Annotated in this window: 50 protein-coding genes, 1 tRNA gene and 1 pseudogene (2 of these 52 only partly in view); 19 read left to right on the top strand and 33 right to left on the bottom strand. The window is 72.4% G+C overall.

The window, feature by feature from the left end:
- Together ABZ840_RS25785 and ABZ840_RS25780 are read left to right on the top strand one after the other, a co-directional pair.
- Window positions 1-1,117, top strand: partial view of a PTS transporter subunit EIIC gene (locus tag ABZ840_RS25785; protein WP_361562674.1) — the 3' portion only. 197 nt of this gene lie to the left of the window's left edge; 1,117 of the gene's 1,314 nt are visible here — the last part of the coding sequence; the start codon falls outside the window, past its left edge; the stop codon is at window positions 1,115-1,117.
- Between the two features lie 197 nt (window positions 1,118-1,314).
- On the top strand, window positions 1,315-2,568 hold the full coding sequence (locus ABZ840_RS25780; protein ID WP_361562672.1) for a PTS transporter subunit EIIC: 1,254 nt from the start codon (window positions 1,315-1,317) through the stop codon (window positions 2,566-2,568).
- A 109-nt stretch (window positions 2,569-2,677) separates the two neighbouring features.
- Here the strand turns inward: ABZ840_RS25780 and ABZ840_RS25775 are convergent, their stop codons facing one another.
- Window positions 2,678-3,430, bottom strand: coding sequence for an MBL fold metallo-hydrolase (locus tag ABZ840_RS25775; protein WP_361562670.1), 753 nt, complete (start codon window positions 3,428-3,430; stop codon window positions 2,678-2,680).
- 312 nt (window positions 3,431-3,742) lie between these two features.
- On the opposite strand from ABZ840_RS25775, the gene ABZ840_RS25770 reads away from it, so the two are divergent.
- Complete coding sequence (locus tag ABZ840_RS25770) at window positions 3,743-4,315, top strand: type II toxin-antitoxin system PemK/MazF family toxin (protein WP_361562669.1); 573 nt, start codon at window positions 3,743-3,745, stop codon at window positions 4,313-4,315.
- A 119-nt stretch (window positions 4,316-4,434) separates the two neighbouring features.
- On the opposite strand, the gene ABZ840_RS25765 is transcribed toward ABZ840_RS25770, so the two are convergent.
- The 7 genes from ABZ840_RS25765 to clpS form a co-directional block, all read right to left on the bottom strand.
- A complete protein-coding gene (locus ABZ840_RS25765; RefSeq protein WP_361562667.1) occupies window positions 4,435-5,385 on the bottom strand; it encodes a cysteine synthase in 951 nt (316 codons plus the stop codon).
- The gene (locus tag ABZ840_RS25760) at window positions 5,385-5,717 is read right to left on the bottom strand and encodes a MoaD/ThiS family protein (protein ID WP_361562665.1); all 333 of its coding nucleotides are present in this window, start codon (window positions 5,715-5,717) and stop codon (window positions 5,385-5,387) included. Before ABZ840_RS25760 ends, ABZ840_RS25765 begins: the two co-directional genes overlap by 1 nt.
- 174 nt (window positions 5,718-5,891) lie before the next feature.
- A complete protein-coding gene (locus tag ABZ840_RS25755) occupies window positions 5,892-6,005 on the bottom strand; it encodes a putative leader peptide (RefSeq protein WP_361562663.1) in 114 nt (37 codons plus the stop codon).
- A 156-nt stretch (window positions 6,006-6,161) separates the two neighbouring features.
- Window positions 6,162-6,596, bottom strand: coding sequence for a M67 family metallopeptidase (locus ABZ840_RS25750; RefSeq protein WP_361562661.1), 435 nt, complete (start codon window positions 6,594-6,596; stop codon window positions 6,162-6,164).
- A 94-nt stretch (window positions 6,597-6,690) separates the two neighbouring features.
- A complete protein-coding gene (locus ABZ840_RS25745; RefSeq protein WP_361562660.1) occupies window positions 6,691-8,142 on the bottom strand; it encodes an amino acid permease in 1,452 nt (483 codons plus the stop codon).
- A gap of 334 nt (window positions 8,143-8,476) precedes the next feature.
- The gene (locus tag ABZ840_RS25740; RefSeq protein WP_361562659.1) at window positions 8,477-9,076 is read right to left on the bottom strand and encodes a DUF2017 domain-containing protein; all 600 of its coding nucleotides are present in this window, start codon (window positions 9,074-9,076) and stop codon (window positions 8,477-8,479) included.
- The gene (gene clpS, locus ABZ840_RS25735; protein WP_361562657.1) at window positions 9,076-9,387 is read right to left on the bottom strand and encodes an ATP-dependent Clp protease adapter ClpS; all 312 of its coding nucleotides are present in this window, start codon (window positions 9,385-9,387) and stop codon (window positions 9,076-9,078) included. The genes ABZ840_RS25740 and clpS overlap by 1 nt, the downstream gene beginning before the upstream one ends.
- Before the next feature lie 165 nt (window positions 9,388-9,552).
- Between clpS and ABZ840_RS25730 the strand changes: the two genes are divergently transcribed.
- Together ABZ840_RS25730 and ABZ840_RS25725 are read left to right on the top strand one after the other, a co-directional pair.
- Window positions 9,553-10,881 (top strand): nicotinate phosphoribosyltransferase, encoded by a 1,329-nt coding sequence (locus ABZ840_RS25730; RefSeq protein WP_361562655.1) that lies wholly within the window; start codon window positions 9,553-9,555, stop codon window positions 10,879-10,881.
- A 251-nt stretch (window positions 10,882-11,132) separates the two neighbouring features.
- Complete coding sequence (locus ABZ840_RS25725; protein WP_361562654.1) at window positions 11,133-11,729, top strand: isochorismatase family protein; 597 nt, start codon at window positions 11,133-11,135, stop codon at window positions 11,727-11,729.
- A 20-nt stretch (window positions 11,730-11,749) separates the two neighbouring features.
- Here ABZ840_RS25725 and ABZ840_RS25720 read toward each other — a convergent pair whose 3' ends face one another.
- Window positions 11,750-12,085: a hypothetical protein gene (locus tag ABZ840_RS25720; protein ID WP_361562652.1), complete on the bottom strand. Its 336-nt coding sequence runs from the start codon at window positions 12,083-12,085 to the stop codon at window positions 11,750-11,752.
- Between the two features lie 192 nt (window positions 12,086-12,277).
- Window positions 12,278-14,671, bottom strand: a complete 2,394-nt coding sequence (locus tag ABZ840_RS25715; protein ID WP_361562651.1) for an immune inhibitor A domain-containing protein — start codon at window positions 14,669-14,671, stop codon at window positions 12,278-12,280.
- Window positions 14,672-15,006: 335 nt separating this feature from the next.
- Here ABZ840_RS25715 and ABZ840_RS25710 point away from each other — a divergent pair, with 335 nt between their 5' ends.
- Entirely contained in the window at window positions 15,007-15,297 is a 291-nt protein-coding gene (locus ABZ840_RS25710; RefSeq protein ID WP_361562649.1) for a hypothetical protein, read from the top strand.
- A 13-nt stretch (window positions 15,298-15,310) separates the two neighbouring features.
- On the opposite strand, the gene ABZ840_RS25705 is transcribed toward ABZ840_RS25710, so the two are convergent.
- Both ABZ840_RS25705 and ABZ840_RS25700 read right to left on the bottom strand, forming a co-directional pair.
- On the bottom strand, window positions 15,311-16,045 hold the full coding sequence (locus ABZ840_RS25705; RefSeq protein ID WP_361562648.1) for an RDD family protein: 735 nt from the start codon (window positions 16,043-16,045) through the stop codon (window positions 15,311-15,313).
- A gap of 203 nt (window positions 16,046-16,248) precedes the next feature.
- A complete protein-coding gene (locus ABZ840_RS25700) occupies window positions 16,249-17,868 on the bottom strand; it encodes an RDD family protein (protein ID WP_361562647.1) in 1,620 nt (539 codons plus the stop codon).
- A gap of 249 nt (window positions 17,869-18,117) precedes the next feature.
- Between ABZ840_RS25700 and ABZ840_RS25695 the strand changes: the two genes are divergently transcribed.
- Both ABZ840_RS25695 and ABZ840_RS25690 read left to right on the top strand, forming a co-directional pair.
- Complete coding sequence (locus ABZ840_RS25695; RefSeq protein ID WP_361562646.1) at window positions 18,118-18,594, top strand: SsgA family sporulation/cell division regulator; 477 nt, start codon at window positions 18,118-18,120, stop codon at window positions 18,592-18,594.
- A 63-nt stretch (window positions 18,595-18,657) separates the two neighbouring features.
- Window positions 18,658-19,005 (top strand): tetratricopeptide repeat protein, encoded by a 348-nt coding sequence (locus tag ABZ840_RS25690; RefSeq protein ID WP_361562645.1) that lies wholly within the window; start codon window positions 18,658-18,660, stop codon window positions 19,003-19,005.
- A 249-nt stretch (window positions 19,006-19,254) separates the two neighbouring features.
- Here ABZ840_RS25690 and ABZ840_RS25685 read toward each other — a convergent pair whose 3' ends face one another.
- From ABZ840_RS25685 to hppD, 4 genes are all read right to left on the bottom strand, one after another.
- Window positions 19,255-20,700, bottom strand: a complete 1,446-nt coding sequence (locus ABZ840_RS25685) for an NAD(P)/FAD-dependent oxidoreductase (RefSeq protein WP_361562644.1) — start codon at window positions 20,698-20,700, stop codon at window positions 19,255-19,257.
- Window positions 20,701-20,796: 96 nt separating this feature from the next.
- Window positions 20,797-21,084 (bottom strand): ribosomal protein L7/L12, encoded by a 288-nt coding sequence (locus ABZ840_RS25680; protein ID WP_361562643.1) that lies wholly within the window; start codon window positions 21,082-21,084, stop codon window positions 20,797-20,799.
- Window positions 21,085-21,133: 49 nt separating this feature from the next.
- Window positions 21,134-22,498, bottom strand: a complete 1,365-nt coding sequence (locus ABZ840_RS25675) for an FAD-linked oxidase C-terminal domain-containing protein (RefSeq protein WP_361562641.1) — start codon at window positions 22,496-22,498, stop codon at window positions 21,134-21,136.
- A 136-nt stretch (window positions 22,499-22,634) separates the two neighbouring features.
- The gene (hppD, locus tag ABZ840_RS25670; protein WP_361562640.1) at window positions 22,635-23,780 is read right to left on the bottom strand and encodes a 4-hydroxyphenylpyruvate dioxygenase; all 1,146 of its coding nucleotides are present in this window, start codon (window positions 23,778-23,780) and stop codon (window positions 22,635-22,637) included.
- Window positions 23,781-23,913: 133 nt separating this feature from the next.
- On the opposite strand from hppD, the gene ABZ840_RS25665 reads away from it, so the two are divergent.
- Genes ABZ840_RS25665 through ABZ840_RS25645 form a run of 5 tightly spaced genes read left to right on the top strand, consistent with a single transcriptional unit; the run spans window position 23,914 to window position 28,148 of the window.
- Window positions 23,914-24,381, top strand: coding sequence for an Lrp/AsnC family transcriptional regulator (locus ABZ840_RS25665; RefSeq protein WP_030614406.1), 468 nt, complete (start codon window positions 23,914-23,916; stop codon window positions 24,379-24,381).
- A gap of 15 nt (window positions 24,382-24,396) precedes the next feature.
- Complete coding sequence (locus ABZ840_RS25660) at window positions 24,397-25,044, top strand: ABC transporter permease (protein WP_361562639.1); 648 nt, start codon at window positions 24,397-24,399, stop codon at window positions 25,042-25,044.
- Window positions 25,037-26,278 carry a betaine/proline/choline family ABC transporter ATP-binding protein gene (locus tag ABZ840_RS25655; protein WP_361562637.1) on the top strand — a complete coding sequence of 414 codons (1,242 nt, stop codon included), beginning with the start codon at window positions 25,037-25,039 and terminating at the stop codon, window positions 26,276-26,278. The genes ABZ840_RS25660 and ABZ840_RS25655 overlap by 8 nt, the downstream gene beginning before the upstream one ends.
- The gene (locus ABZ840_RS25650; RefSeq protein WP_361562635.1) at window positions 26,275-27,147 is read left to right on the top strand and encodes an ABC transporter permease; all 873 of its coding nucleotides are present in this window, start codon (window positions 26,275-26,277) and stop codon (window positions 27,145-27,147) included. Before ABZ840_RS25655 ends, ABZ840_RS25650 begins: the two co-directional genes overlap by 4 nt.
- Complete coding sequence (locus ABZ840_RS25645; protein ID WP_361562634.1) at window positions 27,147-28,148, top strand: glycine betaine ABC transporter substrate-binding protein; 1,002 nt, start codon at window positions 27,147-27,149, stop codon at window positions 28,146-28,148. The genes ABZ840_RS25650 and ABZ840_RS25645 overlap by 1 nt, the downstream gene beginning before the upstream one ends.
- A 65-nt stretch (window positions 28,149-28,213) precedes the next feature.
- Here ABZ840_RS25645 and ABZ840_RS25640 read toward each other — a convergent pair whose 3' ends face one another.
- From ABZ840_RS25640 to ABZ840_RS25625, 4 genes are all read right to left on the bottom strand, one after another.
- Window positions 28,214-28,993: a S16 family serine protease gene (locus tag ABZ840_RS25640; RefSeq protein WP_361562633.1), complete on the bottom strand. Its 780-nt coding sequence runs from the start codon at window positions 28,991-28,993 to the stop codon at window positions 28,214-28,216.
- Between the two features lie 104 nt (window positions 28,994-29,097).
- Window positions 29,098-29,739, bottom strand: a complete 642-nt coding sequence (locus ABZ840_RS25635; RefSeq protein ID WP_361562631.1) for a helix-turn-helix domain-containing protein — start codon at window positions 29,737-29,739, stop codon at window positions 29,098-29,100.
- 309 nt (window positions 29,740-30,048) lie between these two features.
- Complete coding sequence (locus ABZ840_RS25630) at window positions 30,049-31,824, bottom strand: DEAD/DEAH box helicase (RefSeq protein ID WP_361562852.1); 1,776 nt, start codon at window positions 31,822-31,824, stop codon at window positions 30,049-30,051.
- 125 nt (window positions 31,825-31,949) lie between these two features.
- A complete protein-coding gene (locus tag ABZ840_RS25625) occupies window positions 31,950-33,479 on the bottom strand; it encodes an MFS transporter (RefSeq protein WP_361562629.1) in 1,530 nt (509 codons plus the stop codon).
- Window positions 33,480-33,662: 183 nt separating this feature from the next.
- Here ABZ840_RS25625 and ABZ840_RS25620 point away from each other — a divergent pair, with 183 nt between their 5' ends.
- From ABZ840_RS25620 to ABZ840_RS25610, 3 genes are all read left to right on the top strand, one after another.
- Window positions 33,663-34,562, top strand: coding sequence for an alpha/beta hydrolase (locus ABZ840_RS25620; protein WP_361562627.1), 900 nt, complete (start codon window positions 33,663-33,665; stop codon window positions 34,560-34,562).
- Window positions 34,563-34,685: 123 nt separating this feature from the next.
- Window positions 34,686-34,757, top strand: a tRNA-Cys gene (locus ABZ840_RS25615).
- A 162-nt stretch (window positions 34,758-34,919) separates the two neighbouring features.
- Entirely contained in the window at window positions 34,920-35,123 is a 204-nt protein-coding gene (locus tag ABZ840_RS25610) for a hypothetical protein (RefSeq protein WP_361562625.1), read from the top strand.
- 55 nt (window positions 35,124-35,178) lie between these two features.
- Here the strand turns inward: ABZ840_RS25610 and ABZ840_RS25605 are convergent, their stop codons facing one another.
- The 3 genes and pseudogenes from ABZ840_RS25605 to ABZ840_RS25595 all read right to left on the bottom strand — a co-directional run bounded on the left by ABZ840_RS25605 (window position 35,179) and on the right by ABZ840_RS25595 (window position 42,294).
- A complete protein-coding gene (locus tag ABZ840_RS25605; RefSeq protein WP_361562623.1) occupies window positions 35,179-37,512 on the bottom strand; it encodes a xanthine dehydrogenase family protein molybdopterin-binding subunit in 2,334 nt (777 codons plus the stop codon).
- Window positions 37,513-38,315: 803 nt separating this feature from the next.
- Window positions 38,316-39,044, bottom strand: a pseudogene (locus ABZ840_RS25600) ((2Fe-2S)-binding protein); the annotation flags it as partial.
- Between the two features lie 2,353 nt (window positions 39,045-41,397).
- Entirely contained in the window at window positions 41,398-42,294 is an 897-nt protein-coding gene (locus ABZ840_RS25595) for an FAD binding domain-containing protein (protein WP_361562621.1), read from the bottom strand.
- Between the two features lie 798 nt (window positions 42,295-43,092).
- Here ABZ840_RS25595 and ABZ840_RS25590 point away from each other — a divergent pair.
- The gene (locus tag ABZ840_RS25590) at window positions 43,093-43,545 is read left to right on the top strand and encodes an SSI family serine proteinase inhibitor (protein ID WP_361562619.1); all 453 of its coding nucleotides are present in this window, start codon (window positions 43,093-43,095) and stop codon (window positions 43,543-43,545) included.
- Window positions 43,546-43,630: 85 nt separating this feature from the next.
- On the opposite strand, the gene ABZ840_RS25585 is transcribed toward ABZ840_RS25590, so the two are convergent.
- On the bottom strand, window positions 43,631-43,924 hold the full coding sequence (locus ABZ840_RS25585) for a DUF3039 domain-containing protein (protein WP_361562617.1): 294 nt from the start codon (window positions 43,922-43,924) through the stop codon (window positions 43,631-43,633).
- 103 nt (window positions 43,925-44,027) lie between these two features.
- Window positions 44,028-44,639: a YqgE/AlgH family protein gene (locus tag ABZ840_RS25580; protein WP_361562615.1), complete on the bottom strand. Its 612-nt coding sequence runs from the start codon at window positions 44,637-44,639 to the stop codon at window positions 44,028-44,030.
- Window positions 44,640-44,902: 263 nt separating this feature from the next.
- On the opposite strand from ABZ840_RS25580, the gene murA reads away from it, so the two are divergent.
- Window positions 44,903-46,240 carry a UDP-N-acetylglucosamine 1-carboxyvinyltransferase gene (gene murA, locus ABZ840_RS25575; RefSeq protein ID WP_361562613.1) on the top strand — a complete coding sequence of 446 codons (1,338 nt, stop codon included), beginning with the start codon at window positions 44,903-44,905 and terminating at the stop codon, window positions 46,238-46,240.
- 379 nt (window positions 46,241-46,619) lie between these two features.
- Here the strand turns inward: murA and ABZ840_RS25570 are convergent, their stop codons facing one another.
- Window positions 46,620-46,901: an HU family DNA-binding protein gene (locus ABZ840_RS25570; protein WP_103834809.1), complete on the bottom strand. Its 282-nt coding sequence runs from the start codon at window positions 46,899-46,901 to the stop codon at window positions 46,620-46,622.
- Between the two features lie 341 nt (window positions 46,902-47,242).
- Window positions 47,243-48,676, bottom strand: coding sequence for an NAD-dependent malic enzyme (locus tag ABZ840_RS25565; RefSeq protein ID WP_361562611.1), 1,434 nt, complete (start codon window positions 48,674-48,676; stop codon window positions 47,243-47,245).
- 269 nt (window positions 48,677-48,945) lie between these two features.
- Between ABZ840_RS25565 and ABZ840_RS25560 the strand changes: the two genes are divergently transcribed.
- Window positions 48,946-49,152, top strand: coding sequence for a cold-shock protein (locus ABZ840_RS25560; RefSeq protein ID WP_030250355.1), 207 nt, complete (start codon window positions 48,946-48,948; stop codon window positions 49,150-49,152).
- A 245-nt stretch (window positions 49,153-49,397) separates the two neighbouring features.
- On the opposite strand, the gene ABZ840_RS25555 is transcribed toward ABZ840_RS25560, so the two are convergent.
- The 6 genes from ABZ840_RS25555 to ABZ840_RS25530 form a co-directional block, all read right to left on the bottom strand.
- Complete coding sequence (locus tag ABZ840_RS25555; protein ID WP_361562609.1) at window positions 49,398-51,818, bottom strand: UvrD-helicase domain-containing protein; 2,421 nt, start codon at window positions 51,816-51,818, stop codon at window positions 49,398-49,400.
- An 89-nt stretch (window positions 51,819-51,907) separates the two neighbouring features.
- Window positions 51,908-52,666, bottom strand: coding sequence for a zf-HC2 domain-containing protein (locus tag ABZ840_RS25550; protein ID WP_361562606.1), 759 nt, complete (start codon window positions 52,664-52,666; stop codon window positions 51,908-51,910).
- A complete protein-coding gene (locus tag ABZ840_RS25545) occupies window positions 52,663-53,202 on the bottom strand; it encodes a sigma-70 family RNA polymerase sigma factor (protein WP_361562603.1) in 540 nt (179 codons plus the stop codon). Before ABZ840_RS25545 ends, ABZ840_RS25550 begins: the two co-directional genes overlap by 4 nt.
- Before the next feature lie 124 nt (window positions 53,203-53,326).
- A complete protein-coding gene (locus ABZ840_RS25540; RefSeq protein ID WP_361562601.1) occupies window positions 53,327-53,917 on the bottom strand; it encodes an ABATE domain-containing protein in 591 nt (196 codons plus the stop codon).
- A 114-nt stretch (window positions 53,918-54,031) separates the two neighbouring features.
- Window positions 54,032-55,225, bottom strand: a complete 1,194-nt coding sequence (locus tag ABZ840_RS25535; RefSeq protein WP_361562600.1) for a uroporphyrinogen-III synthase — start codon at window positions 55,223-55,225, stop codon at window positions 54,032-54,034.
- A 213-nt stretch (window positions 55,226-55,438) separates the two neighbouring features.
- Window positions 55,439-55,768: the end of a nitrate/nitrite transporter gene (locus ABZ840_RS25530; RefSeq protein WP_361562598.1), read on the bottom strand. Its footprint extends 1,032 nt past the window's final position; the window shows 330 of its 1,362 coding nt (coding positions 1,033-1,362); the start codon falls outside the window, past its right edge — the gene reads right to left on this strand; its stop codon occupies window positions 55,439-55,441.

Here is a 55,768-nt window from a genome sequence, read left to right as displayed (position 1 = left end):
GGGCGCGGGCAGCGCGCTGCTGGACTCCTCGCTCGGGCTGCCGATGCTGTTCTGCGTCGGTGTGGCCATCGGCATGGCGAAGAAGGCGGACGGGTCGACGGCGCTGGCGGCGGTCGCGGGGTTCCTCGTGTACTTCTTCGTGCTGCACCAGTTCCCGGAGGACTGCGCGGGCGGCACGACGTTCGTGAGCGGCGGTCCGCTGGGCGGCGCGTGCGTGGCGAAGGACGGGACGGGGGCGCCGGCGTCGTACCAGAACCCGGGCGTCTTCGGCGGCATCGTGATCGGGCTGCTGTCGGCGTGGTTCTGGCAGCGGTATCACCGCACGAAGCTGGTGGACTGGCTGGGCTTCTTCAACGGGCGGCGGCTGGTGCCGATCATCATGTCGTTCGTGGCGCTGGCCTTCGCGGTGATCTGCCTGTTCGTGTGGCCGCCGATCGGCGACGCGCTGACGAGCTTCAGCAAGTGGATGGTGGACCTGGGGTCGACGGGCTCCGGAATCTTCGGCGTGGCGAACCGGGCGCTGCTGGTCATCGGCATGCACCAGTTCCTGAATACGTTCATGTGGTTCCAGTTCGGCGACTTCACCAAGCCGGACGGGACGGTGGTGCACGGCGACATCAACCGGTTCCTGGCGGGCGACCCGACGGCGGGTCAGTTCACGTCGGGCTTCTTCCCGATCATGATGTTCGCGCTGCCGGCGGCGGCGCTGGCGATCGCGCACTGCGCGCGGCCGCACCGCCGGAAGGAGATCGCGGGCATGATGCTCTCGGTCGGCCTGACGTCGTTCGTCACGGGTATCACCGAGCCGATCGAGTACTCGTTCCTGTTCGTGGCGCCGGTGCTGTACGTGCTGCACGCGGTGCTGACGGGTGTGTCGATGGCGGTGACCTGGGCGCTGGGGGTGCACGACGGGTTCAGTTTCTCGGCGGGTCTGATCGACTACGTCATCAACTGGGGGCTGGCGACCAAGCCGTGGCTGATCATTCCGATCGGGCTGTGTTTCGCGGTGGTCTATTACGCGGTCTTCCGCTTCGTGATCACCAAGTTCGACCTGGCGACCCCGGGCCGTGAACCGGAGGACGTGGGCGAGTCGATGGAGCAGCAGAACGTGAAGTAGGGACTGCTCTGTGTGGCGGAATCCGGCTCCGGAACAATAGGTTCCGGAGCCGTTCCGCTTGCCGCCGTAACGATCAGGAAGAACGGATTCCTTTATGTGGTGACGACATGCTAAGTATGGTCTAAACCACTCAGTGGTGTAGACCATACGAGCGGGCCGCCCTTTTCCCCGGAGCCCGCCTCACCAGGAGGAATCCGATGAGTACGGCCACCGCCGACAAGGCGGCTCCCGCGAAGAAGCGGGGATCCGGCCTGTTCCAGGGCCTGCAGAAGATCGGCCGCAGCCTTCAGCTGCCGATCGCCGTCCTGCCCGCCGCGGGCATCCTCAACCGTCTCGGCCAGCCCGACGTCTTCGGTGACAAGGGGCTCGGCTGGACCGAGGTGTCGAAGGTGTTCGCCGCCGCCGGTGGAGCGGTCTTCGACAATCTGCCGCTGCTGTTCTGCATAGGCGTGGCCATCGGCTTCGCGAAGAAGGCCGACGGCTCCACCGCGCTGGCCGCCCTGGTCGGCTTCCTGGTCTACAGCAACGTCCTCAAGGCCTTCCCCGTCGAGGAGGGCCACATCGACCACGGCAAGTGGGTCGAGCCGGTGGTCAACAACCCCGGCGTGCTCGGCGGCATCATCATGGGCCTGCTGGCCGCGACCCTGTGGCAGCGCTTCCACCGCACCAAGCTGGTGGACTGGCTCGGCTTCTTCAACGGCCGCCGGCTGGTCCCGATCATCATGGCCTTCGTCGGCACCGCGGTGGGCGTGATCTTCACCCTGATCTGGGAGCCGATCGGCGAGGCGATCTCCAGCTTCGGCGAGTGGATGACCGGCCTGGGCGCGGTCGGCGCCGGCCTCTTCGGCCTGATCAACCGTGCGCTGATCCCCATCGGCATGCACCAGTTCGTGAACGCCGTCTCGTGGTTCCAGCTCGGTGACTTCACCGACGCGGCCGGCAAGGTCGCGCACGGCGACATCGGCCGCTTCTTCGCGGGCGACCCGACGGCCGGGCAGTTCATGACCGGCTTCTTCCCGATCATGATGTTCGGTCTGCCCGCCGCCGCGCTGGCCATCGCGCACTCCGCACGCCCCGAGCGCCGCAAGGTGGTCACGGGCATGATGGTCTCGCTGGCGCTGACCTCGTTCGTCACCGGTATCACCGAGCCGATCGAGTTCGCGTTCATGTTCATCGCGCCGCTGCTGTACGCGGTGCACGCCGTACTGACCGCCCTCTCGATGGCCATCACCTGGGCGTTCGGCGTGCATGCCGGCTTCACCTTCTCGGCCGGTGCCATCGACTACGTGCTGAACTGGCACCTCTCCACCAAGCCCTGGCTGATCATCCCGATCGGCCTGGTGTTCGCGGCGGTCTACTACGTGGTCTTCCGGTTCGTCATCCAGAAGTTCAACCTCCCCACCCCGGGCCGCGAGCCCGAGGAGGAGGTCGAGGACCTCACCAAGGCGTGAGCCCCGCCCGTACGCGACGAGGCCCCCGGAACCACAGGGTTCCGGGGGCCTCGTGCATGACGCGGGTGACCTGCACGGCGCGGGCCGCGTACGGGTCACGTACGCGGGGTCAGATCTCGTACACCGCCCCCGCCTTCGCGACCTCGACCGGGCCGTTGAAGACGTCCTGGGCGTCGCGGAGGTTGATGCCGGGGTCGGTCCACGGGGGGATGTGGGTGAGGACCAGGCGGCCGACACGGGCGCGGGCCGCGTGCTCGCCGGCCTCGCGGCCGTTCAGGTGCAGGTCGGGGATGTCCTCCTTGCCGTGCGTGAAGGAGGCCTCGCACAGGAAGAAGTCGGCGTCGTCGGCGAGCGTGTGCAGGGAGTCGCAGACGCCGGTGTCGCCGGAGTACGTGAGCGACCGGCCGTCGTGCTCGATGCGGAAGCCGTACGCCTCCACGGGGTGGCTGACCTTCTCCGTGCGGATCGTGAAGGGGCCGACGGTGAAGGTGCCGGGGGTGAGCGTGCGGAAGTCGAAGACCTCGCTCATGGCGCGGTCGGTGGGCAGATCGGCGTGGGCGGCGGTGAGACGCCGCTCGGTGCCGGCCGGGCCGTAGACCGGCATCGGGGCGCAGCGGCCGCCGTCGGGGCGGTAGTAGCGCACCACGAAGTACCCGCAGAGGTCGATGCAGTGGTCGGCGTGCAGGTGGGAGAGGAGTACCGCGTCGAGGTCGTAGAGACCGCAGTGGCGCTGCAGCTCGCCGAGGGCACCGTTGCCCATGTCGATGAGCAGCCTGAAGCCGTCGGCCTCCAGGAGGTAGCTCGAACAGGCCGATTCCGTCGAAGGGAACGACCCCGAGCATCCGACGACAGTGAGCTTCATAGGGGCGTGAACCTCCGTGGGCGGGGGCGGTGCGGCGGGTCCATGCGGCGGGGCTCGGTCCGTGCTCGGCCGGTCCGTACCAGTCGTTGCAGTGCCCACGAGGGTAAGGCGCGAAAGGGCCGGTGGCTCCTCCAGCGGGGCGAGCTGTGGGCGGAATCACCAGTCCGGGTGGGCCTTTGTGCCGGGAGGGACGAGGGCCGGTATGTACGGTCACCTGGCGGGAGGATCTTCCGCCGGGCGGCGGCCGGCAGGCCGTGGCGCACCCGGCGGGCGGGCGGCGCGGGGCGTGTCGCGGCGAGCGAGGAGGCGGGCGTGGACACCTCATGGTGGCCGGCGGTGCCGGCCGTGGTCGTGCTGGCGCTGGTGGCGGCGGTGGTCGACGGGCTGGCCCGGTCCGGCCGGGGCCCGAAGCGACGGCGGCCGGGGCGCCGTCCGGCGCAGGGCGGCCGGCCCGGTACCGGGCCGGGGTCGCGGCGCCCGGGTGACCGGCCGGTCCGTGCCCGTCCCGGCAAGGGCCGCGGCGGGGTGCCGGAGCCGGGCGAGATCTGGTGGGCGATGGTGCCGTTCGAGGACTCCGCAGAGAAAGGGGCCACGCGCAGCGTGACGGGCAGGGTGGTGGCGGGCGACGGGCGGGCGAAGGACCGGCCGTGTCTGGTGCTGGCCGTGCGCGGCGGCTCCGCGCTGGTCGCGAAGATCACTACGCGGTACCACGCCGAGCGGCCCGGCGTGATCGCGCTGCCGCCCGGCACGGTGGGCGACGCGCGGAACAGGCCGAGCTATCTGGAGACGGACGAGCTGCGGGAGGTGGCGGTGACCGGCTTCCGGCGCCGTGCGGGCACCGCCGATCCGCAGCTGTGGGAACAGGTCCGGCACCTGGCCCGGTAGGCCCCGGCACAGGAGGCGCCAGGAGCGCGCGAAGGCCGCCGCAGCGCGAAGCCCCGGAACGCGCGAAGGCGCCCGGCCACATGGGCCGGGCGCCTTCGGGGAGCGGTGTCAGTGCGGGGTCACGCCCACAGCTGACCGTGCAGCGTCTCGATGGCCGCTTCGGTGCTCTCGGCGGTGTAGACGCCGGTCGAGAGGTACTTCCAGCCGCCGTCGGCGACGACGAACACGACGTCGGCGTTCTCGCCCGCCTTGACGGCCTTCTTCGCCACGCCGATGGCGGCGTGCAGGGCGGCTCCGGTGGAGATGCCCGCGAAGATGCCCTCCTCGGCAAGGAGTTCGCGGGTGCGGCGCACCGCGTCCTGGGAGCCGACGGAGAAGCGGGTGGTCAGCACGGACTCGTCGTAGAGCTCCGGGATGAAGCCCTCGTCGAGGTTGCGCAGGCCGTAGACGACGTCGTCGTAGCGCGGCTCGGCGGCCACGATGTTGACGCCGGGTACGTGCTCACGCAGGTAGCGGCCGACGCCCATCAGGGTGCCGGTGGTGCCCAGGCCCGCCACGAAGTGCGTGACGGAGGGCAGGTCGGCGAGGATCTCGGGGCCGGTGGTGGCGTAGTGGGCGCCCGCGTTGTCCGGGTTGCCGTACTGGTACAGCATCACCCAGTCGGGGTGCTCGGCCGAGAGCTCCTTGGCGACCCGTACGGCGGTGTTGGAGCCGCCCGCGGCGGGGCTGGAGATGATCTCCGCGCCCCACATGGCGAGCAGTTCGCGGCGCTCCTGTGAGGTGTTCTCCGGCATGACGCACACGATGCGGTAGCCCTTGAGCTTGGCCGCCATGGCGAGCGAGATGCCGGTGTTGCCGCTGGTGGGCTCCAGGATCGTGCAGCCGGGGGTGAGCCGGCCGTCCTTCTCCGCCTGCTCGATCATGTGCAGCGCGGGACGGTCCTTGACGGAGCCGGTGGGGTTGCGGTCCTCCAGCTTGGCCCAGATCCGTACGTCGTCGGAGGGCGACAGCCGCGGCAGGCGCACCAGGGGGGTGTTGCCGACCGCGGCGAGCGGGCTGTCGTACCGCATCAGCGCATGCCCGCCCGTCGCCCGTCCGCCACCCCGGCAGGACGCGGCTGCGCCGCGGCAGATCCACCGGCAACGGCGGGGAGGATCGTCACGCTGTCGCCGTCGGCGACCTTCGTGGTGATGCCGTCGAGGAAGCGGACGTCCTCGTCGTTCAGGTAGACGTTGACGAAGCGGCGCAGCTGCCCGCCGTCGACCAGGCGCTCCTTGATGCCGGCGTGCCGGGTCTCCAGGTCGTCGAAGAGCTCGCCGAGGGTGTCGCCGCTGCCCTCCACGGCCTTCCGGCCGTCGGTGTGGGTGCGCAGGATGGTCGGGATTCGGACCTCGATGGCCATGAGGATGCTCCTGGTTTCGGCTGGCTGGGGTGCTTCCCGGAGGGGCCGGAGAGCGAGTCTGGAATGCGCCGCTGCGGCGCGTCGAGCGAGGCGTCCCGGGACGCGGGCGGGGCGTACGTACAGAGCCCGCCGGCCGTCTCGGCCGGGTGCCTGCGTCCGGGCAGGCGGAACCGGTCAGCCGGCTGCGCGGCGCGGACAGATCGCGCTGGCGAGGCGGCACAGGTCGACGTGCAGCCGCGCAACGAGCAGCAAGCCCGGCGTCTTTTCGCTCACGTCGTGGTCAACCATGCGGTCATCGTATCGATTCCCGGTCCGGCTTTTGGAACCCGGTCTTGGGATGCGGACGGACAGTGCACACCATGTGGGATGCGCCCATTCGGGGCACCCCGGCGGACCCTGCGCCGCCGGGGCCGACCCCCTGCGGGAGGTGACGGGCGTCACGCGTCACTTGTACGCGTCGACGACCTCGACCTCCTCCTCTGTGATCACGCCCGCCACGATCCGGAAGGAGCGGAACTGGAACGGGCCGGCGTCGTCGGTGTCCGCGGTGGAGACCAGGACGTAGTGCGCGTTCGGCTCGTTCGCGTACGAGACGTCCGTACGGGACGGGTAGGCCTCGGTGGCGGTGTGCGAGTGGTAGATGACGACGGGCTCCTCGTCCCGGTCGTCCAGCTCGCGGTAGAGCTTGAGCAGGTCGGTGGAGTCGAATTCGTAGAACGTGGGCGACCGCGCCGCGTTCAGCATCGGGACGAACCGCTCGGGACGGCCGTCGGCGGGCGCCGGCGTCGGGCCCGCCAGGACGCCGCACGCCTCGTCGGGGTGGTCCTTGCGGGCGTGCTCGACGATCTGGTCGTGGAGGGCCCGGGTGATGGTCAGCATGGGCCCAAGAATAAGCATCGGGCCCGTACGTACCATTCTCTGATACGTACGGGCCCGGATGCTGGACACGGAGGCCGGACCGGCCCCGCGGGGCTCAGCCCTTCTTCGTGGTGTCGACGGGGCCCTTGGCCGCGAAGACATTGGGGTCCCGGCGCTTGATGGCCAGGTAGCCGAGGCCCATGATCGCGGCCCAGATCGGCGCCGCGTAGAGCGAGATCCGGGTGTCCGGGTCGATGCCCATCATCACGATGACCATGGCGATGAAGGCCAGCGCGAAGATCGAGGTGTACGGGGCGCCGGGGGCCTTGAACTCCGACTGCGGCAGCTCGCCGCGCTTGGCCTTGGCCCGGTAGCGCAGCTGCGAGAGCAGGATGACGATCCAGGCCCACATGCCGGAGATGGTGGCGAAGGAGACCACGTAGTTGAAGGCCTCGCCCGGCCACTGGTAGTTGATCCAGACGCCGACCAGCATCATCGCGACGGAGACGCCGGTACCGGTCGTGGGCAGGCCGTTCTTGCTGAGCCGGTTGAAGAACTTCGGGCCCTGGCCGTTGCGGGACAGGTCGCGCAGCATGCGGCCGGTGGAGTACATGCCGGAGTTGGCCGAGGACAGCGCCGCGGTGAGGACGACGAAGTTCACGATGCCGGCGCCGGCCGGGAGGCCGATCTTGGCGAAGGCCGCGACGAAGGGGCTCACGCCCGGCTCGAAGACGGTCCAGCTGACGACCGACAGGATGATGATCAGCGCGCCGATGTAGAAGAGGCCGATCCGCCACGGCACGGTGTTGATGGCCTTGGGCAGGACCTTCTTCGGGTCGGTGGCCTCGCCGGCGGTGACGCCGACCAGCTCGACGGCGAGGAAGGCGAACATCACGATCTGGAGGGTCATCAGCGTGCCGCCGATGCCCTTGGGGAAGAACCCGCCCTCGGACCACAGGAGGCTGAAGGAGGCGGTGTCGCCGGCGTCGGAGAAGCCGAGCGTGATCACGCCGAGGCCGATCAGGATCATGCCGATGATGGCGGTGACCTTGACCATGGAGAACCAGAACTCCAGCTCACCGAAGATCTTCACGGAGATCAGGTTGATGCCGAAGAGCGCGACGGTGAAGACCAGTGCGGCAAGCCACTGTGGGATGTCTTTGTTCCAGTACTGGACGTACGTCGCGGCCGCGGTGACCTCGGTGATGCCGGTGACGACCCAGAAGAGCCAGTACGTCCAGCCGGTCACGAAGCCCATGAAGGGGCCGAGGAACTCGCGGGCGTACTCGGAGAAGGAGCCCGAGACGGGGCGGTACATGAGGAGCTCGCCCAGGGCTCGCATGATGAAGAAGATGACGAGTCCGACGATGGCGTAGGCGAGGATGATGCTCGGCCCGGCCTTCGAGATCGCCTTGCCCGCCCCGAGGAACAGGCCTGTTCCGATGGCGCCACCAATGGCGATCATCTGGATCTGCCGGTTTCCCAGTCCGCGCTGATAGCCCTCTTCGGGGGCAGATCCCGCGGCGTCGGTGACGCCGTGCTGATTGTCGACCTGCGCTGAGGTCATGTGTGGTGCGCCTTTCTCCATTCCGACCCGGTCTGTCCGGATCGGGTCCCGATCCCCCCGGATGGAGTCCTGCACGCCGACGGTCGGCCGGCGAAGCGCTCCCGCGGCGACAGGGGTGGCGTCACCGGCGGCAGGTCGAGAGTTTTTACCACGACCACTGAGGATGTACTACCGGGACACCGCAGGGCACAACAGAGAAAGTAGGACAAAATTCAAAAGGCGCAGGATGGCCGGGCTCCGCAGTAATGCGATCGTTATCCGGATTTGAGCATCCGCTGAGCGAACGCCTCTCCGTACGTAGTCGAACGTGCCGGACCGGTGACGAAGCCGCCGGTCAGGGCATCAGCGTCTCGATCAAGGTCTCCTGCAGCCCGCCCAGCCAGAGGTACGCCATCGCCATCGGCTTGCGCGGGTCGTCGTCCGGCAGGCCGATAAGCCCGCTGCCGTCGTCCTCGTCCGAGACCTCCAGACGGGTGCCGATCGCCAGCCGGAGATCGTTCAGCGCGCCCAGCCACTGCTGGGACTCGTCGGGCTTCAGCCGCAGCACGGCGCCCTCGGCCTTCTTGTCTCCCTCCGCGGACAGCGCGTCCAGGGAGCGGACGACCGCCAGGGCGTCCTCGCGCTTACGGGCCCGCAGGTCGTTCTCGGTGTAGCGGCGGAACTCCGCCGAGGCGGCGCGCGCGTCGTCGTCCGGAACGTGGTCGGGGCCGCCGTACGCGTCGGGGAAGAGCCGGGCCAGCGCCGGGTCGGACGGCGGCTCGCTGGGCCCCTCGGCGAAGAGCGCGTCCAGCGGGTCGGCGCCCTCGGCGGGCTCATCACCCGGGCCCACCAGCTCCATCAGCTGGACGGCCAGGCTGCGCAGGATGGAGATCTCGACCTCGTCGAAGGCGGCCGCCGCTCCCCCGCCGGGCAGGGCTTCGAAGTGGCCGGCCATCAGCGGTCCTGCGTGAGGGTCGCCCAGAGGCCGTAGCCGTGCATCGCCTGCACGTCGCGCTCCATTTCTTCGCGGGTGCCGCTGGACACGATCGCGCGGCCCTTCCGATGGACGTCGAGCATGAGCTTGCGTGCCTTCTCCTTGGAGTACCCGAAGTACGCCTGGAACACGTAGGTCACGTAACTCATGAGGTTGACGGGGTCATTGTGAACGACGGTCACCCAGGGCACGTCGGGTTCCGTCACCTCGAAAGGTGCTTCGGTCGTTTCGGGACGTTCGATCTCCGTCGGTGCGACACTCACGGGTTCCATGCTGCCACCCGGGAGGGGCACACGCACAAACGACCCGGGGAAATCGTCAATGTGACGAGTAAGCGGGGTAGCATCGACGTATGACTGCATCTCCCGGGGGATGACCCCCGGACGCCCAGCCGGTTCGGTGTGGTCTTGGGACGTCGAATTGCGAGGTAAGCGGAAGTGAACGTTGCCGATTTGGGGCTGCCGGTGGCCGTGCCGTCGACTGCGCTCTTCACCGACCAGTACGAACTCACCATGCTGCAGGCCGCGCTGCGGTCCGGGACCGCCGACCGCCGCTCGGTCTTCGAGGTCTTCACCCGGCGGCTGCCCGAGGGCCGCCGCTACGGCGTCGTGGCCGGCACGGGCCGGGTGCTGGACGCCGTGGAGAACTTCCGCTTCGACGCGACCATCCTGGACTTCCTCGCCGACCGCGGCATCCTCGACGACGAGACCCGCCGATGGCTCGCCGATTTCCGCTTCCGCGGCGACATCTGGGGCTACCCCGAGGGCGAGGTCTACTTCCCCGGCTCGCCGATCCTGCGCGTCGAGGGCACCTTCGCCGAGGCCGTGCTGCTGGAGACGGTGATCCTCTCGATCCTCAACCACGACTCCGCTGTGGCCGCCGCCGCGTCCCGGATGTCGGTCGCGGCCGGCGGACGCCCGCTGATCGAGATGGGCGCCCGGCGCACCCACGAGCTGGCCGCGGTGGCCGCCTCCCGGGCCGCGTACGTGGGCGGCTTCCACACCACCTCCGACCTCGCGGCCGGCTTCCGGTACAACATCCCGACGGCCGGGACCAGCGCCCACTCCTTCACCCTGCTGCACGACAGCGAGCGGGACGCGTTCACCGCACAGGTCGACAGCCTGGGTGCAGGAACGACTCTGCTGGTGGACACGTACGACGTCGCCGAGGCGGTCCGTACCGCCGTCGAGGTGGCCGGGCCCGGCCTGGGCGCCGTCCGCATCGACTCCGGCGACCTGCTGCTCCTCGCCCACCGGGTGCGCGAGCAGCTGAACGAGCTGGGCGCCACGGACACCCGGATCGTGGTCACCAGCGACCTGGACGAGTACGCCATCGCCTCGCTGGCCGCGGCCCCCGTGGACGCGTACGGCGTCGGCACCCAGCTGGTCACCGGCAGCGGGCACCCCACCTGCTCGATGGTCTACAAGCTGGTCGCGCGCGCCGACAGCGACGGCGCCGACGCGCCGCTGCGGCCGGTCGCGAAGAAGTCCATGGGCGGCAAGGCCTCGCAGGGGGGCCGCAAGTGGTCCGCGCGGCGCCGGGACGAGCACGGCGTGGCGGAGGCCGAGGTCGTCGGCACCGGGCCGGTCCCCGCCGAGCTGGCCGACCGGCAGCTCCAGGTGCCGCTGGTGCGCGGCGGCGAGGTGATCGCCCGCGAGCCGCTGGACGTCGCGCGCGACCGGCACCTCGCGGCCCTCGCCGGCCTGCCGATGTCGGCGATGCAGCTGTCGCGCGGTGAGGCCGTGCTGCCGACGGAGCACGTCTGAGGCGGCTTTCCCGGGTACCTCGGTACACAGGACCTCGGGAACCGACCGGCCGGCGGCCGGGGCGCGGCGGGGCGCATCGCTGCCCCGCTCTGCGCCTCTGGCCTGCCGGTGTGTCGCGAACCGCCGTACAGCGCCCACTCCCGGAACCCCGGGTCAGTGGCTACCCTCGGTCACATCGGCGTGTGCCGTAGCCCCCACATTTTCCACAGCCGCCACCCCGTCCCCCCATTTCCCATCCGGAAGGCCGCACCATGCACCGGGCATTGATCGTCGTGGACGTACAGAACGACTTCTGTGAGGGCGGCAGCCTCGCGGTGGCCGGCGGCTCGGACATCGCCGCAGCCATCACCGATCTGGTGGGCGAGGCCGCGGGCGGCGGTTACCAGTACGTGGTGGCCACCCGCGACCACCACATCGACCCCGGGGACCACTTCTCCACCCGGCCGGACTACGAGCACAGCTGGCCGGTGCACTGCGTCGCCGGGACCGAGGGCAGCGGCTTCCACCCCAATTTCGCGCCCGCCATCGTCTCGGGCGCGATCGACGCGGTCTTCTCCAAGGGCGAGTACGCCGCGGCGTACAGCGGCTTCGAGGGCGTGGACGAGAACGGCACCTCGACGGCGGAGTGGCTGCGCGCGCACGACGTGAGCGAGGTCGACGTGGTGGGCATCGCCACGGACCACTGCGTGCGGGCCACGGCGCTGGACGCCGTGCGCGAGGGGTTCCGGACCCGGGTCCTGCTGGACCTGACGGCCGGGGTGGCCCCGCACACGACGGAGGCGGCGGTCGCCGAGCTGCGCGAGGCCGGGGCCGAGCTGACCGGCAAGCCGGTGGTCAGCGGGGGCTGAGGAGCGCCCTCCGGGGCGTGTCAGCGGGGGCCGAGCGGCTCCGGGACGGCAGGGCGCAGCAGCGCCCGTATCGGGTGCCAGGACTCCGTGTCGTCCTCCGGTGCGGCGCGCCAGACCAGGCCGTCGGGGTGGTGCAGGACGGCCGTGACCTCGTCCGGTGTGGGCGGCTCCGTGTTGCCGCGGAGGTAGACGGCGCGCAGGCCGAGGTTGCGCAGCCGGGTCAGGGCGCGCGGGCGGTTCGCGGCGTGGACGAGGACGCGTACGCGGTGGCCGCTGCCGCCCGGTCTGGGCAGCGAGAGGGCCACCACCACGCTTCCTCCGGGAAGCCTGGTGAAGCCGGATCCGGTCAGGGTCATGTGTCCCCCGTGCATGGTCGGTGCAGCGGTCGGTGCATGGTCGTGCGGCCGGCGCAGGCCGGGTCGGGGCATGCGTCGGGATCCCCTCGTGAGACTGCGTGTCAGCAAGAGGGCCACAGGAGGCATCTAAACGCGATCGGCCGCCGCCCGCTAGGGGGTGGCGGCCGATACGTCTGTGACCTGCGGATTTACTTACTTCTTCGCTGCGCGTCCGACCTCGACGATCACCGTGGAGCCGTCCTTGGCCTCCTTGGAGATCTTGATCCGGGTGTTGGTGTCAGGAACGATCACACCACCGGTCGGGTTCATCTTGTCGTAGTAGATCCCGTAACGGTCGTCGAAGAGCGTGATGCCCTTCTGCGACGGGAGCCGCACCGCCTTGCCGTCCTTGTGCAGCGTGATCGCGTCGGTGCGGGCCGCGGTGAAGGTCGAGTCGTAGGTCTGGAAGCGGTTGCGCATGAGCTTGCCGTCCGACCACTTCGTGGCCTTCGGGTGCGCGTCGACGGGGAGGATCTGGCCGGCGCCCGGGTGCTCACCGACGTTGTTGTCCGTCTGCGAGGTGTCCCACAGCCAGATCAGCACGCCGTTCTGGAAGGGGAAGTGCTCGACCCAGTTCGGCCGGGTGGAGGCGAAGCCGAAGTTGTACGGGCCGGTCTTCAGGGTCTTGTCGTACGAGACGTACTGGCGGTTCTCGGCGAGGTAGTACTGCGGGTAGTCCTTGGTGAAGGTCTCGCCGATGCGCGAGAAGCCCTTGGCGCTCCAGCCCGCGTCGTCGCCCTCGGCACCGTCGGTGAAGAGCGGCTTGCCGTCGGCCACGATGCTCAGCGCGTCGGCCGCGAAACCCTTCTGGGCCACGCCGCCGTCGGTCTGGTAGCGGAACCGCAGGTCGACCTTCTTGCCCGCGTACGCGTCCAGCGGGTAGACGAGGTCCTGGTAGGCGTCGACGGTGCCGGTCAGCGCGGGCTTGTCACCGGCGTCGCGCGGGATGGCCCGGCCGTTCGCGGTGCCGTCCAGCGGGGTCCAGTTGGCACCGCCGTCCGTGGAGACCTCGGCGTACAGGTAGTCGTACTCCGCCTCGATGTCCCACCAGCCCTTGAGGTTCAGGGACGCCTTGGCCTTGCCGGTGAGGTCGACGGACCGGGTGAGGGTGTTCTTCAGGTCGTCACCCATGCCGCTCCACCACTGCTTGGCGCCCTCGGCAGGCTTCACGACCGAGGTGGTGACGGCCTTCTTCGGCAGCTCGACGACGAGCGCCTGCTTGTGCTTGGTGTTGTACTCGGCGACGCCCAGCTTGTGCCAGGACTTCGTCGCGGCGCGCGCGGTGTCGTAGTTGAGCCAGCCCAGCTGGAGCTTGTCCCAGGCGCTCATGTCGCCGGGCAGGTCGCCGATGGAGTCCTTGCCCTCGCCGAGCCAGGAGCCGGAGGACATCAGGGACCAGAAGTCGACGGAGGACTCGCCGGTGCCGCCGGTGTCGTACTCGTCCGGCAGGCCCAGGTCGTGGCCGTACTCGTGCGCGAAGACGCCGAGGCCGCCGTTCTCCGGCTGCATGGTGTAGTCGCCGACCCAGATGCCGGTGGAGCCGATCTGCGCGCCGCCGGCGCGGTTCTCGCCGGGGCCGGTGCGGCCGGCGTCGGTGCCGTAGGCGTACCAGCGGTGCGCCCAGATGGCGTCGGTGCCCTGCGCCCCGCCGCCGGCGGACTCGTCCTCACCGGCGTGCACGATCTGGAAGTGGTCGATGTAGCCGTCCGGCTCGTTGAAGTTGCCGTCGCCGTCGTAGTCGTAGCGGTCCCACTGGTCGTACTGCGCCAGGTCCGCCTTGATCTGCGCGTCGGTGCGGCCGGCCGCCTTCTGGTCGTCCGCCCACCGGTTCACACCGTCGCGTATCAGGTCCCAGGCGTTGGAGCAGTTGGTCTGGCCGCAGTAGTTGGACCCGTAACGGGCCTCGTTCCAGTCGACCTTGACCCAGTCGGAGACCTCGCCCTGGACCGAGTAGCGGCCCGAGGACTGCTTCTCGTAGTACTTCGCCAGGGACTCCTTCTTCTTGTCGTGCGAGAAGTAGAGGTCCTGGTAGTGCTGCTGGTTGAAGTCCTTCTGCCAGTCCGTGCTGTTGTCCGTCGCACGGTCCGGCTCGGCTATCGTGTTGTGCGCGGGGCCTGCGTCGCCGCCGTACTTCTTCACCGGCGGCTTGGGGCCGTCGCCGTCCGGGTCGTACATGGTCGTGTTGTCGACCTTGTCGCCGAACTCCACCAGGATCGTGAAGATCTTGTCGGTCTTCTCCCGGGCCAGTTCGACGTACTTGCCCTTGTCCAGCTTCACGACCTTCGAGCCGCCGCGCTCGGTCGCCTCGGCGTCGCCGGATATGACCTGGCGGAGGGCCTCTTCGCGCTGTGCCGCCTGCCGCTCGCTGAACGGGCCCTTCAGGTCGTGCTCCACCGTCCGTTCCGCGGGCGCCGGGTCGTTCGGCGCGCTCCCCGCCGCGCCGCGGCCGTCGGCCTGTGCGGCCCCGGACGCAAAAACGGCCGCCCCGATCGCGGCGGTTGCCGTGGCCAGGGCGGCCGATCTGAACAGCAATCTCTGGGATCTCACGTGCGCTGTCCTCCCCTAGAACGAACGGTCGTTGGAGGCATTTGACCGGAACGCCGGGAGAAAAGACAGACCTTGATTTGAGCACGTCAGCGAAGTACGTTACTCGGCTTGCCACGTACGGGTATCGGACGCTCGGCGCCCTCCGGGAGCGCCCCAACGGGCGCGTCGTACGGGGGTGTTGACCGGCGACATGAATCGGTGCGCCCCCTGTGCACCGGACCCGTGGGTCAACTCACGCTTACCGGACGTTCCGCTCGGGCAGTAAGGACCGTAGAGTCTTTTGACGGCGCGCCAAGTCGACTCACACCCCTGATGCTTCCGAGGACGGACCCGCCATGCCTCGACCGACTGCCGCACAGCTCGCCTACGGTTCGGCCACCGTCGTGCTCTCCACCCTCGCCATGCTGCTGCTCTCGCAGACCAGGACGGGCATCGGGGCCGCGGTCATCGCCATCGCCGGGCTGGGGCTCGGGCTTCTCGTCGCGGTCACGGCGCCGCTGCCGCGCTCGGTGCGGGCCCGCCGGACGCGCGCCGCCGCCCCACAGGTGCGGCCCGAAGGCTTCGTGGGACGGCGTACGTCGCCGACCCGGCCTGCCGAGGCACGGGTCGGCGAACACTCCCGTTAGGACGCGCGGGCGGTCAGGCGGTGGAGACCACCACCGTGCGGGCCGCCTTGTCGTGCAGGCACTGCTGGTACGGCTTGTCCCAGGTGCACCACAGGGCGTTGAGCAGCCAGAAGATCGTGCCGCAGCAGGGAATGATCTCGGGCAGGGTGTAGACGGCGGCCCGTACCCAGCCCGCCCGGGGCGTGGGGATCGCCCCGTTCTCCAGCATCGCCACCCTGATCTTCATGGCCATCTTCCCGACGGTCTGGCCGCGGGTGGTGAGCATGACGCCCTCGTAGACCAGGTAGGCCAGCATCGTGACGCCGGAGACCAGCGTCTGCTTGCCGCTGTCGCCGGCGCTCGTCGCGGTGTAGTCCACCCCGCCCACGAGGAACCACATGATCAGGCCCACCGGCACCCCGATGAGGATGCCGTCGATGATCCGCGCCACCAGCCGCCGGCCGCGGCCCGCGAGCGGCGGCATCCCGGCGAGCGGATCGGGGGCGCCGTAGGGATCACCACCGCCGTAGGGGGCACCGCCGTACGGGCCGCCGCCGGGCGGGCCACCGTAGGGACCGCCGCCGGGCGGAGGACCGTAGGGACCGCCTCCGGGCGGGGGGCCGCCGCCGTACGGACCGCCCGCGGCGGGGCCCCGGGGCGCGCCGCCGTACGGGTCGCCGCCCGGCTCCTGCGGGTGCTGCGGCTTCTTGAGGAACGGGTCGTCTTCCGGCGGCTCGCCGGATCCGGGCCTCGGCTGGTCGGTACTCATGGCCCGAGTCGACCGCGTACCACCGGGCGCCGCATCCGGCGTGCGCCGTTCGGGGGAAGTGCGACGCGCCGGAGAGGTGCGCGCAGCGTGCGCGGGCGTGCTGCGGCGCTCCGGGGCGCACATGGACGCCCCGGCTCGCGCACCGGGCCCGCGGCCGCCCCGGAAGGGGCCAGTCCGCGGAAAGGGTCAGCCCTCGGAAGGGGTCAGCCCTCGGCCACGAACGTCCGGGCCGTCTTGTCGTGCCAGCACTGCCGCCAGGGGCGGTCGATCAGGCACCACAGGGCGTTGACCACGCCGATGGCCAGCACGCCGAGCACGCCGTACACCAGCCAGCGCTTGATCGCCGCGGCGAGACCCGGGGTGTCGTGCCCCTCGATGTCCAGCACCCGCAGGCCGCAGAGCTTCTTGCCCAGCGTGTGGCCCCACTTGGCGGTGGGCAGCGCCTCGCAGAGCAGGCCGACGACCAGCAGCACCGCGATCACGATGGCCAGGTAGCCGCCGGTGGTGCCGTCGAGGAGGTAGACGGTGGTCTGCACGCCGGCCTCCTTCGCCGCCTCGACCTTGGCGTCGATGTGGTCGGCCGACGCGTTCCACAGCGGTACGGCGACCCCGGCGATCAGCGCGCCCAGCACCGCCGTGTCGATCAGCCGGGCGGCGACCCGGCGGCCGAGCGGGGCGGGCCGGCCCTGGTCCTGCGCGGCCTGGAGGAAGGGGTTGTCGGCCGGCGGCTTCCAGGGGATGACGCTCTCGGGCGCGCCGGACTGCTGCGGGGCCGACGGGCCGGACTGCGGGGCAGCCGCGGGGCCCGACTGCTGGGGGTAGCCGTACCCGCTCTGCTGCGACGCGGCGGGGCCTGCCTGCGGGTAGCCGTAGCCGCTCTGCTGCTGCGGGCCCGGCGCCGCGGGACCGGCCTGCTGCGGGTAGCCGTAACCGCCCTGGCCGGGCACGGCGGGGGTGCCCTGCGGGGGGTAGCCGTAGGCGGGCGCCGACGGCGGGGACTGCCGGCCGGCCGGGGGCTGCGCGGCGGGGGCCTGCGCGGCCGGGGAGCCGGTCGCGGGGCGGGCGTCGCCGCGGTCCAGCCGGATCGCCATCGTGCCGTCGGCCCGGCCCGTGTCCTGAGCCGCCGATGCCGGCTGCTCCCCCGCGGTCCCGCCGGGGCGCAGCGCGCGGAAGGCCATGGTGCCCTCGGCCGGGACGGCGGGCTGCGCGGCCTCGACGGCCGGCGGCTCACCGGTGGCGGGCGCGGCGTCCGTACGCTCGCCCTGCGCGGCGGGGGCGGCGTCCGAACCTTCCTGCGCTCCTACCGGGGCGCCGTCGCCCCACGGCTGGGCCTCGCCGGGCGCGCCCGGTGCCGCGCCCTCGCGCTGCGGCGGGACCGAGCCCCAGGAGACCCGGCGGTCCTGCTCGCCGCCGAAGCCGCTCTGGTGGGCGGAGTCGGCCTGCCACGAGGTGCCCGATCCGGGGCTGTTGCCGTGCAGCCGGCGCGGGTCGTCCCAGTCGGCGGACGCCACGTCCACCTCGCCGCGCTCGCGCACCGCGAGGGCGTCGCCCTCGGCCTCGCCGTCGACCTGCCCGGAGTCCTCCTCCTCGTCGAAGAAGACCGGGCCGGTCTCCTCGGCGGCGGGCGGCTGGGCGGCGGACGGCGCGGGGGCTGCGCCCGGCGGCGGGGAGGGCATCGCCTCGCCCTCGGCGGGCGCCGGCCGGCTGGTGCCGGGCACCCAGGAGGCGCCGTTCCAGTACCGGATGTAGCCGGGGATGGACGGATCCGGGTAGTAGCCGGGGGCGGGGCTGTCGCCGGCGGATCCTGACAAAGGCGCGCTCATGTCCAAAATCCCGTATCTGTGCTCGGCCTGCTGGGGCGGGGTGGGGCTAGTGCAGTCTGCCGCAACGCAGCGTCCACATCTATCAGACGGGGGGTGGTCGTCGGGTATGTCCCGGGTCCTGACCCCTCGGAAGAGGGGTGCGAAAAAAGTTGTACGAAGTCGCGTAATGGTCCGGGAGTCGCTGCCTCTATCCCTGTGCGGGCGGTTGTTCACGGGGTGCCCGCACAGGAACGTAGAGAGGCGTGACTCATGCACACCGTGGTGGAACGAGAGCTGGAACTGGGTCTGGTGCTGTCGCCGGAGCGCAGCGTCGCGGTGCCCGCCCGGCTCACCTACCGGACCGACGACCCCTACGCCGTACACGTCGCCTTCCACATCGGATCCGACGCCCCCGTCAACTGGACGTTCGCCCGCGAGTTGCTGGTGGAGGGGGTGTTCCGGCCGTGCGGGCACGGCGACGTGCGGGTGTGGCCGACCAAGGTCGAGGGACGGAGCCTGGTCTGCATGGCGCTGAGCTCCCCGGACGGGGACGCGCTGCTGGAGGCGCCGGCCACCGCGGTGTCGGCGTGGCTGGAGCGCACGCTGCGGCTGGTGCCGCCGGGCACCGAGGAGGAGCACCTCGGGATCGACAAAGGGCTGAGGGAGCTGCTGGCGCCGGCCGCGCGCGACGACCTGTGGCTGCTGGACCCCTGGCCGTCGGACGAGTCGCCGGAGAGCGGCGCCTAGGAAAGACGGCACCCCCGCCGACCTTGGTGGAATGTTCAACCACCTCGCGGCGTTGCCGAGACCATGACCGAGACGTACTACACGCAGGGCTCCCCCGCCGAGCGCTGGGACCGTGCGGGACTCTTCTTCGACGCCAAGGACTACACCACCGCGGCGCACATCCTCGAAGGCCTCGTCGCCGAGGTACCCGAGCAGGTCGCGCCGCGCCTGCTGCTGGCCCGCGCCTACTACCACTCCGCGCAGCTCTGGCGCGCGGAGACGGAGTTGCGCGCGGTCCTGGAGCGGGACCCGGTCGAGAGCTACGCCCGGCTGATGCTGGGCCGTACTCTCCAGCGCCAGGGGCGGTCCGACGAGGCCGCCCCCCATCTGCGCCTGGCCGCCGTCATGACCGGCGACCCGGAACTCGACTGAGCCGCGGGGCCACCCGGCCCCGCTCGGCCGCGCCCCGGCAGGGGCGCGCCGGTCAGGACGCGAGGGCGGCGAGCACCACCAGCGCCAGGAGGATCACCGCGGTCTCCCGGCGCCGGGCCCACCTGAGCAGTCGCAGGTCGGGCAGCGAACCGCCCCGCCCCGGCCGCTGCTGCCGGAGGCCACGGAATCCCCGCTGTCGTCGCTCATGCGCCCAGCCCGTGGGTGCCGTACGGCGTGCCGATCGGCGGCTCAGCCCCGGTAGGTCTCCAGCAGCCGCAGCCACACCTCGCTGATCGTCGGGTACGCGGGCACGGCGTGCCACAGGCGGGACAGCGGCACCTCACCGGCCACGGCGACGGTCGCCGAATGGAGCAGCTCACCGACGCCCGGGCCGACGAACGTCACGCCGAGCAGCACCTCGCGGTCCAGGTCGACGACCATCCGGGCGCGGCCGCGGTAGCCGTCGGCGTACAGACTCGCGCCCGCCACGCCGCCCAGGTCGACGTCGACGCTGCGGACGCGGTGCCCCGCGCGCCCGGCCTCCTCGGCGGTCAGCCCGACCGAGGCCGCCTCCGGGTCGGTGAAGACGACCTGCGGGACGGCGGCGGTGTCGGCGGTCGCGGCGTGCGCGCCCCAGCGGCCGGTGTCCAGGCCGGGTGTGCCCTGGGCGCGGGCCGCGATGGCGGCACCCGCGATCCGGGCCTGGTACTTGCCCTGGTGGGTCAGGAGCGCCCGGTGGTTGACGTCGCCGACCGCGTACAGCCAGTCCCCGTCGACGCCCGTGACCCGGCAGCTGTCGTCCACGTCCAGCCAGCTGCCCGGCTCCAGGCCCACGGTCTCCAGCCCCAGGTCGTCGGTGCGCGGCGCGCGTCCGGTGGCGAAGAGCACCTCGTCGGCCTCGATCCGCTCACCGCCGCCCAGGGTGAGGGTGACGGGGCCGTCCGGGTCCGGGCGGTGCGCCTCCTCGACGGAGGTGTGCCATCGGAGGTCGGCGCCGGCCTCGCCCAGTGCCTCGGCGACCAGCTCGCCGGCGAACGGCTCCATCCGGGCCAGCAGCGACCCGCCCCGTACGAGCATGGTGACCCGGGAGCCGAGCGCCTGGAAGACGGTCGCCATCTCCACGGCGACCACGCCGCCGCCGACCACCGCGAGCCGGTCCGGCACCTTCTGCGCGCTGGTCGCCTCGCGGCTGGTCCAGGGCTTGGCCGTGTCCAGGCCCGGCAGGTCGGGGAGCGCCGCCCGGCTGCCCGTGCAGACCGCGACGGCGTGCCGGGCGATCAGCTCGGTGCCGCCGTCGACGGTCACCCGCTTGGGCCCCGTCAGCCGGCCCTTGCCGCGCACGAGGTCGATGCCGGCCGAGTCCAGCCACTCGACCTGGCCGTCGTCCTTCCAGTGCGAGGTGAAGGCGTCGCGGTGGGCGAACACGGCGCGGGCGTCGAGCGGTCCGCCCGCGGCCTCGGGCACCCCGGGGACGCGGCGGGCGTCGGCGCGCGCGGTGACCGGGCGCAGCAGCGCCTTGGACGGCATGCAGGCCCAGTACGAGCACTCGCCGCCGACCAGTTCGCTCTCCACGATCACGGCGCTCAGCCCGAGCGCGTGCGCGCGGTCGGCGACGTTCTCGCCGACCGGGCCCGCGCCCAGCACCACGACGTCGTACTCCCTGCTCTTCGCTGCGGCTTCTGCGGTGGGTGCCATCGGCGCTCTCGCTCCCTGCGTCCGGCTGATCCGGCGGTGGACGGTCGTCGCGCCCATCCTCCGCCCGCGAGCGCGCCATGGCCAGGCGAGCGCCGGTCAGCGTATGCGCGCCTCGACCGCCTCCTTGGCCTCCACCAGGCCGGCGCCCGTCAGCTGCCGGTACCGCTTGATCGCCTCGACCTTGCGGTCGCGGCGGAGCAGGTCGTCGATCTCGGCCAGCTCGGGGCGGTCGTCCACGATGCCGTGGTGCGCGAGGAGGAGGTCCAGGCGGTGCTCGGTCTCCCGCAGGCGCCGCTCCAGCCGCTTGGCGCGCATGTCGGAGAAGGAGTTGACCAGCAGGAGGACGGCGAGGACCAGCGCCACCCACGTCAGTACGTCATTCATGCCTGGACTGTACGTCCCGGCACCGACACCGGGCCCCGGCGCGGGCCGGTCAGAAGACCTTTCCCGGGTTCAGCAGGCCGTGCGGGTCGAAGACCTGCTTGATGCCCTGGTGCATCTCCAGGGAGACCGGGCCCAGTTCGCGGGCCAGCCACTCCTTCTTCAGTATGCCGACGCCGTGTTCGCCGGTGATCGTGCCGCCCAGCTCCAGGCCGAGGCCCATGATCTCGTCGAAGGACTCGCGGGCGCGCCGGGACTCGTCGGGGTCGGCGGCGTCGAAGCAGACGGTGGGGTGGGTGTTGCCGTCGCCCGCGTGCGCGCAGACGCCGATGGTGAGGTCGTACTTCTCGGCGATGGCGGCGCAGCCGTTGAGCAGGTCGGCGAGCTTGGAGCGGGGTACGCACACGTCGTCGATCATCGTGGCCGTCTTCACCGCTTCGAGGGCGGTGAGGGTGAGCCGGCGGGCCTGCAGCAGCAGGTCCGACTCGGCGGCGGTCTCGGCGGGGACGACCTCGGTGGCGCCCGCCGCCTCGCAGATGGCGCCGACGGCGGCCAGTTCGGCGGACGGGTCCGGGCTGTCGAAGGCGGCGAGCAGCAGCGCCTCGGTGGAGTCCGGGAGGCCCATGTTGGCCATGGCGTTGACCGCGCGGATGCTCGTACGGTCCATCAGCTCCAGCAGCGAGGGGGCGTGGCCGCGGGCCATGATCTCGCAGACCGCGGCGCACGCGGCGTCCGTGGAGGGGAACTCAGCGGCCAGCGCGAGCTGCTGCGGCGGCTCGGGCCGGAGCGAGAGGACGGCGCGTACGACGATGCCGAGGCTGCCCTCGGAGCCGACGAAGAGCCGGGTGAGGTCGTAGCCGGCGACGCCCTTGGCGGTGCGGCGGCCGGTCTGCAGCAGCCGGCCGTCGGCGAGCACCACGTCCAGGCCGAGCACGTACTCGGCGGTGACGCCGTACTTCACGCAGCACAGGCCGCCGGACGCGGTGCCGATGTTGCCGCCGATGGAGCACATCTCCCAGCTGGAGGGGTCCGGCGGGTAGTACAGGCCGTGCTCGTTCACGGCCCGGGAGAGGGTGGCGTTGATGACGCCGGGCTCGACGACCGCGATCCGGTCGACGGGGTTGATCTCCAGGATCCGGTCCATCTTGGTGAGGGACAGGACGATGCAGCCGTCGGAGGCGTTGGCGGCACCGGACAGGCCGGTGCGGGAGCCCTGCGGGACGACGGGGACGCGCAGCTCGGTGGCGGTGCGCATGACGTGCTGGACCTGCTCGACGGTGCGCGGCAGGACGACGACTGCGGGGACGCCGGCCTCGCAGAAGCTGGCCATGTCGTTGGCGTAGGAACCGGTGACGTCGGGGTCGGTGAGGACCGCCTCTTCGGGGAGTCCGCTGCGCAGCTGTGCGATGAGGTCCATGGCGACACCTTGGCATCCGTGCGGGCTACACGGAAGATCGTGGAGCGGATTACGGAAGGCGGTTTCCGCCGTGGTCCCGCCGGCCGTGCCGGGGCCGTTCCGGGCCCGGGCGGAATGCCCGGGCCCGGCGGCGCGGTCACAAGTTGCCGCGCTTTTCCTGCTCGCGCTCGATCGCCTCGAAGAGGGCCTTGAAGTTGCCCTTGCCGAAGCCGAGCGAGCCGTGCCGCTCGATCATCTCGAAGAAGACGGTCGGGCGGTCCTGGACCGGCTTGGTGAAGATCTGCAGCAGGTAGCCGTCCTCGTCGCGGTCGACGAGGATCTTCAGCTCGCGCAGCGTCTCCACCGGGACCCGGGTCTCGCCCGCCCAGTCGCCGAGCGTGTCGTAGTACGAGTCGGGGGTGTCCAGGAATTCCACGCCGGCCGCCCGCATCTGGCGCACCGTGGCGACGATGTCGTTGGTGGCGAGCGCGATGTGCTGGACGCCGGCGCCGCCGTAGAACTCCAGGTACTCGTCGATCTGCGACTTCTTCTTCGCGATCGCGGGCTCGTTGATCGGGAACTTCACCTTGCGGGTGCCGTCCGCGACGACCTTGGACATCAGCGCGGAGTACTCGGTGGCGATGTCGTCACCGACGAACTCCTTCATGTTCGTGAAGCCCATGACCTTGTTGTAGAAGGCCACCCACTCGTTCATCCTGCCGAGCTCGACGTTGCCGACGCAGTGGTCGATCGCCTGGAAGAACCGTTTCGCCGGGGGCTCGACGATCGGGGCGGCCGCGACGAAGCCCGGCAGGTACGGGCCGTCGTAGCCGGACCGCTCGACCAGGGTGTGCCGGGTCTTGCCGTACGTCGCGATGACCGCGCGCACGACCGTGCCGTGCTCGTCCTTGGCCTCGTACGGCTCCTCGATGCCGCGCGCGCCGTGCTCGACCGCGTAGGCGTACGCGGCACGGGCGTCGGGGACCTCGATGGCCAGGTCGATCACGCCGTCACCGTGCTCGGCGACGTGGTCGGCGAGGAAGCGGCCCCACTCGGTCGACGGCTTGATGACGGAGGTGAAGACGAAGCGGGCGCGGCCGGACTCCAGGACGTAGGAGGCGGTCTCCCGGCTGCCGTTCTCCGGACCCGCATAGGCGACCCGCTTCATGCCGAAGGCGGTGGCGTAGTAGTGCGCGGCCTGCTTGGCGTTGCCGACGGCGAAGACGACGGCGTCCATCCCCTTCACCGGGAAGGGGTCCGCCTGCGCTGCCGTACCGGGTGAATGATCGATGGTCTCAGTCATGGCGGCAGGCTCTCTCCGAACCACAAGGTGCGCAACAGTTTGCGTTTCGACTGGACAACATGGCCAGCGACTCGCGGGTATCGTCGGGCGATCTGTACATCATGACCACCGTCAGACCCTGGAGAGGCGGCACATGGCGATCGACCGGCTGGACGGGCGGCTCATCGAACTGCTCGCGGCGGAACCGCGGATCGGCGTACTGGAGGCGTCCCGCCGGCTGGGCGTGGCGCGCGGCACCGTGCAGGCACGACTGGACCGCCTTCAGTCGAATGGAGTGATCCGGGGATTCGGCCCCGATGTGGATCCGGCGGCGCTCGGATATCCGGTGACCGCTTTCGCCACGCTTGAGATCAAACAGGGCCAAGGCGCCGACGTTCGTAATCATTTGGCAACCGTCCCTGAGGTGCTTGAGCTGCATACAACGACGGGACATGGGGACATGCTCTGCAGATTGGTTGCACGTTCCAACGCCGATCTGCAACGTGTCATCGACCGGGTTGTCGGCTTTGATGGCATCATGCGGGCTTCGACTGCGATTGTCATGGAAAATCCGGTCCGCCTGCGCATCATCCCCCTGGTGCAACAGGCGTCGGGGGACTGAACGAGGAGACCCCGAGTGAGCTTCTGGGAGTACGTCGCAGGCCGGCACACCCAGCTGCTGATCGACACGTATCAGCACGCCAGTGCGGTGTTCCAGTGCATGGTTCTCGCCACCCTCATCGGGGTGCTCGTCGGCGTCCTCACCTATCGCAGCGAGTGGATGGGCAACCTCGCCACCACCGCGACGGCCACGATCCTGACCGTCCCCTCGCTGGCCATGATCGGCCTGCTCATCCCCATCGTCGGCCTGGGCGTCGCGCCCACGGTCGTCGCCCTCACGCTCTACGGGCTGCTGCCGATCGTCCGGAACGCCGTCGTCGGCCTGCGCGGGGTGGACCCCACGCTGGTCGACGCGGCGAAGGGCATCGGGATGTCCCGGGTCGCCCGGCTGCTCAAGGTCGAGCTGCCGCTCGCCTGGCCGCCGATCCTGACCGGCATCCGGGTCGCCACCCAGATGCTCATGGGCATCGCCGCGATCGCCGCCTTCGCCTCGGGCCCCGGCCTGGGCAACGAGATCTTCCGCGGCATCGCCTCCCTGGGCAGCGCCAACGCGCTGAACCAGGTCCTCGCGGGGACCCTCGGCATCGTGATCCTCGCGCTCCTCTTCGACGCCGCGTACGTACTCATCGGACGCCTGACCATCCCCAGGGGGATCCGTGCCTGAGCAGACCACCACGGGCGCCGCCATTCAGCTGGAGAACCTCACCAAGCGCTACGCGAGCGGCGCGGTCCCGGCGGTGGACAACGTCACCATGGACATCAAGGCCGGCGAGATCGTGATCCTCGTCGGGCCCTCCGGGTGCGGCAAGTCCACCACCCTGAAGATGATCAACCGGCTGATCGAGCCCACCTCGGGCCGCATCAGGATCGGCGACGAGGACGTCACCGACATGGACCCGGTCCGGCTGCGCCGCAAGGTCGGGTACGCCATCCAGTCCTCCGGGCTCTTCCCGCACATGACGGTGGCCCAGAACATCGCCCTGGTACCGAAGATGGTGGGCTGGTCCCGGACGAAGATCAAGAGCCGGGTCGAGGAGATGCTGGACCTGGTGGGCCTGGACCCGCGCGAGTTCCACGACCGCTACCCCCGCCAGCTCTCCGGCGGCCAGCAGCAGCGCGTCGGCGTGGCCCGCGCGCTCGCCGCCGACCCGCCGGTACTCCTGATGGACGAACCGTTCGGCGCGGTCGACCCGATCACCCGCGACCACCTCCAGGACGAGCTGATCCGGCTCCAGCACGAGCTGCACAAGACGATCGTCTTCGTCACCCACGACTTCGACGAGGCCATCAAGCTCGGCGACCGCATCGCCGTCCTGCGCGAACGCTCGCACATCGCCCAGTTCGACACCCCCGAGGCCATCCTCACCAACCCCACCGACGACTTCGTCTCCGGCTTCGTCGGCGCGGGCGCGGCCCTGAAGCGCCTGAACCTCACGCGCGTACGCGACGTGGAGGTCGTCGACTTCCCCACCGCCACCATCGAGGACCCGCTGCAGTCCATCTTCGACAAGCTGCGCGAGGGCGCCAGCAAGGAACTGCTGCTGCTGGACCGGCACAACCGGCCGTACAAGTGGCTGCGCCGCGGCGACGTCACGCTCGCCAAGGGCTCGCTCGCCCGGGCCGGCACGCTCGTGCACGACACCGTCACCCGGGACGCCACGCTGCGGGACGCCCTGGAGGCCGTGCTCACCGACAACGCCGGCCGCGTCGCGGTCACCGGGCGGCGCGGCGAGTACACCGGCGTCGTCGACGTGGAGACGCTGATGAACAACGTGCACGAGCTGCTGGAGGCGGACCGGATGGACGCCATCGAGCACCGGCACGAGCTGGAGGAGCAGCGCCACCAGCAGACCCTCCGGGAGCAGGAGGGCACCGACGCCCACGGGGCCTCGGCATGAGCCCGCGCGAGGAGAACCGGCGGGACGGCCGGCCGCCGGGCGAGCACGAGGTCATGGGGCTGGCCTTCCGGGACGAGGTGCGCGGGGGCGAACGCGAGGAGGAGCCGCCGGCTCCGCCGTCGCGGCCGCCCCGCCGGATCACCTGGCAGAAGGCCACCTTCCTGCCGTTCGTGCTGGTCGTGGCGCTGCTCGCCACCTGGCTGTGGTTCCGCGGCGCGCACCTGGATTCCATCGCCCACCAGGCGGTCGACGACGGCAAGGTGTGGATGGCGTTGCGCCAGCACATCTACCTCACCGCGGTCTCCACCTTCTTCGTACTGATCATCGCGATCCCGCTGGGCATCGCGCTGACCCGGGCGAAACTGCGGAAGGCGACCCCGGCGGCGGTGGCCCTGGCCAATCTCGGCCAGGCCATCCCGGCCCTGGGTCTGCTGGTGCTGCTGGTCATCTGGCTCGGCGTGGGCCCCAGGGCCGCGATCATCGGCATGATCATCTACGCCGTGCTGCCGGTGCTCGCCAACACCATCGCCGGACTCCAGGCCATCGACCCCACCCTCACCGAGGCGGCCCGCGGCGTCGGCATGTCACCGATGGGCGTACTCACCAAGGTCGAGCTGCCGCTGGCGGTACCGCTGATCCTGGCCGGCGTGCGCAACGCGCTGGTCCTGAACGTCGGCACCGCCACCCTCGCCACGTTCGGCGGCGGCGGGGGCCTGGGCGACCTGATCTCGGCCGGGATCGTCACCCAGCGCATGCCGGTACTGATCCTGGGTTCCGTACTGACCGTGGCGCTCGCCCTGCTGGTCGACTGGCTGGCATCGCTCGCCGAACTGCTGCTGCGGCCGCGCGGCCTGGAGGGGACGTCCTGATGGGGAACCGGCGTACGCACCGGACGACCGCACTGGCGGCGGCCGGCACGCTGCTCGCGGCGCTCGCGCTCGGCGGCTGCGGCCTGGTCAGCGGCAGCCCGATGACCGACGAGGTCAAGCCCGGCAAGGACGCGGGCTACGAGGGGCAGCCGCTGAAGGGCGCGCAGCTGACCGTGACGTCCAAGGAGTTCACCGAGCAGATCGTGCTCGGCCAGATCATGGGCCTGGCCCTGAAGGCGGCCGGCGCCACGGTCGTGGACAAGACCAACATCCAGGGCTCGATCGGCGCCCGCGAGGCGGTGACCTCCGGCACGGCCGACGGCAGTTACGAGTACACCGGCACGAGCTGGATCACCTACCTCGGGAACACCGAGCCCATCCCCGACGAGCGCAAGCAGTGGGAGGCGGTGAAGGCCGCCGACAAGAAGAAGGACCTGGTCTGGCTCCCGTACTCGGAGCTGAACAACACCTACGCGCTGGCGCTGCTGCCGTCCGACCAGAAGAAGTACGGCGTCTCGAACCTCTCGGACCTGGCCGGGCTGCTGAAGAAGGACCCGGGCGCCGTCACGCTGTGCGTGGAGAACGAGTTCGCCACCCGCAACGACGGCCTGCCCGGCATGGTGAAGAAGTACGGCCTGAAGATCCCGTCGGGAAACATCAAGCGGATGTCGGCCGGCGTGATCTACACCCAGGTCAAGAAGGGCGGCACCTGCACCTTCGGCGAGGTCTACACGACCGACGGGCGCATCCAGGCGATGGGCCTGAAGACGCTCACGGACGACAAGCACTTCTTCCCGAACTACAACGCGGCGCCGCAGATGTACGCGCCGACGATGAAGAAGTACCCGGCCATCGCCGACGTGCTCGCGCCGATCACCAGGGCGCTGAACAACAAGGTCGCGCAGGAGCTGAACGGCAAGGTCGACGTGGACGGCGAGGACCCGCACGAGGTCGCCAAGGACTGGCTGGTGTCGGAGGGGTTCATCAAGGCGAAGGACTGAGCGGCCGCCCGTGACGGGTGGCGGGTGCCCGGCCGTCGGTCCGGCCGGGCACCGCCGGTCGCCGATCAGCAGCTGGGCACCTTGCCGCCGGAGTTCAGGGCCTTGAGCGTGTCCACCGTGCCGGAGAGCGTGGTGACGGGGATCAGCCGCATGTCCTCGGGAAGGTTGGCGCGGGCGTCGGAGCACTCGTCCTTCGGCACCAGGAAGTACTTCGCGCCCTCGCGGTGCGCGGCCTGCGTCTTGAGCGCCACGCCGCCGACCGGGCCGACCTTGCCGTCGGTGGTGATCGTGCCGGTCCCGGCGATGGAGCGGCCGCCGGTCAGGTCGTGGCCGGCGCCGTCCCCGTCGATGGTGTCGATGATGCCGAGCGTGAAGAGCAGTCCGGCGCTCGGGCCACCGACGTCCGCCAGCTTCAGGTCCACCCGCACGTCCTTCGGGGAGCGGTGCAGGTAGCGCAGGGCCGCGCCGACCGCCGCGTCCTGCGACTCCTTCATCTGCGCCGCGTTGTGCTTCGCCACCTCTTCGGTGTTGTCCCCGACCGGGTACACCGTGTCGCGCGGCATCACGGCCTCGTCCCGCCGGAACCAGGCCTTCAGCACCTCCGGCAGATGCGCGGAGACCTGCGGCCCGGTGGCCACGATGGCCGTCATCCGCAGCTCACCACTGGTCTTGCGGGCCTTGGCACCGTGGACGGTGATGACCGGTTCGCCCTTGTGCTCGCCGAGGACGTTCGCGGCCGGTCCCGGGTAGGCGATCGAGAACGGCAGCGGCACAAAGGCGGCAACGGCGAGGAGCGCGATGACGAGGGCGGAGCAGACCGCCAGGGTGCGGGCGCGAGAAGACACCCCGCCACCCTAGATGACCTCCGTACCGAAGATCCCACCGCGGCGCGGTACACGGCCGCGAGAGGGTCCCGTACGTACGGGCGGGACGTACGGCGTTCCGTACGTCAGCGCAGCGCCTCCGCGACCTCCTTGGCCGCCGCGACCACCCGGGCGCCGACCCGCTCGGGCACGGTGTCGGCGAGCAGCACCACACCGACGCTGCCCTCGATGCCGCTCACCCCGAGCAGCGGTGCGGCAGCCCCGCTCGCCCCGGCCTCCAGCTCGCCGTGGGTCAGCGCGAGCCCGTCGCCCTCCGTCTGTCCCTGGCGGGCCTGCAGGATGGCGCGGCCGGCGGCCCCGCGGTCCAGCGGGTGCCGGAACCCGGCCCGGTAGGCGACGTGGTAGTCCGTCCAGGTCGGCTCGACGACGGCGACGGCCAGCGCTTCGGTGCCGTCGACGAGCGTGAGGTGGGCGGTGGCGCCGAGGTCCTCGGCCAGCGAGCGCAGCGCGGGCAGCGCCGCTTCGCGCACCAGGGGGTGCACCTGCCGGCCCAGGCGCAGGACGCCCAGGCCGACCCTGGCCCGGCCGCCGATGTCGCGGCGGACCAGCGCGTGCTGCTCCAGGGTGGCCAGCAGACGGTAGACCACGGTCCGGTTCACCCCGAGCTTGTGGGAGAGCTCGGTGACGGTGAGGCCGTGGTCGGTGTCGGCGAGCAGCTTGAGGACCCGCAGTCCTCGGTCGAGCGTCTGGGAGGTCTCCGCGGTCACGACGCCTCCTCCTCGGGTGAGTGGCGGCTCTGGCTCTACGGGGAGGTCGCCCTGCCGGTCCCACGGCAGCGCTGACGAGGCCGCCGGTTCTGGCACCGGCTGCGCTCCGCGGCGGCGCTGCCACGGGGCGTGTTCGTGACCGGGACAGTAGCGATCCAGTCCGGTCAGCGGAAGAGTCCGTCCAGAATCCGGGCGTAGCTGCCCGCTCTATCCCCATTGATCCCGGCGTGACGGCACTGGGTGCCGGTGAAAGAAGGGGGCGGCCCCGCTCGGGGACCGCCCTTCACACCCGCGTACGCGCGGCGCGGGTCAGCGCATCCGCGTGGCCCACTCCTGGACCTTCTTGATCCGCTCCCGGATCTGCCCGGCGGTGGCCTCCGCGCTCGGCGGCCCGCCGCACACCCGGCGCAGCTCGTTGTGGATCACGCCGTGCGGCTTGCCGCTCTGGTGGACGTACGCGCCCACCAGCGTGTTCAGCTGCTTCCGCAGCTCCAGCAGCTCCTTGTGCGTGACCACGGGGCGCCGCTCGGCGGGCAGCTCCAGGAGGTCGGCCTCCTCGGCCGGCCGCTTCTTGCTGTGCGCGATCTGCCGGGCCTGCCGCTTCTGGAGCAGCATCTGCACCTGGTCCGGCTCCAGCAGACCGGGGATGCCGAGGTAGTCCTGCTCCTCCTCGCTGCCCGCGTGCGCCTGCATGCCGAACTCGGCGCTGTTGTAGAGCACCCGGTCGAAGACCGCGTCGGACTCCAGCGCCTCGAAGGAGAACTGCTCCTGCTCGCCGGTGTCCTCGTCCTGCTCCTTGTTCGCCTCGTCCATCTCCTTCTCGGACTCGGCGTACGGGTCTTCCTCGCCGTCCTTCTTCGGCTTGTCGAGCACGTGGTCGCGCTCGACCTCCATCTCGTTGGCGAAGCCGAGCAGCATGGGGACGGTGGGGAGGAAGACGGACGCCGTCTCGCCGCGCCGCCGGGACCGCACGAAACGGCCCACGGCCTGCGCGAAGAACAGCGGCGTCGAGATCGTCGTGGCGTACACGCCGACCGCCAGCCGCGGCACGTCGACGCCCTCGGACACCATCCGGACCGCGACCATCCAGCGGTCCTCGGAGTGCGAGAAGTCGTCGATGCGCTGCGAGGCGCCGGTGTCGTCGGAGAGGACGAGCGTCGCCTTGTGCCCCGTTATCTCCCGGATCAGCTTGGCGTACGCGCGCGCCTGCTCCTGGTCGGAGGCGATGACCAGCGCACCGGCGTCCGGAATGGACTTCCTGACCTCCGTCAGCCGCTGGTCCGCAGCGCGCAGCACGTTCGGCATCCACTCGCCGCGCGGGTCCAGCGCGGTGCGCCAGGCCTGCGAGACGGCGTCCTTGGTCATCGGCTCGCCCAGCCGCGCCGCGATCTCGTCGCCGGCCTTGGTCCGCCAGCGCATGTTGCCGCTGTAGGACATGAAGATGACGGGCCGGACGACGCCGTCGGCCAGCGCGTTGCCGTAGCCGTAGGTGTAATCCGCCGAGCTGCGCCGGATGCCGTCGTTCCCCTCCTCGTACGTCACGAAGGGGATCGGGTTGGTGTCCGACCGGAAGGGCGTACCGGTCAGCGCGAGCCGCCGGGTGGCCGGCTCGAAGGCCTCCTGGCACGCCTCGCCCCAGGACCGGGAGTCACCGGCGTGGTGGATCTCGTCGAGGATCACCAGCGTCTTGCGCTGCTCGACGCGGTTGCGGTGCAGCATCGGCCGGACGCCCACGCCCGCGTACGTCACGGCGACGCCGTGGTACTCGCGGCTCAGCGGCCCCGCGCTGTACTCCGGGTCCAGCTTGATGCCCAGCCGGGCTGCCGCCTCCGCCCACTGCTTCTTGAGGTGCTCGGTGGGCGCGACCACGGTGACCTGCTGCACGACGTGGTGGTGCAGCAGCCACGAGGCGAGGGTGAGCGCGAAGGTCGTCTTGCCCGCGCCCGGGGTCGCGACCGCGAGGAAGTCCCGCGGCTGGGTCTCGATGTACTTGTCCATCGCGCCCTGCTGCCAGGCGCGCAGCTTGTTCGCGGTACCCCAGGGGGCCCGTCCCGGGAAGGCCGGGGACAGGTGCTGGTTGTTCATGGCGCTGGTGGTAGTACTCACGGTCTCCGTCGGCTGGCTCGGCGATCGGCAACCGCGTCAGGGTACCCGTGTCGCCTCGCCCGCCGGATGATTCAGGCCGGGCGGCGGAGCGGGTGCGACTCAGCTCACATTCCCGGTCCGGGTGCGGGCCCGGCCGCCGGTCCGGTCGCCGGTTCCGCTTCCGCCGCGGGCCGGAGCCGGGTCGCCACGTACGCGCCCACCAGCGCGACCAGGGACATCGTCGCGAAGACGGCGGCGAAGGCGGCCGGGTGCGCGACGGTGGAAGCACCGGTGTGCGTGCCGGGGTGAGCCGTGGTGACCGCGCCCCCGCCGAAGGCGACGAAGAGGATTCCGGCCACGCCGACGAAGACGATGTTGCCCAGCGCGTCGGAGACCTGGAGGGAGGCGGAGTTGCGGCCCGCGTCCTCGGGGCGCGACAGCTTCAGCAGCAGCACGCTGCCGCTGGAGATGGTCAGCCCCATGCCGAACCCGGCGATGACCCAGGAGAACGCCACGACGGCGGCCGGCACCGCCTCGATGAGCGCCAGGGGCAACAGGGCGACGGCCAGGGCCATCAGGAGCATGCCGAGGCCCATCAGCCGCTCGCGGTACGGCTCCAGACGCGGGCGGCTCTGCGTGTACGAGCCGAGCGCCCAGGTCAGGCCGCCGCCGGTGAGCGAGAGCCCGGCCAGCGTCGGGCTCAGCCCGCGCTGGGTGACCAGCATCAGCGGTACGAAGCTCTCCGCGGCGAGCAGCGCGCCCGCCGCGAGCCCGCGGATGAGCACCACGGACGGCAGCCCGCGCGCCGCCCGGAAGGTCCCCCGGGGCAGCAGCCGCAGCACCGCGGGCACGAGCAGCGCCAGCCCCGCGGCGGCGGGCAGCAGCGCGACCGGGCGCAGGTCCTGCCCCGCGTACTGGAGCAGCCCGGCACCGGCGGCCACGGCGAGCGCGAGGAGGATGCGGCGGCGGTCCAGCGACGCCGCGCCGTCCGCCGTGCGGGGCAGCTTGCGCAGGGCCGGGAGCATGACGGCGAGCGGCAGCAGCACCAGCACCGGTATGGAGAGGAAGACCCACCGCCAGCCCAGGTGCTCGGTGACCGTCCCCGAGACCACCGGCCCGACGATCACCGGCAGTACCCAGGCCGCCGAGAACGACGCGAGGACGGCGGGCCGCAGCCGCTCCGGGTACGCGCGGCTCACGACCACGTACAGCGCGACGATCACCAGCCCGCCGCCGAGCCCCTGTACCGCGCGCCCCGCGACGAACGTCCACATCGTCGGCGCGGCACCCGCCAGCACCAGCCCGCCGCCGAAGGTGAAGATCCCGCTGAACAGCGGCGCGAGCGGCCCGTTCCGGTCGCACCAGGCGCCCGACAGCGCCATCGAGAACAGGCTCGCCGTGAAGTACGCGGAGAACGCGAACGCGTACAGCTCGATCCCGTCCAACGCCCGCGCCGCCACCGGCATCGCGGTGTTCACCGCACTCGCCTCGAACGCGATGAGCGACACGACGGAGATGATCCCGAGGGTGAGGGCACGGTGGGCACGGCCGAGCACGCCGCCTTCGGCGGGCTCGGGGAGCGGCACGGGCACGGCCCCGGGGGTCGGGACATCGGGGACGGCGACGTCACTGTCACGCGGGTCAGCGGTGGTCATCCCGCCAAGGTAAGACCCACAGCCGCTTTACGCCCCTGTCGTTCGCCCGAATTCCGCTCCGCCGCTGGACCTACGACGCGCGGGCCGTCACCCGGCCGGCGCCCCGGTCACCACCCGGCCGACGCACGGCCACCGCGCCGGTCGTCGCCCCGGTTCGCCCGCCCGATCCGGCACACTTCCCCCATGTCCCGCTCCCGCTCGTACCAGTACCGCTCCTACGACGGCACCGAACTGCACTACCGCGTGCTCGGCCCGGACGAGGCCGACTCCGGGCTCCCTCCCCTGGTCTGCCTGGCCGGCGGCCCCGCCCGCGACGCCGCCTACCTCGGCGACCTGGGCGGGCTCGACGCGGACCGCCGGCTGATCCTCCCGGACAGCCGCGGCACCGGCGCCTCACCGGCCGCCGAGGACCCGGCCGCGTACGCCTTCCCCCGCCTCGCCGAGGACCTGGAGGCGCTCCGCGCCCACCTCGGCCTGGAACGCTTCGCCCTCCTCGCGCACAGCGCCGCCGCGGCCACCGCGCAGGCGTACGCGGCCGGCCACCCGGACCGGCTGAGCCGCCTGGTCCTGGTCGCCCCCGGCTCCCGGCTCCAGGGCGAACTCCCCGACGACGCCCGGGAGATCTTCGAGTCCCGCGCCCACGAGGAGTGGTGGCCCGACGCCTCCGTGGCCGTCCAGCGGCTCTCGGAGACCGGCGACATGGACGAGGTACGGGACCTCCTCCGCCGCGCCGCCCCCCTGGCGTACGGCCACTGGGACGAACCCCAGCGCGCGCACGCCGCGGCCGAGGGCGACCAGCTCAACCCCGTGCCCCGCGCCGGCTTCTGGCAGGCCGTCGACGACACCGCGCGCGAGGCCCTGCTGGCCGCCCTCCGCGACGTGACCTGCCCGGTCCTGGTCGTCACCGGCGACCGCGACGCCCTCTCCGGCATGCGCGCCGGCGAACTGGTCGCCGCCTCCTTCCCGCACGCCCAGCTGCGCCCCCTCCACCTGGTCGGCCACTACCCCTGGGTCGACGACCCGGACCGCTTCCGCCCCCTGGTCGAAACCTTCCTCCACACAGCCGAAGCCCCGCTCTCCTGACCCCTCTCCCGGCCCTTGCGTGAACGCCGTGTTGCCCCGCATGACAACCGCATGGCACCCGGCCCCGATCCCTTGCCCCCTCCCCCACCCCCCTGCCTACTCTCAAGGCACGCACCAACCCCCGGCCGTGTGCCCGAGTGGTTCAGGGACTCGCCTGCAAAGCGAGTTACGCGGGTTCGATTCCCGCCACGGCCTCTGATGGCTTGACCAGGCAAGACGAAAGGGCGGCGCCCCCAGCGGGCGCCGCCCTTTCGTGTGTCGCTGCTCCGGAGGGATTGCGGGCGGGCGGACATGAAGGGCGGCGGAGCGCGGTACTCAGTGGCTGGACGCGATGGTGTCGCTCGTGAGGAGTGCGTGATGGGTGAGACGTACGGGCCCGGTGGGTCCAGTGCTGATGCTGTGGACGGGGTCGACAAGGACGAGCTGGAGAAGGCGGACAAGGACCGGCGGGAGGCCGAGGTCGCCCAGGAGGCCGCCGGGGAGGATCCGCACCGGCCCGGGACCGGGGAGCCGGCGCCGGGCCGCGAGGAGGGCGGTGACGGGCCGGGAAGGGGGCGGTGACGGGGCCGGTCGGCCCCGTTCCCGCGTCTCCTGCGGTGGTCCTTGTGCCTGCGGGTTACGCCAGGGGCGTGAGGGCCGCTGCCTGGGGGCGGATGGGGAGGCGGCCTATGGGGCGGCCGGTGGCGGCGCGGACGGCCGAGGCCACCGCCGCCGGGGCCGCGACGACCGGGGCAGCGGAGACCGGCTTGGCGCCGAACGGGGCCACCACGTCGCGCTCCTCGATGAGCTTGACGATGCGGATGTCCGGGGCGTCGAGGGAGGTCGGCAGCGGGTAGCCGGTCAGGTCCGGGTGGCGGACCAGGCCGCGGGTGGTGCGGAGGTTCTCCATCAGGGCGGCGCCCAGGCCCTGCGTGACGCCCGCCTCGATGCGCGCGCGCAGCTGGGCGGGGTTCAGTACCCGGCCGACGTCCTGCGCGACGGACAGCTCGACGACGCGGATCGTGCCCAGCTCGATGTCGACGTCGGCGACGCAGCGGATCGCGCAGAAGGCGAGGCCCACGAAGGCGTCGCCCTGACCGGTGTCGTCCAGCGGCTCGGTGGGGTGCGGGCGGCACTGCGCCGTGGCCCACAGCTCCTTGCCGTCCAGCGCCTCGGCGACGGTGGTGCTGAGCACGCCGTCGTACGAGGTGATCTTTCCGTCGGCGATCTGGAGGAGTTCGGTGGACATGCCGAACTTGTGGGCGAGGGGCTGGAGGAGCTGCGTACGGACCATCTTGGCCGCGCGCTCGACCGCTCCCCCCGAGACCCAGGTGTGGCGGCTGTGGCAGGCGCCGCCGGCCGGCGGCTGGTCGGTGTCGACGGCGGCGACGTGCACCTCTTCGACGCCGAGCGTCTCCTGGACAATCTGCCGGGCGAGGGTGGAGAAGCCCGACCCCGTCTCGACCGCCGCGCAGATCACCGTCGCCACCGAGCCGTTGACCTTGACCGTGGCCGTGGAGACCTCGTCCGCGCCCTCCGCGCCCAGCATGTGCACCATGCCGATGCCGTACCCGACGCCGCGGCGCACGGCGGACGGATCGCTGGCGCCCTCGGGCCCGCCCGGCAGCAGCCACTCCTCCTGAGGCGCGTCCTTCGGCAGGTCCGGGAGCGGGGCGTCCTGCACGGCCCGGAGCAGCTCGGCGACCGGCGCAGGGCAGGTGACGGTCTGGGAGGTCGGCAGGATGTCGCCGGTGGCCATGGCGTTGCGCAGCCGCAGCTCGGCCGGGTCCAGGCCCAGCTTCGCCGCCAGCTTGTCCATCTGGCCCTCGTACGCGGCGCACACCTGCATCGCGCCCTCGCCGCGCAGGTGCCCGGCGGGCGGGTTGTTCGTGCGGACCGCCCAGCCCTCCACGAAGGCGTGCGGGACGACGTACGGGCCGCAGGCGAAGGAGACGGCGGCGGCGAGCGCGTCGGCCGAGGTGTCGGCGTACGCGCCCGCGTCCATCAGGATCTGCGCCTCGACCTTCACCAGCTTGCCGTCGGAGTCGGCGTGGTGGCGGTACCGGAGGATGGTCGGGTGCCGGTGGGCGTGCGAGAGGAAGGACTCCTCGCGGGTCGCGGCCAGCTTGACCGGGCACCCCGTGCGCAGCGCGAGCATGCCGAGCGGCAGCTGGATGCCGGGGTCCTCGCGGTCGGCGGTCGCGCCGGGCACGCCGGTCACCACGATCTTGACCTTGTCCTGCGGCAGCCCGAAGCAGGCGGCGGCGAGGTCGCGGTCGGTGTGCGGGTCGGTGGCGGCGGTGTAGATCTCCACCCCGCCGTCGGGGCGGGGCACCGCGAGCCCGGCCTCGGCCCCGATGGGCGCCGGGTCCTGGCGGCCGATGCGGTACAGCCCCTCGACGACCACCTCGCCGGCCGCCTCGGGGTCACCGAAGCGCAGCGGGATGTGCCGCACGAGGTTGCCGTCCGGGTGCAACGGCTCGGCCTCGAAGGCCAGCTGGGGGTCGGTGACCGGCTCCAGCACCTCGTACTCGACGGCGATCGCGGCGGCCGCGAGCCGGGCGGTGTCGGGGTGGTCGGCGGCGATCGCGGCGATCGGCTCGCCGTGGTGACGCACCTCGTCCTTGGCGAAGACGGGCCGGTCGGGCGTGCCGCGCCCGTGCCCGGCGTCCCCGGGGACGTCCTCGTGCGTGACGACGGCCCGTACGCCCGGCATCTCGGCGGCGTGCTTGGTGTCGATCGAGAGGATGCGGGCGCGGGGGTGCGGGGAGCGCAGGACCGCGGCCCAGAGCAGGCCCTCGGCCCACAGGTCGGCCGCGTACGGGAAGATGCCCTGGGTCTTGGCGGGGGCGTCGGCCGACGGCAGCGAGACGCCCAGACCGTGCGGCGGCGGCTCCGCCTCGGTGGCCTGGTCGGTGGCGGGCGCGGCCGTGACGGTGACGGCGCCGGCGCCCTCGTTCGTGCCGGTCATGCGAGGCCTCCCGATTGCGGGTCGGCCCCCGGGCCCTGGGTGTTCGGGTCGTGGGGGTGGTGGGGACGGCGGTGCGATGCGGGGTCGGGGTGCGGGTCGAGACCCGGGTCCAGGTCCTCGACCAGCGCGTCCTGGCCCCCGAGGGCGTCGCGACCGTACGAGTCGTGCCCGGCGAGGGCGTCGTGCCCGTAGGAGTCGTGTCCGGCGAGGGCGTCCCGGCCGTAGGAGTCGTGCGTGGCGTACGGGTCGCCGTTGTACGCGGGACCGGCCCCGGCGTACGGATCGGCGCTGCCGTACGGGTCGCCGGTGAATCCGGGCGTGGCGTACTGGTCGGCCGTGGGCACGCCTTCGGGGTACGTGCCGTCGGCGTACCCGCCCTCGGGGTAGCCCCCTTCGGGGTAGCCGCCCTCGGGGTAACCGTTGTCGGCGTACGTCCCTTCGGGGTACGTGCCGTCGGGGTACGTCCCGTCCGCGTAGGTGCCGGTCTGATCGGCGTACGGGGGCGGGCCGTCGAAGGTGTCCTCGGGGCCGTGCGGGTGCAGGCCTTCGGGGGCGGCGAAGCCACGGCCGTCGGAGGCGTCGTGGAGCGCTTCGGTACCGGTGCCGTGCGCGTGGCCGTGATCGTGGCCCTGCGCGTGGCCGTGGTCGTACGGCTGCCCTTCCCCGTAGGAAGCGGCGTCGGGCGCGGCGTCGCCGTACGGCTGCTCCGGGTACGCCGCCTCCGGGTTCGGCTCCTCGGCGTACCCCTGCGCGGCGTACCCCGGGTCGGCGTACTGCTCCTCGGCGTACTGCTCCCCGTCGTAAGCGCCGGGGTCGGCCGGGCCCGCCTGGTGCGGGATACGGGCGGCCGGCTCCTGCTGGTCCGGGGCCTGCTCCGGCGCCGGGCCCTGGCCGTGCCCCTGGTCCTGTGGCTGGGCGTGCTCCTCGTCGTGCGCCTCGGCGGCGGCCCGGGCCGCCTCGGCACGGCCGGTGGCGACCTCCTGCACGGCGTCCAGGACGCCGCGGTAGCCGGAGCAGCGGCAGAGGTTGCCGCACAGCGCCTGGCGGGCCTGCAGCTCGGTGGGGGCGTGGTTGCCCTCCAGCAGGTCGTGCACCGTCATCGCCATGCCCGGGATGCAGAAGCCGCACTGCACGGCGCCGGAAGCGGCCAGTGCGCGCTGCACGTCGGACGGCGTGCCGTCCTTGGCCAGACCCTCGACCGTACGGACCTCGCTGCCCGCCGTGGTCGCGGCGGGCACCAGGCAGGACGCCACGAGACGGCCGTCGACCTGTACGGAGCAGGCGCCGCATTCGCCCTGGGAGCAGCCGTCCTTGGCGCCCGCGAGGCCGAGCCGCTCGCGCAGCACGTAGAGCAGGGACTCGCCGATCCAGGCGTCCGTGACCGGGCGGTCGATGCCGTTCACGGCCAGGACGTAGGAGGCACGGGGGTGCTCCAGGTCGGCGTGCGGGGAGGGATCCACGGGAGGCGCGGCGGTCGTCGCCGCTTCGGGAGCCGCGGGGTGCGCCGCTTCGGGAGCGGCGGGCGCCTCTTCCGGGGCGGCCACCGCGGAAGAGGCGGCGTCCGTGGCGGCGCCCGAACCGGCCTCGGTGTCAGCCTCGGGCCCGGGGGCGGCCTCGGCCTCGGGGCCGGTTTCGGTTCCGGGGGTGGCCTCGGCCGTGGCGGGTTCCGCCGGGGAGCCGGCCTCGGCGGACGGCGCCGGCGTCTCCGGCATCTCCTGCGCGTCGGCCGCGGCAGCGTCCGGTGCCCGGTCCTCCGGGGCCGGCTCCTGCTCCGGCGCTTCGCCGGACACCTCGGACGGCTCGGCTGCCGCCGCCGCGTCGGATGCGGCCGCCGGCTCCTCGGAGGCAGCGGTCCCGGCCGCGAGCGCCTCGGGAGCGACCTCCTCGGCCGCCTCCGGAGCCACAGCCTCGGGGGCAACCGCCTCAGGGGCGACCGCCTCGGGTGAGGCCGGCTCCTCGGGCGCTGCGGGCTCCGCAACGGGAGCCGCTCCCTCAGCAGAGGCTGTGCCCTCCTCAGGAGCCGTGCCCTCGGCGGGCCCCGTCTTCTCCGGGGCGGCAGCCGCGTCCTCGGGGGCAGCGACCGCGGCACCCGAAGGGGCCTCGGCATGAACGCCCTCGGGCTCCGCGGCGATGGTCTCCTCGGGGCGCGTCCCGGCGTCGGCCTCGGGGGCCGCACTGTTGGCATGCGCGTCGACATGCCCGGCATGCGCGTCGACATGCGCGCCGTCGGCCGGAGCCGCCACGCCGTCCGGCGCCATTTCCGGGGTCTCCGGACTTTCCAGGTTCTCCGGGCTCTCCGGCGCGTTCTCCGCCGGGCCCGTCACGCGCTCGGCCCCCGCGTCCGCCGGCTCCGCACGGCCGTCCTCCGCGGGTACGGTCCCGTCCCCCGCGAGCGCGGTCCCGGGCTCCGCCGGTGCGGGCTCGGGCTCCGCGGGCGCGGACTCGGCCAGCGGCTTCGGGGCGGTCCGGCGCCCCGAGACCAGGGCGTCCGCGAGGGCGATGCCGTCCGCCATGCCGCCACCGGGCGTGCCGAACAGGCTCTGGTACGGCGGGGGTTGGGTGTACTGCCCGGGGCTCGGCCACTGCTCGCCCTGCACCGGGGGCACGCCGTGCGGCGTCGGCGCATGACCGGCGTACCCCTGCGCGGCGTGCACGTCACCGGGGAGCGGCCACTGCACGGCGGCGCCGGGCGCCCCCGGCGCGTCGCCGGCCCCGTAGGCGCCCTGCTGCATCGCGTTCTGTGCCGCGGGGTGCGGCCCCACGTGGTACGGGCCGACGTGCTGCGGTCCGGCGGGCTGCGGCAGCCCCGCCTCACCCGCACGCCCGGCCCCGTTGCCGTCGCCGTCCCGGCCCCGGCCGTCGGCCGCCGCGTCCGCCGCGTCGGCCGTGTCCGGTCCGGGCGCCGCCGGGTCCGCCGGGGCGCCGAGGCCCGAGAAGTCCCAGTGTCCGGTGGGCTGCGGGGTGCCGGGCATGGTGGTCCGGCGGGCCGGGTCGGTCTCCTGGACCGGGTAGCCGCCGTGCGGGCCCTGGCGGTCGTCGACCAGGTACTCGCCGGACTCCTCCAGCACCTCGTCACCGGCGGCGGGCACCGCCCACTGGCCGGCGCCCGCGCCGAACGTCCCGTCCGCGCCCGGCTGCCCGTTCGCGCCCGCGACCGGCCACTCCACCGTGTCCGGCCCGTCGGCGTCATGGGTGCCGTCGCCGGGCCCGGAGGCGCCGTACTGCTCCCCGTCACCGGGCACGCCGGCCGGGGCCCCGCCGCCGTACGACATGGCCGCCGGGGCGTCCGCCGCCGGGTCCACGAAGGGCATGGTCCACTGGCCGGTCGCCGCGGGGTCCGTGCTCGCGCCGCCCGCCGGGGACACGTACGGCGAGGCCGCCGCGTCACCGGTACCCGTGGCCGCACCGTCGCCCGCCGCCGGGAAGTGGTCCGGGGGGATGTAGCCGTGCCCGGGGGCCGCGAGCGGGTCCGCGCCGTAGCCGTAGGCGGGCGCGCCGGCCTCGCCCTCGTGGCCCGCGCCCGGTACGCCGTATCCGCCGTGCGCCTCGCCGGCACCGGCCGCGCCCTGTGCGGCCGCCGTGCCGTGCGCCCCGTAGATGGCCGCGCCGTACGCGCCGGAGGCGTAGCCACCGGCACCGTGCGCGCCCGCGCCGTACGCCCCGTTCAGCCCGTACGCCTCCAGGTCGTCGGGCAGCTGGACGAAGGCCGTGGCCTCCTGGTCGTACTCGCCCTGCGGCAGCGGCTCCCAGCCCTGTCCGTGCTGGGGCTGACGCGGGGTGTCCCCGTCACTCATGCGCCGGCCTCGCTTCGCTCGGCTCGCTCGGCGGGCACGCCTGCGCCGTGCGCGGTGCGCTGCCCGTTGTCGGTCCGCTCGCTGCGCTCACTCACGAGAGCGCCCTCCCAAGTGCTCGGCGCGCCAGTGCTGACACCGTACGGCGCAGGTGCAGGGCGGCGGGCGGCAGGGTGGCCGCCTCGCTGCCGTCCTCCGGCGGCGCGGGATCCGGGATGCACGCGGCGGCCACGTAGTCGCCGAAGGCGGTCAGCGCTTCGGGGGCCAGGCCGCGGTCGTTGTCCCAGTCGATGAGGGAGGCCACCCACTGCTCGGCCTCCAGCGGGCGCAGCGGCATCATCGCGACCGCCCCGACCGCACATCGAACGCCTCGGCGCGCGGGGTCGAGGACCAGCGCGACGGATGCGGCCGCGCGCCCCGGGCCCGTCCGTCCGGTGGCCTTCAGGAAGGTCTGCGGCGCGTGCAGCAGCGGTACGCGCACGAAGCCGACGATCTCGCCCGGGCGCAGCATCTCCATGCCGGCGAGCAGGTGGCTGACCGGGACCTCGCGGCGGGCGCCGCCGGGTCCCGCGATGATCACGGTGGCTTCGAGGGCGGCGAGGACCGGCAGGGTGTCGCCGGTCGGCGCGGCCGTGACGATGTTGCCGCCGAGCGTCCCGGCGTTGCGGATCTGCGGCGGTCCGGCGGCGCGTGCCGCCGCGGCCAGGCCGGGGATCAGGGCCGCGAAGTCGGGGCGCCCCATGCGGGCGAGGGTGAGGCCGGCGCCGAGCAGCGCGTGGCCGTCCTGGTACTGCCAGCCGCGGATCTCGCTGATCCGGTTCAGGCCGACCAGCGCCGCCGGGCGCAGCAGCCCGGAGTTGACGGCGGCCATCAGATCGGTGCCACCGGCCACAGGCACGGCGGCGGGCATGGCGGCCAGCGCCGCCACGGCCTCGTCGAGCGAGGCCGGCAACGTCACGGAATGCGACGCCTGCGGTGCGTGCGTGGTCAACCCAGCTGCCCCTTCCCCGGTGTCCCGGCTGTGCTGTTCCGCCTCGCCGTACGGTACGTGCTCACGGCCCGGACGTGGCAACTCTGGCACATCTTCGCAGGCCCGCGACGCGAGGGTCCATGAAGGCAGGATCCGTCACCGACCGGCGCGAAGTTCCTGGTTCGCCCCGCCCCGTCCTGGACCTCCGAAGAGAGCGTATTGCCACCTTTCTCAAGCACTGTGCGTTACGGCACGTACCGCACGCACCGCGCCCTTGACGCCACTTGACGTCGTACGGCGTCCCGTACGGGCGTTCCGCGCGGATGTTCGGCACACCGGTCGACGCACGGGGCCGGGCCGCCCGCCCCGCAGCGTGGGTACACGGTGCCAGGGGCCCGGCCGTGCCGCGTCCGCCTTTCGGGGTGGCTCACACGTTTGGGGGCGGTCCGTCGATCGGGCGTCCGAGCGGGCGCCGTCGCCGCCCCGCGCGCCCTTCGGCGGCCGTGACAGGCCGTCACTCATGTGTCCGGCCGGGTACTTGACGCCGGCAGTGATCGCCGCCCGGAAAACCCGGCCCGCACACGGCGGGAAGTCCCGGTGGCGCCCCGGGAAACGCCCGGGAAAGGCGCCACTCCCCGCCTCCGGGCCGTAACTCCCCGCAATGCGGCCCGGGTTGCCCGGGCGGCGGGCGGTGCGCGGAGCGGCCGGCCGACACGCCACCTGCGGCCCACAATCAGCCACGCGACACCACGGCGGGACTATCCATGAGACGAGATGTCCGTCTCACCCAACTTTCAGCCGATCGTAAGGAATCCGCTCATGCGACAGAATCCGCCGGTGCGCAAGAGACGCCTCCGCGCCGCCCTGCTCGCCGTCGCCGCCCTCGGCCTGCTGCCGCTCACGGCCGCCACGGCACCGGCCGCCGCCGCTCCCACGCAGGCGGTGCCCCGCGAGGCGAGCATCGTCATCCACGCGGGCGAGGGCACCGGGGGCAGGGTGATCGCCCGGGCGACCCTGCGCTGCTTCCCCACCGGGGGCACCCATCCCCGCGCGCACGCGGCCTGCCGCGCGCTGGCGCCGGTGAACGGCGACTTCCAGCGGCTCCGGTCGCAGCCCCGGCCCTGCCCGAAGATCCACCGGCCGGTGACGGTCGCGGCGAAGAGCATCTGGCAGGGCAACGCCACGTTCGTCGTCCGCGGCTACCCCAACCTGTGCGTCGCCGCGGCGGACAGCGCCGGCGTCTTCGACCTCTCCCGGCGTGCCGACGGCTGAGCCGGCACCGGCGGACAGCACGGCGCCCGGCCCGCTCTCCTAGGAGGGAGCGGGCCGGGCGCCACCGTACGGAGCGGTCCGGGGCCTACTTCTTGCCGCCGTCCTTGCCGCCCTTGTCCTTGTCGCCACCGGCGCTCATGGACTCGTAGATCTCCTTGCACATGGGGCAGACCGGGTACTTCTTCGGGTCGCGGCCCGGGACCCAGACCTTGCCGCAGAGCGCGACGACGGGCGTGCCGTCCATAGCGCTCGCCATGATCTTGTCCTTCTGGACGTAGTGGGCGAAGCGCTCGTGGTCACCGTCGCCGTTCGACACCTGTGGTGTCGGCTCCACGAGGGTGCCCGTACCTGCCCCGCGCTCGGGCTCAAGAGTGCTCATAACTGCCAAGGGTACTCACGCACAGGCCGGACCGGGCGCCGCGGCCCGTACGAAGTTGAACGACCCGCCGGCGGGCCGACCGGCTCGTCCCGGAAAGGCCCGGCTAGTTCAGCGAGGGGTCGTCCGGGTACGTCGCCACCATCGCCAGTTCGTTGCGCTGGCGGCGGAGCACGGCGCGCCAGAGGCGTTCGGGGGACGGCGAGGAGACGTCGCCGGGCTCGGACTCGACGACGTACCAGGCGCCCTCCGTCAGCTCCTCCTCCAGCTGGCCGGGGCCCCAGCCCGCGTAGCCCGCGAAGATGCGCAGGGAGCCGAGCTCGGCGGAGAGCAGTTCGGGCGGGGCCTCCAGGTCGACCAGGCCGATCGCGCCGTGCACGCGGCGCCAGCCGAGGGGGCCGTCACCGTCGGTGTCGGCGCCGTCGCCCGTGGGGCCCCCGTCGTGCTCACCCGCCTCACCCGGGACCACCGCGACGCCGAGCGCGGAGTCCAGCGACACCGGGCCGCCCTGGAAGACCACGCCCGGCTCGCCGGCCAGCTCGGCCCAGGGCTGGAGGATGTCCGCCACACCGACCGGCGTGGGACGGTTCAGGACGACGCCGAGCGAGCCCTCCTCGTCGTGATCGAGGAGCAGCACCACGGCCCGGTCGAAGTTGGGGTCGGCGAGCGCCGGGGTCGCGACGAGCAGCCGGCCGGTGAGCGAGGACACCTCGGTCATGGCGACATGATCCCGCACTTCGGGCCGGTGCGGGGAGCCATTGGGTGCACCCGTATGCCGCACTCCGGAGCGGACGGGACGTACGGCGACCGACCCGGCACTTCCGGGCCCTCTCTCACATCACGGTCCGTTCCGGCAGATAAACCGTACGTGTTGTGACAGAGCTATTACATGAACTGGGGCCGCTCGGCCCTACGGACTACCCCCGCACCGCCCTTACCATTTCAGCTTGCCCCCTGTCCGTCTCCAGGAACGCGAGATCCATGACCGACGACGTTTTGCTTGTCCACGGCGGCACCCCGCTGGAGGGCGAGATCAAGGTCCGCGGCGCGAAGAACCTCGTGCCCAAGGCCATGGTCGCCGCGCTGCTCGGCAGTGAGCCGAGCCGGCTGCGCAACGTGCCCGACATCCGTGACGTGCGCGTCGTGCGCGGCCTGCTGCAGCTGCACGGCGTGACCGTACGACCGGGCGACGAGTCGGGGGAGCTGATCCTCGATCCGTCGCACGTGGAGAGCGCCAACGTCGCCGACATCGACGCGCACGCGGGCTCCTCGCGGATCCCGATCCTCTTCTGCGGCCCGCTGCTGCACCGTCTCGGCCACGCCTTCATCCCGGGCCTGGGCGGCTGTGACATCGGCGGCCGGCCGGTCGACTTCCACTTCGACGTGCTGCGCCAGTTCGGCGCGGTCATCGAGAAGCGGGCCGACGGCCAGTACCTGGAGGCCCCGCAGCGGCTGCGCGGTACGAAGATCCGGCTGCCGTACCCGTCCGTCGGCTCGACCGAGCAGGTGCTGCTGACCGCCGTCCTGGCGGAGGGCGTCACCGAGCTGTCGAACGCCGCGGTGGAGCCGGAGATCGAGGACCTGATCTGCGTCCTGCAGAAAATGGGCGCGATCATTTCGATGGACACGGACCGGACGATCCGGATCACCGGCGTCGACAAGCTCGGCGGGTACAACCACCGGGCGCTGCCGGACCGGCTGGAGGCCGCCTCCTGGGCGTCCGCCGCGCTGGCCACCGAAGGCCAGGTCTACGTACGCGGTGCCTCGCAGCGCGAGATGATGACCTTCCTGAACACCTACCGCCGGGTCGGCGGCGCCTTCGAGGTCGACGACGACGGCATCCGCTTCTGGCACCCGGGCGGCCCGCTGAACGCCATCGCCCTGGAGACCGACGTGCACCCCGGTTTCCAGACCGACTGGCAGCAGCCCCTGGTGGTGGCGCTGACGCAGGCCTCGGGCCTGTCGATCGTCCACGAGACGGTGTACGAGTCCCGGCTCGGCTTCACCTCCGCGCTGAACCAGATGGGCGCGCACATCCAGCTCTACCGCGAGTGCCTGGGCGGCTCGGCCTGCCGCTTCGGCCAGCGCAACTTCCTGCACTCCGCGGTCGTCAGCGGCCCCACCAAGCTGCAGGGCGCCGACCTGGTCATCCCCGACCTGCGCGGCGGCTTCTCGTACCTGATCGCGGCGCTGGCGGCGCAGGGCACGTCCCGCGTCCACGGCATCGACCTGATCAACCGCGGCTACGAGAACTTCATGGACAAGCTGGTCTCGCTGGGCGCCAAGGTCGAACTGCCGAACGGCACACTGAAGGGCTGAGACACCGCGGGCCCCTGCTGGGGGTCCGGGGGTCATCCCCCGGACAAGCACAGCATGGACAAGCTGGTCTCGCTCGGCGCCAAGGTCGAACTGCCGAACGGCACACTGAAGGGCTGAGACACCGCGGGCCCCTGCCGGGGCCCGACGGCTCGCGCCGGGGCGCGGCCCGCTGTGGCCGGGTCTGAGGCCCGTACCGCCGAAGGGCGGCCACCAAGTCCTGGTGGCCGCCCTTCGGCGTTCTCGCGCCCGCTCAGACGGGCTCAGGACGGCGTACGCCGAGTACGTCCGCACATGCGAAAGGCAGCCATCCGGCTCGGGATGGCTGCCTCTCCTGTGATGTCCCGTCCGTGCCCCGTCGTCCCGGGAGCACGGTGCCGGATCACTTGCCCTTGGCGGCTTCCTTGAGCTTGGAGCCCGCGGAGACCTTCACGCTGTAGCCGGCCGGGATCTGGATCGGGTCGCCGGTCTGCGGGTTGCGCGCGGTGCGAGCGGCACGGTGGGTGCGCTCGAAGGTGAGGAAGCCGGGGATGGTGACCTTCTCGTCGCCCTTGGCGACAACCTCACCGATGGTCTCGGCGAGCGCGGCCAGAACGGCGTCGGCGTCCTTGCGGGTCACCTCGGCACGGTCGGCCAGAGCGGCCACCAGCTCACTGCGGTTCATGTATTACTCCCGTGTTCTTCTTGCCAATGGGCGTGCCACGCGGCGGAGCCGCATATCAAGCACAGCGAAGCCGATGCTGCCAGGGCCCTCGGACAGTCCCCGGACCCGGGTCTGCCGTTCAGACCCTCGCGCCCGGTAACGCATCCTGCCCCCACCTGCGGCGGTAAAGCCAATCCGGCGCCCTGGAGGGTCACACGAAGAGCGCCATCGCCCCGAGAGGGTGACGCACCGGTGACGCTCCGCGTCATGCTCCGGGGCCCCGCCCATGGGCAGCGGCCAGTCATGCGCTGTCCGCCACCCTATGGGGGGCCTGAGGGCCGCGTGTCGTGCGACGCGCCGTATCAGGCGGTCGTGCCGCCCGTCACAGCGGCCCCGGCGGCCTGTGCGGCGTCCCGGACGGCCCCGGCGACCGCGCCGGCGACCTTGTCGTTGAACACGCTGGGGATGATGTAGTTCGCGTTCAGCTCGTCCTCCAGCACGACGTCGGCGAGGGCGCGGGCCGCGGCCAGCATCATGTCCTCGTTGACCGTACGCGACTGCGCATCCAGCAGACCGCGGAAGACACCCGGGAAGACCAGCACGTTGTTGATCTGGTTCGGGAAGTCCGAGCGGCCGGTGGCCACGACGGCGGCGGTCTGCCGGGCCTCGCCCGGGTCGACCTCCGGGTCGGGGTTGGCGAGTGCGAACACGATCGCGCCGTCCGCCATCCGGGCCACGTCGTCGCCGTCCAGGACGTTGGGCGCGGAGACGCCGATGAAGACGTCGGCGCCGACCACGGCCTGCTTGAGGGTGCCGGTGACGCCCTCGGGGTTGGTGTTGTCGGCGATCCAGCGCAGCGCCGAGTCGGGGTCGGCGGAGACCAGGTCCTCGCGGCCCGCGTGCACCACGCCGTGGATGTCGGCGACGACCGCGTGCTTGACGCCGGCGTCCAGCAGCAGCTTGAGGATGGCCGTACCGGCGGCGCCCGCGCCGGACATGACGACGCGTACGTCCTCGATGTTCTTGCCGACCACGCGCAGCGCGTTGGTCAGGGCCGCGAGCACGACGATCGCGGTGCCGTGCTGGTCGTCGTGGAAGACCGGGATGTCCAGGGCCTCGCGCAGCCGCGCCTCGATCTCGAAGCAGCGGGGCGCGGAGATGTCCTCCAGGTTGATGCCCGCGAAGCCGGGGGCGATGGCCTTGACGATCTCCACGATGGCGTCGGAGTCCTGGGTGTCCAGGCAGATCGGCCAGGCGTCGATGCCGGCGAAGCGCTTGAAGAGGGCCGCCTTGCCCTCCATGACGGGCAGCGCGGCCTTGGGGCCGATGTTGCCCAGGCCGAGCACGGCGGAGCCGTCGGTGACCACGGCGACGCTGTTGCGCTTGATGGTGAGGCGGCGGGCGTCCTCGGGGTTGTCCGCGATGGCCTGGCAGACGCGGGCGACGCCGGGCGTGTAGACCATGGACAGGTCGTCACGGTTCCGGATGGGGTGCTTCGACGACATCTCGATCTTGCCGCCGAGGTGCATCAGGAACGTACGGTCGGAGACCTTGCCGAGCGATACGCCCTCGATCTCGCGCAGCTTCTGGACGATCTCGTCCGCGTGCGAGGTGGACGTCGCGGCGATGGTGACGTCGATCCGGAGTTTCTCGTGGCCGGAAGCGGTCACGTCGAGGCCGGTGACCGACCCGCCGGAGGACTCCACGGCCGTGGTGAGCTGGCTGACGGCGGTGCCGCTCGCGGGAACTTCCAGTCGCACCGTCATCGAATACGAGACGCTAGGCGCCGTTGCCATGGCCGACTTCCTCTGCTTTCGCTTGTTTCCCTATGCGCTGCCCCAGGAGCTCGGATGTCCTGCGCATCGTCCGATCGTCCCACCTACCAGCCGGTACACGGTAACCAGCCACAAGTTTCGGAATGACTCTTCCACCATACGAGAGCTAGTCAGCTCGGCGGAACCCCCCACTCCTTCGCCTGAAAAACGGCCTTAATAGGGAGGAATTCTGGCGTACCGCCCTTAAGATCTGGCGCGCAGCACCCCAAAGACACGCAAGGATGGGCGATATGGCTCAGGGCACCGTGAAGTGGTTCAACTCCGAGAAGGGTTACGGATTCATCGCACAGGAGGACGGCGGACCTGACGTCTTCGTCCACTACAGCTCGATCAGCGGCGACGGCTTCCGGAATCTGGAGGACACCCAGCGGGTGGAATTCGAGATCGCCCAGGGCCGCAAGGGCCCGCAAGCGGAACAGGTCCGTGTCATCGGCTGACCTTCCGGCCCACCGGTGACACGGACCTGTCCGTGACGCTGGAGAAGTAGAGGTGGCACCGACCCGCCATGCTCGCCTCGCGGCAAGTGGTCGCTCGAAGCGACTATGGTTGGGCCCGGGGGCTTGGATCGGGCCGGTGCCACCTACAGGCTAACACTGCGGCCGTCTCGGGCAATTCCCCCGAACCCCCGAACTCTGCAGGCGAATCGCGCAGCGGGACACCGCCCGCACGCGGCCCCGGCGCGTCAGTCGCGCAGCAGGTCCGGCACCCCGTCCGCGTCCGGCTCGTCACGGGCCCCGGAGACCACCGTCAGGCGCTGCGTCGCCCGGGTGAGCGCCACGTACAGCACCCGCAGCCCCGCCGGCGACTCGTCGGCGATCTCGGCGGGCGAGACCACCAGCGTCGCGTCGTACTCCAGCCCCTTGGCCTCCAGCGAGCCCAGCGCGACCACCCGGTCCCCCAGTTCCGCGAGCCAGCCGCGCGCCTCCTCCCGGCGGTCCATGGCCACGACCACACCGACCGTGCCGTCCACCTCGTCCAGCAGCCGGCGCGCCTCCTCCCGTACGGAGTCGCCCAGCCGGTCCCCGGCGACGGCGAACCGCGGCCGGAGGCCCGTGGAGCGCACTGCCTCCGGCGCGACCATGCCGGGCATGGCCAGCGCCAGGACCCGCGCCGCCAGTTCGGCGACCTCGGCGGGGTTGCGGTAGTTCACGGTGAGGGTGAAGCGGCGGCGCGGGCGAGTGCCCAGCGCCTCGTCCCGCGCCTCCCCGGCCTCGTCCGGGTCCGACCAGGAGGACTGCGCCGGGTCGCCCACCACGGTCCACGTGGCGTGCCGGCCGCGGCGGCCGACCATCCGCCACTGCATGGGCGTCAGGTCCTGCGCCTCGTCGACGATGACGTGCGCGTAGTCCGTGCGCTCCTCCGCGAGCCGCTCCCGGCGGCTGCGCCCCGAGGAGTTACGGTCCGCAAACGTGGTCAGCTCCTCCAGTCCGGTGAGCTGGTCCAGCGGGTCGGCCTCGCGCTGCCGGGCGGGGCGTGCCGGGGCGCCCAGGATCAGCTGGAGCTCGTCCAGGAGCGCGACGTCGTGCACGGAGAGCGGGCCCACGCCCTGCGCGTCCAGGCGGCCCAGCGAGCGGGCCAGCCGCCGTACCTCGCGGTTCTGGAGCACCCGGCGGGACCAGCGGCCCAGCAGCTTCTCGTCGGCCATGGCGGCGAGCACCCGGCGCGGCGTCAGCTCCGGCCACCAGGCGTCCAGGAAGTCGAGGAAGTCCTGCTCGGTCGTGATGTCCTCGTCGAACCCGGACCGTGCCTCGGCGGCCAGCTCCGGGTCGCTGTAGCGGCGGTCCCCGCCGGACTTCGCCCAGAGCGCGTCGAGGATCAGCCGGCGGGCGCGCGGGCGCAGCAGGTTGACCGGCGCGGTGCCGCCGAGCGCGGCGGTACGGATGCGGCGCAGTTCGGCGGCGTCCAGCTCGATCCGGGCCCCGAAGGCGACCACCCGGAGGCGGTCGGTGGGCACGGCCGGGGCCGCCTCCTCGTCCGGGTCGCCGAAGGCCAGCTGGCCGTCGGGCGCTTCGGCCGGTGCGGTGTCGGCGGCGAGCTCCAGGGCGCCCCGGGCGGCCTTGCGCAGCACCTTCACCATGCGCGAGGAGCCCTTGACGCGGGCCACGGCCGGTGTGTCGTAGGCGGTGGCCTCCGCGCCTTCCATCAGGGAGCCGAGCGCGCGGATGGCGACCTGGCCCTCCTCGCCGAGCGAGGGCAGCACGCCCTCGGTGTACGCGACCAGCAGCGGGGTGGGCGAGACGATGAGGATGCCGCCCGCGTAGCGGCGCCGGTCCTGGTAGAGCAGGTAGGCGGCGCGGTGCAGGGCGACCGCCGTCTTGCCCGTACCGGGGCCGCCCTCGACCTCGGTGACGGAGGCGGCGGGCGCCCGGATCACCATGTCCTGCTCGGCCTGGATGGAGGCGACGATGTCGCGCATGGAGTGGCTGCGGGCCCGGCCGAGCGCGGCCATCAGCGCGCCGTCGCCGACCGCCGGCAGTTCCTCGCCGGCCAGGGTGGCGGTGACCTCCGGGCGCATCAGGTCGTCCTCGACGCCGAGCACCTTGCGGCCCTTGGAGCGGATGACGCGGCGGCGCACGACGCGGCCGGGGGCGACCGGGGTGGCGCGGTAGAAGGGCGCGGCGGCGGGGGCCCGCCAGTCGATGACCAACGGGCTGTAGTCGGCGTCCAGTACGCCGAGCCGTCCGATGTGCAGCGTCTCGGCGATCTCCGCGCGGTTGTCCTCGCGGATCGCGCCGTCGGCGGGCTCGACGGAGGTGTACGCGCCGTCCGGGCCCCGCTTGCCGTCCTTGCCCAGGAGCAGGTCGATGCGGCCGAAGAGGAAGTCCTCGTACTCGGAGTTGAGGCGGTGCAGGTGGACGCCGGCCTGGAAGACCTGCGCGTCGCGTTCGGCGAGCGCGCCGGGCGTGCCGACCTGACCGCGCTTGGCGGCGTCGTCCATCAGGAACTGTGCCTCGTGGATCTTCTCCTCGAGACGCCGGTACACCCGGTCCAGATGCGTCTGCTCGCCCGCGATCTCGCGGTCGCGGACGGAGTCGCCGTCGGGTACGGAATCCGGCGCGTGCGTGGAGTTATCCGGCGCGTGCGTGGCGTTCTGCGCGGCCACCCAGGCCCCCTTCTGCTGTGCGTAGGGCAGCCGTCAACCGTACGCGAAGCAGGTCGCGGGCGCACCTGTGCGGCAGCGCGGGTGTCCGGTCAGACGTCGACGGCGGCCAGCCGCTCGCCCGCGAGGGTACGGATTTCGAAGCGGTCGATGTCGGCGCGGCTCATGGCGGCGCCGCCGTTCGTGTAGAGCGGCTGCCGGCTCCACTTCGTGGTGCCGCCCTTGATGCCGTACCCGCCGTCCGGCACGGCCCAGGTGGTGACGGTCTGCTCGTCGCCGTCCTTGCCGACCGCGATGAGGGAGCAGGTCAGCGGGCCCTTGACGTTGCCGAGGCGGAGCGCGACGGAGGTCCCCCACGGGCGGTCGGCCATGGCCACGCCCGCGGCGACCTTGGTGTCCGGGTCGACCGCGGTGTGCTTGTCCCGGCCGCTGTCGTACATCTGCTCGGCCGGGCTCACGGCCTGCGGCGGAGGCTGCGGGGCTTCGCGGGTCACGGCCAGGGCGGCGAGCGGCCCGCCGACGATCAGTGCGACGGCCGCGGCCACGAGGGCGAGCCGCCGGCGCCCGCGCCGCCGGACGGCGGCGACCTCGGCCAGCAGGCCGCCCAGGACGCGCCGCGAGGGCTTCGGTACGAGCGTGGCCTCGGAGGGCGGGGTGCCCGCGCCGTCGTCGGCGAGCCCGGCCAGCAGCGGGGGCAGGCCGAGCAGGCCGTCCAGCTCGGCGGCGCAGCGGTCGCAGCCGGCCAGGTGTTCCTCGAAGCGGGCGGCGTCGGCGGCGTCCAGCACGCCGAGCGCGTAGGCGCCGACGTCGGTGTGGTCCGCCGGCTCGGCGGGCGGGTGGGGCCGGTTCACGCCGTGACTCCTCGTTCTTCCAGGGAGAGCTTCAGGGAGCGCAGCGCGTAGAACACCCGGGACCGCACGGTCCCGGGCGGCACCCGCAGCACCTCCGCGGCCTCGTTGACCGTACGTCCCTTGAAGTACGTCTCGATCAGGGCCTCCCGGTGCGCCGGGCTCAGGTCGGCCAGCGCCTCGGAGATCGTCATCAGGCGCAGCGCGCGGTCTATCTCGTCGGCGGCGGGCAGCGTTTCCAGGGGCGCGGCGTCCACCTCCTGGGGGCGCGCCTGGCGGCTGCGGTGTCCGTCGATCACGATGCGACGGGCCACGGTCACCAGCCAGGGGCGTACGGACCCGGTCGCGCGCTGGAGCTGGTCGGCGTTGCGCCAGGCGCGCAGCAGGGTTTCCTGGACCACGTCCTCGGCGCGGTGGCGGTCGCCGGCCACCAGCCGCAGGACGAAGGCGAGGAGCGGTCCCGCGTGCTCCTCGTACAAGGCCCGCATGAGTTCTTCGTCGGGCGTCGTCCGGTCGGCCACGACGGCATCCTCGCGCAACGCCACTCCCCGGTCGATAGGACGGAACGGACTCCGTTCCGGGTGCGGGCCCCCGGCCTTCGGGAGCTCGCGGTGGAGTACGTACGCGGGCGTGCGGGTGTTCAGCCGGTGACGCGGGAGACGCTCAGCCGGTGACACGCGTGGCGGGGCCGAGGGCGCGGCGGCGGTGCCGGGCGACCCGCTCGCGGTTGCCGCACACCTCGCTGGAGCACCAGCGCCGCCGCCGGCCGCGCGAGGTGTCCAGGTAGATCCGCGAACACGTCTCGCCCTCGCACTGGCGCAGCTGGCCGCGCGCCACCGCGTCGGTCAGCATGCCGACCGCGTCCCGGGCGACCGCGGCCATCAGCCCGGCGCAGTCCGGTGGGCGGGCGCAGCGGCGCTCCAGCGCGCCGTCCACGCCGCGTACGGCGCGTTCGGGCGGTGGCGGGGCCTCGGCCGTGGCATTGAGCAGCGCAAGGTCGCGGTCGGCGGCCCGGCCGCGGATCTCGTCGTGGACGATGCGCCGCAGCAGTTCGCGCAGCGCACGGAAGCGCGCGACCCAGCTGCCGTCGACGGCGTCGAGCGGCGTGCTGCGCGGTACGACGCCCGCGCCGACGAGCCAGGCTCTCAAGTGGTCGGGGCCGAGGAGCCGTTCGGCCGACGGATCGCCGGTCGTGGCCACCAGGTCAAGGCAGATCCGCCCGCAGTCGAACCGCAGGTCGTAAGGGGCCGCCATGTGCCTGTCACTCCTTCGGGGACAACGTCTCCCTCCAGAGTGCCCGGCCGGGCGGCTCGCCGGAACCCTCGGTACCGGCCTCGCGGCGCCGGCCGGCCGCACCGGCACTCTGCGTCAACGCGGCGGCTCCTCCGCGTACTTGGTCTCCGCGTGCGGGTCCAGGGAGAGCCGGTAGCCGCGCTTGACCACCGTCTGGATCAGCTTCGGGACGCCCAGCGCCGCCCGCAGCCGGGCCATCGCCGTCTCCACGGCGTGCTCGTCGCGGCCCGCGCCCGGCAGCGCGCGCAGCAGGTCACCGCGGGAGACCACCCAGCCGGGCCGCCTGGCCAGCGCGCGCAGCAGCGACATCCCGGCGGGCGGCACGGGGCGCAGCTCGCCGTCGATGAGCACCGCGTGCCCGCGGATCTCCAGCCGCCGTCCGGCGATCGGCAACGGCCTTACACGGCCCGGGAGTTCGTGGCACAGCAGCTGGACGAGCGGGCCGAGCCGGAAGCGCTCGGGCTGGACGGTCGCGATGTCGTGGTTCTCCAGGGGCAGCGCGGTCACCGGACCGACGCACGCGGCCAGGACGTCCTGCCGCAGCGCCGCCAGCACCTCGGCGTGCACGCCCCGCTCCTCGGCGCGGCGCAGCAGCGACGCGGCGGCCGGGGCGCTGGTGAAGGTCACCGCGTCGACGGTGCGGGCCAGCACCGCGTCCAGCAGCCGGTCGACGGGCCCGATGTCCTCCGGGGGCATCCAGCGGTAGACCGGCACGCCGACCACCTCGGCGCCCGCGGCGCGCAGCGCCTCCACGAAGCCGGGCAGCGGCTCGCCGTGCAGCTGGAGCGCGATCCGGCTGCCGTCCACGCCCTCCTCCAGCAGCCGGTCCAGCACCTCGGCCATGGACTCCGAGGCGGGCGACCACTCCTCGGTGAGGCCGGCCGCGCGGATCGCGCCGCGCACCTTCGGGCCGCGGGCGAGCAGCCGTACGCCGCCCAGCCGCTCCAGCAGCGCGGTGCCCAGGCCCCAGCCCTCGGCGGCCTCCACCCAGCCGCGGAAGCCGATGGCGGTGGTGGCCACCACGATGTCCGGCGCGTCGTCGATGAGCTGCTTGGTGGCGGCCAGCAGCTCGGTGTCGTCGGTCAGCGGCACGATGCGCAGCGCGGGCGCGTGCACGACCTCGGCGCCGCGGCGCTCCAGGAGCGTGCCCAGCTCGGCGGCGCGGCGGGCCGCGGTCACCCCGACGGTGAAGCCGGCCAGTGGCTGCCCGCCGCTGCGCTCCTTGGGTCCGCTGTCGTCCGGTAGGTCGTTTCGCTGTCCGTCGTGCATGTGGCTCTCGTCCCGCTCCGCAGTGATGTGCGCCGGCTCAACGGCGGCCGGGCCCTGCCGTCCCCGGGCGTCCGTCCCGGGCGGTCCGGCGGACCGATCGGCCCTCTGATGCTGCCAAGGGTCCGTGTCGGCCCGGGTTCACCGTCATTTCTCCAGTGTTACGCCCGGGCGGCCCCGGACGTTCCCGCCGGAGCCGTCACCGGGCGTGTCCGCTCACACCTCGGCGTACGCCGGGCGCTGCGCCTCCGCGGCCTGCGCGTCCGGCTCCGGCGCGGTGGGCCGGAGGTATACGGCCCAGGTCACGGCGGCGCACAGCGCGTAGCACACGAGGAAGGACACGAAGGCGGGCGTGCCGGAGCCCCCGGTCGCGAACGCCTGCCGGAAGGCGAGGTTGATGCCCAGGCCGCCGAGCGCGCCGACGGCGCCGATCAGCCCCATGGCCGCGCCCGAGAGGCGCCGCCCGTAGGCCGCCGCCGCCTCGCCGGCCAGCCCGCGCGAGACCGCCTTGGCCTGGAAGATCGCCGGGATCATCTTGTACGTGGA

It is taken from the genome of Streptomyces sp. NPDC047117 (assembly GCF_040643545.1).
In the GTDB taxonomy this organism is placed as follows: domain Bacteria; phylum Actinomycetota; class Actinomycetes; order Streptomycetales; family Streptomycetaceae; genus Streptomyces.
The sequence above is the reverse complement of the archived record's forward strand: the minus strand, read 5'-3'. Positions and strand labels throughout refer to the sequence as shown.

Bases quoted from the DNA above. Each gene is read 5' to 3' on its own strand.
- ABZ840_RS25650 (WP_361562635.1), top strand. From the start codon at position 26,275: ATGAGCCCGCGCGAGGAGAACCGGCGGGACGGCCGGCCGCCGGGCGAG.
- ABZ840_RS25765 (WP_361562667.1), bottom strand. From the start codon at position 5,385: ATGCGGTACGACAGCCCGCTCGCCGCGGTCGGCAACACCCCCCTGGTG.
- ABZ840_RS25665 (WP_030614406.1), top strand. From the start codon at position 23,914: ATGGCGATCGACCGGCTGGACGGGCGGCTCATCGAACTGCTCGCGGCG.
- ABZ840_RS25705 (WP_361562648.1), bottom strand. From the start codon at position 16,045: ATGAGTACCGACCAGCCGAGGCCCGGATCCGGCGAGCCGCCGGAAGAC.
- ABZ840_RS25690 (WP_361562645.1), top strand. From the start codon at position 18,658: ATGACCGAGACGTACTACACGCAGGGCTCCCCCGCCGAGCGCTGGGAC.
- ABZ840_RS25675 (WP_361562641.1), bottom strand. From the start codon at position 22,498: ATGGACCTCATCGCACAGCTGCGCAGCGGACTCCCCGAAGAGGCGGTC.
- ABZ840_RS25680 (WP_361562643.1), bottom strand. From the start codon at position 21,084: ATGAATGACGTACTGACGTGGGTGGCGCTGGTCCTCGCCGTCCTCCTG.
- ABZ840_RS25630 (WP_361562852.1), bottom strand. From the start codon at position 31,824: ATGAACAACCAGCACCTGTCCCCGGCCTTCCCGGGACGGGCCCCCTGG.
- ABZ840_RS25560 (WP_030250355.1), top strand. From the start codon at position 48,946: ATGGCTCAGGGCACCGTGAAGTGGTTCAACTCCGAGAAGGGTTACGGA.
- ABZ840_RS25725 (WP_361562654.1), top strand. From the start codon at position 11,133: ATGCACCGGGCATTGATCGTCGTGGACGTACAGAACGACTTCTGTGAG.
- ABZ840_RS25535 (WP_361562600.1), bottom strand. From the start codon at position 55,225: ATGCACGACGGACAGCGAAACGACCTACCGGACGACAGCGGACCCAAG.
- ABZ840_RS25740 (WP_361562659.1), bottom strand. From the start codon at position 9,076: ATGGCCGGCCACTTCGAAGCCCTGCCCGGCGGGGGAGCGGCGGCCGCC.
- ABZ840_RS25570 (WP_103834809.1), bottom strand. From the start codon at position 46,901: ATGAACCGCAGTGAGCTGGTGGCCGCTCTGGCCGACCGTGCCGAGGTG.
- ABZ840_RS25605 (WP_361562623.1), bottom strand. From the start codon at position 37,512: ATGACCGGCACGAACGAGGGCGCCGGCGCCGTCACCGTCACGGCCGCG.
- ABZ840_RS25580 (WP_361562615.1), bottom strand. From the start codon at position 44,639: ATGACCGAGGTGTCCTCGCTCACCGGCCGGCTGCTCGTCGCGACCCCG.
- ABZ840_RS25585 (WP_361562617.1), bottom strand. From the start codon at position 43,924: ATGAGCACTCTTGAGCCCGAGCGCGGGGCAGGTACGGGCACCCTCGTG.
- hppD (WP_361562640.1), bottom strand. From the start codon at position 23,780: ATGACTGAGACCATCGATCATTCACCCGGTACGGCAGCGCAGGCGGAC.
- ABZ840_RS25750 (WP_361562661.1), bottom strand. From the start codon at position 6,596: ATGCTGACCATCACCCGGGCCCTCCACGACCAGATCGTCGAGCACGCC.
- ABZ840_RS25755 (WP_361562663.1), bottom strand. From the start codon at position 6,005: ATGGTTGACCACGACGTGAGCGAAAAGACGCCGGGCTTGCTGCTCGTT.
- ABZ840_RS25610 (WP_361562625.1), top strand. From the start codon at position 34,920: ATGGGTGAGACGTACGGGCCCGGTGGGTCCAGTGCTGATGCTGTGGAC.
- ABZ840_RS25590 (WP_361562619.1), top strand. From the start codon at position 43,093: ATGCGACAGAATCCGCCGGTGCGCAAGAGACGCCTCCGCGCCGCCCTG.
- ABZ840_RS25645 (WP_361562634.1), top strand. From the start codon at position 27,147: ATGGGGAACCGGCGTACGCACCGGACGACCGCACTGGCGGCGGCCGGC.
- ABZ840_RS25565 (WP_361562611.1), bottom strand. From the start codon at position 48,676: ATGGCAACGGCGCCTAGCGTCTCGTATTCGATGACGGTGCGACTGGAA.
- ABZ840_RS25540 (WP_361562601.1), bottom strand. From the start codon at position 53,917: ATGGCGGCCCCTTACGACCTGCGGTTCGACTGCGGGCGGATCTGCCTT.
- ABZ840_RS25710 (WP_361562649.1), top strand. From the start codon at position 15,007: ATGCCTCGACCGACTGCCGCACAGCTCGCCTACGGTTCGGCCACCGTC.
- ABZ840_RS25700 (WP_361562647.1), bottom strand. From the start codon at position 17,868: ATGAGCGCGCCTTTGTCAGGATCCGCCGGCGACAGCCCCGCCCCCGGC.
- ABZ840_RS25625 (WP_361562629.1), bottom strand. From the start codon at position 33,479: ATGACCACCGCTGACCCGCGTGACAGTGACGTCGCCGTCCCCGATGTC.
- ABZ840_RS25685 (WP_361562644.1), bottom strand. From the start codon at position 20,700: ATGGCACCCACCGCAGAAGCCGCAGCGAAGAGCAGGGAGTACGACGTC.
- murA (WP_361562613.1), top strand. From the start codon at position 44,903: ATGACCGACGACGTTTTGCTTGTCCACGGCGGCACCCCGCTGGAGGGC.
- ABZ840_RS25745 (WP_361562660.1), bottom strand. From the start codon at position 8,142: ATGACCTCAGCGCAGGTCGACAATCAGCACGGCGTCACCGACGCCGCG.
- ABZ840_RS25760 (WP_361562665.1), bottom strand. From the start codon at position 5,717: ATGGCCATCGAGGTCCGAATCCCGACCATCCTGCGCACCCACACCGAC.
- clpS (WP_361562657.1), bottom strand. From the start codon at position 9,387: ATGGAACCCGTGAGTGTCGCACCGACGGAGATCGAACGTCCCGAAACG.
- ABZ840_RS25695 (WP_361562646.1), top strand. From the start codon at position 18,118: ATGCACACCGTGGTGGAACGAGAGCTGGAACTGGGTCTGGTGCTGTCG.
- ABZ840_RS25775 (WP_361562670.1), bottom strand. From the start codon at position 3,430: ATGAAGCTCACTGTCGTCGGATGCTCGGGGTCGTTCCCTTCGACGGAA.
- ABZ840_RS25620 (WP_361562627.1), top strand. From the start codon at position 33,663: ATGTCCCGCTCCCGCTCGTACCAGTACCGCTCCTACGACGGCACCGAA.
- ABZ840_RS25720 (WP_361562652.1), bottom strand. From the start codon at position 12,085: ATGACCCTGACCGGATCCGGCTTCACCAGGCTTCCCGGAGGAAGCGTG.
- ABZ840_RS25780 (WP_361562672.1), top strand. From the start codon at position 1,315: ATGAGTACGGCCACCGCCGACAAGGCGGCTCCCGCGAAGAAGCGGGGA.